The organism is Wenyingzhuangia gilva, assembly GCF_030519655.1.
Classification (GTDB): Bacteria; Bacteroidota; Bacteroidia; order Flavobacteriales; family Flavobacteriaceae; genus Wenyingzhuangia; species Wenyingzhuangia gilva.
This window is the reverse complement of record NZ_JAUMIT010000008.1, coordinates 57,672-101,340: the sequence shown is the minus strand read 5'-3', so window position 1 is coordinate 101,340 and position 43,669 is coordinate 57,672. Positions and strand designations below refer to the sequence as shown.

The window sequence follows — 43,669 nt, the reverse complement described above, 5'->3', positions numbered from 1 at the left end:
TGCTCGCCGTTGCGGGTGCAAAGATACGCTACTTAAAACATTATTTCCTAATATATTTTAACCTTTTTTTTCGTTTTTTTTATAACTCAGTCTAACAGCCTTATTTATCGAACTTTAAACCTGAAATTATTTTTAAAAATAGTCTGTATTTCAGGTTTGGGAAGCTAATATATAATAGTAAAGACTAGCCCTTAGGGATAGACCCTTTAGAAAAACCCTAAATAAATTCATCTCTCAACTCTTAGCTACAACCTAGAAAAAACGGGTAACAACAAGCACAACCTCCCGAAGTCTCGAAAGGAAACACATAAAATCCTCCATAAAACAAAAAAGAGACCTATTATATTAGTCTCCTTTTTATTTTAAATCTTTAATGGTAAAATCTAAATATACACTATAAAGACTGCTCGATAAAATTTGTCATTTTTGTGTATAGTTGCAACCTTGTATTTCCTCCATAAATTCCATGATTTTTATCTGGATAAATAGCCCAATCGAATTGTTTGTTATGATTAACCAATTGATTTATTAATTGCATTGAATTTTGTACATGAACATTGTCATCAGCAGAACCATGAATTAACAAAAACTTTCCTTTTAATTGGTCTGCAAAATTTAGAGGAGAATTTAAATCATAACCTGTAGGATTTTCTTGTGGTGTTTGCATATATCTTTCAGTATATATAGTATCATAAAATCTCCAACTTGTTACCGGGGCAACCGCTATGGCCATTTTAAAAACATCACTCCCTTTTAAAATACAATTACTACTCATAAAACCTCCAAAACTCCATCCCCAAATACCAATTCTATTTTCATCTACATAAGAAAGTGTTCCTAGTTGTTTGGCCGCTTGAATTTGATCTTCAACTTCGTACTTTCCTAATTCTTTATAAGTAACTTTTTTAAAATCCGCACCTTTAAAACCTGTCCCTCTACCATCAATACAAACTACAATATATCCTTTAGAAGCCAATAGTTGATACCAATAATCATTTGCGCTATGCCATCTATTTGCTACTTCTTGAGAACCCGGTCCGCTATATTGATACATTAATACAGGATATTGTTTTTGACTATCAAAATCTATAGGTTTGATCATCCACATATTTAGATCATTTCCATTAACTTTTATAGTGGAAAACTCTTTATTGGAAATGGAATAGTCTTTCAGTTTATTTAACAATTGATTGTTATCTACAATGTCTTTAATCTCCATTCCATTTCTCGTATTATTCAAAGTGTAATGATAAGGAATTTTTGCGCTAGAAAATCTATTGATAAAATAAGTGTAACCTGCACTAAATGTTGCTGAATTGGTCCCCGTATTTTTAGTTAATCTTGTTTTATTTTTACCTTTTAAATTGATGGCGTAAACATCTCTATTAATACTTCCATTTTCTGTTGACTGATAATAAATGTTTTTATCTTTTGAATTGTATCCATAAAAATCTGTAACCTCCCACAATCCTTTGGTAATTTGTTTTTTTAGGTTTCCAGATGCTGAATAATGATAAATATGATTGTGTCCATTTTTTTCACTTGTCCACAAAAAACTATTATCATTTAAAAAAGTAAGATTATTTGTGACATCAATATATGTATCTTCTTTTTCGTTCAACACAAGTTTGACTTGGTTCATCTCCACATCACAGAAATATAAATTCAAATCATTTTGATGTCTATTAAGCGTTTGAACACTCAATACATTTTCTTCCTCAGTAAATTTTATTCTGGGAATATAATATGGACTGTTAGGTAAATCTATTTTTAAGGTTTCTTTTGATGAAATATTATAATTATAAAGAGACACTTCTGAATTGTTTTCTCCAGCTTTTGGGTATTTAAATACTTGTTGTTGCGGATACAAATCCTGACCATAAACATCCATAGAAAATTCTGGCACATTGGTTTCATCAAACTTTATATAGGACAATTGAGTTCCTGTTTTGTTCCATTCAAAAGCACGAACAAATTCAAATTCTTCTTCATATACCCAATCCGTAATTCCGTTTATGATTTTATTCTTTTCTCCGTCAGTTGTTATTTGAATCGTGATATTCGTATTCAAGTTTTTTATATAAATATTATTATCACATACAAACGCCAAAGCATCACCAGAAGGAGAAAATGTTGGTTCTTGTATTTTTCTATCATCAACTAAAGTCGACTTTGAAGTCTTTACATCATACACATAATATTTTGCCAAGGTTGATCTTCTATAAATAGATTCCATTTCGGTAGCCAACAAAAGTTTTTCTTCATTCTGATTAAATGAATAATCTGAAAACGGGATGATATTTAAGTCTGATGACTTTACAATGGTTTTCTTTTTAACCTGAGATTCATAATCATACAAATCAACCGATGTTGATCGAGTAGCTGCATCCCAATTTAAAACAGTGTACTCTTTGTCATTGTTCAATCCATGTAAAGCATCCATTCCGTTGGTTCGGAATTCTCCGCTCCATATCTCGTTTAAAGTGATGTCTTTTTTTTGGGCTACAGAAAAAACTGTATAAAATATTGTTATAAATAATACTATGGTTGATTTTCTCATTCTAAAAATTTGATACTTATCTATTAAAAAAATTAAATGAATCATTGGTGACTAAAAATAAAAAAAGCTTTTCAGAAAATCTAAAAAGCTTTTTTTATATGTAAAAGGTAAATTACCCTCCAAAATCATCAAAACGTACGTTTTCTTTTGGCACTCCAAAATCATCACACATTTTAACTACTGCTTGATTCATCATTGGTGGTCCACAGAAATAAAACTCTACATCTTCTGGAGCCTCATGATCATTTAAGTAATTATCTATTAATGATTGGTGAACAAATCCTACGAATCCATCACCTTCCTTATCATGAATATCTTTCTTCACTTTCCAATTGTCTTCCTCTAGTGGTTCTGACAATACTAAGTATAATTGGAAGTTCGGGAATTTCTTCATTAAGTCTTCAAAATAGTGGATGTAAAACAACTCACGTTTAGAACGACCTCCGTACCAATAAGATACTTTACGACCCGTTTTCATGGTGTGGAATAATTCATATAAATGAGATCTCATTGGTGCCATACCAGCTCCACCTCCTATATAAATCATTTCAGCATCAGAATCTTCGTTGATGAAGAATTCACCATAAGGCCCTGAAATAGTTACTTTATCTCCTGGTTTTTGGTTAAATACGTAAGAAGATGCAATTCCTGGATTTACATCCATCCATCCACCTTTTACTCTATCAAAAGGAGGACAAGCCACACGCACATTTAACATAATTTCTCTTCCTTCAGCAGGGTAAGAAGCCATAGAATAAGCACGTTCTACTGTTTCTGGATTCTTCATCACCAATGGCCATAAACCAAATTTTTCCCACTCTGTTTGGAATTTATCAGGCTCACCTGGGTGATCTGTAGGGTGAGCAGTAATATCCATATCAGAATATTTTACTTCACATGGTGGAATTTCAATTTGAATATATCCTCCTGCTTTGTAGTCCATATCTTCTGGAATTTCTACTACAAATTCTTTGATAAATGATGCTACGTTGTAGTTACGAACTACAGTTGCTTCCCATTTTTTAATTCCGAAAATTTCTTCTGGAATAGAAATTTCCATATCATTTTTAACTTTTACCTGACACCCTAAACGAGCACCTTTAGCCAATTCTTTACGAGTAAAGTGAGGTGTTTCTGTTGGCAAAGCTTCCCCTCCACCAGAGTGAACGTGACATTCACACTGCAAACAAGTTCCCCCTCCACCACAAGCTGATGGTAAAAATATTTTTTCGTTACCTAAAGTTGCTAATAAAGAACTTCCTGTTTCTACTTCAATTGTTTTTTCTCCGTTGATCGTAACTTTTACTTTTCCTGATGGTAATAGTTTTGCTTTAGCTCCTAATAAAATACTTACTAAGATTAAAACAATAATCAAGAAAACAACGATACTAATTGCAATTACATTCATAATTATATCTGTTCTTTATTATTATAATTTGATTCCTGAGAAACTCATAAACCCAATCGCCATTAAACCAGTAATGATGAAAGTAATTCCCAATCCTTTTAATGGTCCAGGAATATGAGAATATGCAATTTTTTCTCTAATCGCTGCAATAGCCACAATGGCTAACAACCAACCAATTCCTGATCCTAATCCATATACTGCAGATTCACCAACATTGGCAAAATCTTTTTGTTGCATAAATAAAGAACCTCCTAAAATTGCACAGTTTACTGCAATCAATGGCAAGAAAATACCCAATGCTCCATATAAAGCTGGTGCAAAACGCTCTACTATCATTTCTACCAATTGTACCATAGATGCAATTACTGCAATAAACATGATAAAACTTAAGAATGATAAATCGATACTAGCGTATTCTTCTCCTAACCAAGATAAAGCCCCTGGTTTTAATAAATAAGAGTCAATTAAAAAGTTTACTGGTACTGTAATAGACAATACAAAAACTACTGCTGCTCCTAAACCTACTGCTGTATTTACTGTTTTTGATACAGCAAGATATGAACACATTCCTAGGAAATATGCAAATATCATGTTATCAATAAAAATACTTTTTACAAATATGTTAATATATTCCATCTTAACTATTTTTAGTGTTGTTCAATTAATTTTCTGTTCTTAGAACGTTGTACCCAAATAATGATACCTACAGTAACTAAGGCCATTGGAGATAACAACATAAATCCATTGTTTTCATATCCTAAAGAATATAAACCTGTGGACTCTGCTAAAGTTTTTGCTTTATGTCCTAAAATCTCAATCCCGAATAATTTTCCTGATCCTAATAACTCACGGAAAACAGCAACAATTACTAATATTAATGCATATCCTGCACCGTTTCCAACTCCATCTAAAAAAGATTTCCATGGTCCGTTTGCCAAAGCGAAAGCCTCCAAACGCCCCATTACAATACAGTTGGTAATGATTAGTCCTACGAACACTGATAATTCTTTGCTTACATCATATGCATAAGCTTTTAACACTTGATCAACTAAAATTACCAAAGAGGCAACAATTAATAATTGAACAATGATACGAATACGTCCTGGTATTAAGTTACGAATTAAGGATACTACAACGTTAGATGCGATTACCACAAATAACACTGCTAAAGACATTACCACAGCTGGTTTTAACTGAACTGTAATTGCTAATGCCGAACAAATTCCTAATACTTGAACTGAAATTGGATTGTTATCATTTAATGGATCTGATAACAATGCTTTATTTTGCTTTGAAAATAATGCTTCTTTTACTTCTGCCATGACTAGTTATTTTTAAAGTAAGGTAAATAGTGTGACAAACGCTCTTCAATCATATTTGACACCCCATTAGAAGTAATAGTACCTCCTGAGATAGCGTCTACACCATGAGTATCTCCTGATTTAGCTCCACCTTTTACCGCTGTTACTGAAACAAAATTATTTGATTCATCTAAAATCTTTTTTCCTTTGAACTGTGCCTGAAACCAATCTGTAGTAATTTCTGCCCCTAAACCTGGAGTTTCTCCTTTATGGTCAAAATTAGCTCCTACAATTGTGTTTTTATCAGAAGCCAAAGCGATATATCCCCAAATAGCATCCCAAAGACCTGATCCGTACAAAGGAACAATGTAAAAAGTTTCACCGTCTTTTTCAGCTACATATAAAGGATAGCGTTGGTTTTTTACTGATTTTTTAATTTCATTTTTTAATCCAATTTTAAAAGCATCTGTATTTTTATCTACAGTACCTTCTTGAGTTAAAGCCAATTGTTCTTTGATATATTGATCAAATGCACCTTGTGCCTCTTCTCTAGATATTCCAGTGACTCCAATAGTTCCTAAAATATTTTGCATTTTTTCTGCTTTTACGTTTGCATCCTGTAAAGGTTTTAAACTAGTAGCAGCAAATGCCAACAATCCTGCAATAATCGTTACAATTATAATTGCAAAAACAAACGTATATGCGTTACTATTTCTATTCATAATTATGCGGCTTTTAAACGTTTTTTACGCTTTTTGATGTTTCCTGCAATCACATAATGATCAACAGTCGGAGCAAAAACGTTCATTAATAAAATGGCCATCATCATTCCTTCTGGGTATGCTCCGTTAAATACACGAATCATAATTGCAAAGAAACCGATTAAAATTCCGTAGATCCATTTTCCTTTTTCAGTTTGTGCACCAGATACTGGATCTGTTGCCATAAATACTGCTCCAAAAGCAAAACCTCCTACTAATAAGTGCTGCCACCAAGGGAATTCCATTAAAGCATTTAATCCTAATGCATTAAATATTAATCCCATTGCAGCACCTCCAATAACAACTCCCGTCATTATTTTCCAAGATCCAACACCAGTTGCGATTAATATAGCTGCTCCAATTAAAATAGCCAATACGGAAGTTTCACCCACAGAACCTGGAATATACCCCAAGAACATATCTAATACAGACCAGCTACTTTCAGCACCTGCTGCTAATTGACCTAAAATAGTCTCACCTGAAACAGCATCAATGGTACTTGCATCAGCTACCCAAACTTTATCTCCAGACATTTGTGGAGCGTAAGAAAAGAATGCAAAAGCACGAGCAATTAAAGCTGGGTTAAAAATATTCATCCCTGTTCCTCCAAATGCTTCTTTACCAATAAATACAGCAAAAACTACAGATACTGCTAACATCCATAAAGGAAAATCAACTGGCATAATTAAAGGAATTAACATCCCTGAAACTAAGTATCCTTCGTTTACTTCATGTTTATTGTAAATAGCAAAGCCAATTTCAATAGCCAAACCTACACCGTAAGAAACTAATAACATTGGTAAAAATTTCCATGCTCCAAAGATCATACAATCTAAAAAGGCAGTACTCTCTCCTAACTGAGAAAAATGCTGATATCCTAAATTGTACATACCGAATAACATTGCTGGTAATAAGGCAAATATTACCGTTACCATTACTCTTTTTAAATCTACCCCATCTCTAATATGTGCTCCTTTGTGTGTATTGTGCTTAGGCACAAACATCAAAGTATCTATAGAGTTTATTGCTGGAGCAAATTTTTCGAATTTACCTCCCGGGTTGAAAGGTTTTCTTATTTCGTCAAATTTCTTTCTTAAAAAATCCATTATCCTACTTCTTTAATCATTAAGTCTAATCCTTCTCTGATGATTTCCTGAGCTTCAATTTTTGAAGTGTTGATATAATCAACCAATGCAAAATCTTCAGGAGCTACTTCATAAATCCCTAAATTTTCCATTTTCTCAATATCATTCGCTATACAAGCCTTTAGTAATTGTAATGGATAAATGTCTAAAGGCACTACCTTTTCCATTTCACCGGTTACAACCAACGCTCTCTCTTCTCCATTTAAACTTGTGTTTAAGTCATATTCTTTTCCAGAATTTAACCAAGCAAAAGAAGTTTTAGAAAAACTGTGAATAGTACTACTACCTACAAATGGCAACCATCCAAAGAAACGATATTTATCACCTTCTGGAATTACTGTAATTACGTTGTCGTAAAAACCTAAAAAGTCATCCACTTGAATTTTTGTACCTGTTAAAACGTTTCCAGAAATAATTCTAGAACCTTTAACATTTACATTTTCTTCGATTAATGATTTTATGTTTTGACCTGCAGACAATGTGTAATATTGTGGTTTTTTGACCTGAGAACCAGCCAAAGCAACCAATTTAGTTGGATTATACTTTCCTGTTAAGAACAATTCTCCAATAGTAGCGACTCCTTGAGCACTAACGGTCCAAACACGCTCTCCTTGATTCACAGGACTAATCGCAGCAATTTGAGTTCCAACATTTCCTGCTGGGTGTTTCCCCGAAACATTGATGATATTGGCATTCTCAATTTTGCTGAAAAAACTAGCTTCATTTGCATCAACAGATAAGTTTACTGCTCCTTCAGTTAACTTTGACAACGCATTGATTCCTGCTTGAAAAGCTTCTTCTTTTCCTTTTAATGCGAAAGCATAATTAGGCCCTAAAGGAGCTGTATCAAAAGAAGAAACAAAAATAGCTTTTGGACTATCTTTAGGATTTGCGATGATATCATATGGACGTTGTTTTACATAAGCAAAACTTCCACTTTCTAAAATCTTTTCTAATACAGCCTCTTTTTCTAACGATAAAGGGTTTGCTGCACCAAAATCCTTGAACTGATCTTCTGGTTTAGATTCAACAATAACTGCTAAAACTTTACGCTTAGCACCTCTTTTAATCTCTTTAACCGTTCCACTTACAGGAGATGTAAACTTAATCCTGTCATTTCCTTTAGAAAAGAAAACTACATCACCAACAATAACTTCATCACCTGCTTTCACTGTAAGCTTTGGTGTAATACCATGAAAATCTGTAGGTTTAATAGCGTAGAAATCGGAACGAGAAACAGCAGCTGTAGTCATAGCTGCTTGTCCTTTAAGCTTAATATTTAAGCCTTTTTTTACCCTAATGTCTTGTGACATATTTATAAATTTAATTTATTTTGTACGTATAAAATATGGAACAAATTTAATTAAATTGTGTATTCTTAAAGCTACAAATAGACCTTTAATTTTAACCACTTATTTTATTTATAATAATTCTAATTAATTTTATTTTCACGAAAACGTTTTCATTAAATTAAAAGAACAAGTCACTACAAAACAATACATTAGCAAAACAACACTCACAAAATATGTTTTTAAAAAAAATTATCTTTCTTATTGCCTTCCCATTTATTTTACAGGCTCAAAATTTTGATGCTCAGCAAATAAAAACTGTGATTATAAAAAATAGTCAAAAAGATTTTTCTGAAACCACCCAACCTCTAAACAGCTCTTTTACTTTTAGTTTTGATGATATTGATGGAAATCAAGATGAATATTATTATTTAATTACACTTTGTGAAATTGATTGGACTCCTTCCGAAATTCCAACTTCATACTATATTGATGGATTTAACAACATGCAAATTAACGACATGGAAAATTCTTTTGGAACCTTACACAACTATACTCATTATACTTTTTCCATTCCAAATGAAGATACCAAAATCACCAAATCAGGAAATTATTTATTTCAGATTTTAAATGTAGATAACGAGGTGGTTTGCGAAAGAAAAATAATGCTCTACGAAAACAAAGTATCGGTAAGTGTACATATTTCAGAAAGTAGAGACTTGTCTTTATTCAACGAAAAACAAGCAGTCTCTATGGTGATCACCAACAATGAACTCCCTATTAATTATCCAAATTCAGAAATTAAAACATTTATTTTTCAAAATGGAGATCAACAAATAAGAACGCCTTTTTTAAAACCTACGTTTACTGAAAGAAACACATACACTTATAGACCTAGCAAAGAAACTGAGTTTATTGCAGGAAATGAATTTCTTAATTTTGACAATAACGAAATTTTAAGAAATACTCGATACATCTCTACCTCTTACAGAGAAGACAATTCTTTTAATACTATTTTATTCACTCAAAAAAGCAGAGCTAACGGAACTTATACTTATAATCCTGACATCAATGGAAGTTTTGTAGTTAGAAATTTTAGATCTAACACGCCAGCTACCGAAGCAGAATACAGCAATGTATTATTTTCTTTAGTAAACAACGAAGACTATAAAGATAAAGACATTTATGTTTACGGGGGGTTTAACAACTACCAACTTAGCTATGAAAACAAATTAAATCCAGATGCATCGGGTAAATATTTAACCTGTAGTATCTTTTTAAAGCAAGGATTTTACAACTATGATTTTGTGGTGTTGGATCAGCAAAAAATTGATAAAAAAACCATTAGTGGATCTTATTTTGAAACTGAAAATAATTATGAAGCTTTGGTCTATTTTCAACCAACAAACTCTATCTATTACGAAATTGTAGGCTATGGAGTTGGAAACAGTAAACAGCAAATTGAAAATTAGTTGTTTTCTTAAGATTTCTTATTTATATTTAAACAAACAATACTAAAATGACTGAGGCAACTACTCAAGGAATAAAAATATCAGTAAATACTGTTTTTTGCGGTGTGCAGGAGCGCAACCAACAAAAACACTATTTATATGACTATTATATTAGTATTGAAAATTTATCTCCACACACTGTTCAATTGTTTTCTAGACATTGGGAAATATATGATTCTTTAAATCATACAGAAATTGTTGAGGGAGATGGCGTTGTTGGAATACAACCTATTCTTAAATCTGGAGAAAAACACGCTTATAAATCTCACTGCATTTTACTTTCTAACTGTGGTTCTATGAAAGGTTATTATACCATGCTAAACCTTGACGAAAAGAAAACATTTAGAGTAACGGTTCCCTCCTTTCAATTGCAAACAAAATCTATTATGAACTAACTTTAGACAAGATAAATTCTTTACTATTCTGTTCTATATAAACCTCCATGCAATTTGTAGGATGCACAAACTCATAAGACTCCTCAATATCAAAACTAAAATCTTTGATTTTAAAAACACCTTCAAAGTCTTTTTCCCCTTTCACAGTATGTCTTGAAATTCTATATAGGTTTACATCTTCTTTGGCTTCAATTTTAAACCAAGCTCCACTACCAATTCCTCCTAACCAGGTGGCGTTTTCTAAATTAAAAAGCGCTTTGTTTGGTAATTCTGTTCCTATTAAATTCAACTCTCTATCAAACTTTTTTAAAAAACACGCTCCATACTCTTTAATTACAGACCTATTTGTATAATGCTGTATTTCCTGATTTTCAACCACATAAATATCATCTTCTGTAGTCCCTTTAATTACATTTCCTATAGGACTTGGGGTTAGTAAATTTGATGTTTTTAACTTTAAAACTATAGCTGTATTTCCAGATGAATTTAAAATGGTATCCGTAATAAATCTTGCACAATTACTTCCACTTTTTACAAATGCTCCGTATGGAATTTCTTTTTGAGCAATTAAATAATTCACAAAATCTATGGCCTTTGTATAGTCAATTTCAGCATTTACACTCGCCACCAATCTTCCATCACCATGTGTTTTTTCAGGATTTGCATCTAACCAAAGTAGCATTTCATTTAAATTCACCAAAACGTCATCTTTAAATTTAGCCGTAAAAGGAACAGCCAATTCAGGATCTGTTTCTTTACTTCTTACACGTCCATTTCCATAGGAAGTAATATATCTACCAAAATCGAAATAATTAACATTATTTGTTTTTTTATCAATCAACAACATGGCTGCATGACCTGCCTGAATAGCATTTTCGCTTCCAATTCCTAATTTTGGCCAAACTTTGCTTGAAAATTCAGAATGTGCTGGACGAACGACCGTATCCGGATAAGACAACACCACTATTACACCATCATACTTCATAAAACTAAGCTTTTACAGAACTAAACAAATTATCATATTGTAAAACTTCTTCCTTAATATAATCATGATATTCCATTGATAAAAAATCATTTTCTTTAACAACCATGGTTGTGCTAACCGTTTCTACCACATTTCGTTTCATTTTAGGAGCAATCTCTTTATTTCCTAAATTTTCATTTTGATGAAATCTTAAAACTTTTTGTTTGATATCTGCTGATGAAGAAAGCAAATTATCTTTAAACCATTCCTCTCGTTGAATTTTAACTTCTTCTGTATATAATGTAGACGATGACCAAATATAGGGCTGCGTTGTATTTAACTCAGTAATATTTTTCTTCTCTCTACACCAAACCAATTCGTAAATTTTATCATCATCATTCCAATCCACCACTATTAAAGTAAAAGGAGCTACTCCATTTAAATCAATAGTATTTAAAATATTTAATAAATTTTTAGCGGTTAAGATAGATTTTACCACCACCCCTCTACTTTTTGGAAACTTTATGGTAGGATCATGATACACAAAACCACCATTTAACAAACAAACCAATCTCTTGTGTTCTGCAACTCCAATCCAGGTTCCGCCTGCTACCTCATCTTTGGGGTAATATGAATTAACCCCCTCTTCAACATAACTATCTGGAGCAATGGTTTTTCTACACTTTTGCTCATCTCTGTTTGAGGTAAAAACGAATCCTTTTTTGCTAGGAACATAGGTTACTGTACACATAGGCTATCCAATCTTTTTCTTTTCTGTCTATAAATCTATTAAAAATTACACTTCTTACACATTAACCCTTTATACTTTGGTAAGATTATTAAATTTGCAAATTCAATTCACACCTATGCAACGCATACAAAAGCTTTTTAAGGTTGATAACGTCTCTAAAATAAAAGATAAACTTTTAATTTGGGGAGCACAATACAATACAGTTGCTTGGTTAGATTCTAACAGCAATAACAAGACCAATATTGAAGGTTTTTTAGCTATTGACCAAATTAGTTTTATTACCACTGATTACCAAAATGCTTTTGAACAATTAAAATTTTATATTGATAAAATTCAAGATTATGCTTTTGGTTATCTAGGATATGATTTAAAGAATGATGTAGAAAAATTAAGTTCTCACAACATTGATGAAACAGGTTTTCCTGATCTCTATTTTTTTCAACCTAAAAAACTGATTGAAGTCCAAAAAGATGGAGTGCTGTTTAGATATCCTGAAGATTTGGTTGATGACATTGAAAAAGATTGGAACGCTATTTTAACATCTAAAAAAGAAGAAACAACAAAAACATCTCTTGACATTCAACACAGAATTGATAAAAAAACTTATCTCAAACAAGTTGATAAAGCATTGAATAAAATCCACAAAGGAGAGGTATATGAATTGAATTTTTGTCAGGAATTTTATGCCCAAAACGCTACTATTCATGCAGTGAATACCTACTTAGATTTAAATGCCATTTCTCAAGCTCCTTTTGCTACTTTTTTAAAACTGGACGATTTGTTTTTGCTATCTGCTTCTCCTGAAAGATTTTTACAAAAAAAAGGAGATACTTTAGTTTCTGAACCTATTAAAGGAACCGCTAGAAGAAGAACGTTACCCGAAAAAGATGCCTCTCAAATTGAATTGTTAAAAAACAATACCAAAGAAATTGCAGAGAACATTATGATTGTAGATTTGGTTAGGAATGATTTATCTCACATCGCTCAAAAAGGAACTGTTAAAGTAAGTGAACTTTGTAAGATTTATACTTTTAAACAAGTACATCAAATGATTTCCACCATTACTTGTAAAATAAAACCGAATATTCATGTAGTAGATGCTATTAAATCTTGTTACCCTATGGGAAGTATGACCGGAGCTCCAAAAATTGCAGCCATGAAATTTATTGAAGATTTAGAAGCAAGCAAAAGAGGAATCTACTCTGGTGCTGTAGGTTATTTTACCCCCGAACAAGATTTTGATTTTAATGTAGTGATCAGAAGTATTGTGTACAATCAAACAAAAAAATATGTTTCTTTTTCTGTAGGAAGTGCTATTACAGCCAAAGCAAATCCAAAACAGGAATACGAGGAATGTTTGTTAAAAGCAAAAGCCATGCGAGAGGTGTTAACTAAATAAGAATTCTTATTTTTAACAAAAACAATGCTGTGCTACAAAAACTAGAAAAACACCTTGAAAAAAACTTCCCTTTTTTAAAAGGAAAAAAATTATTACTTACGGTTTCAGGAGGAATTGACAGCGTGGTTTTAGCTCACGCATTTTTCAGCTTAAAATTTGACATTGGAATTGCTCATTGTAATTTTCAACTTAGAGGATTAGAAAGTGATTTAGATGAACAGTTTGTAGAAAAAATTGCCAAAGAATTTAATTGTCAATTTCATAGCGTTCAATTTTTAACCAAAGATTATTGCAAGCAAAACAAAGTAAATATTCAAATTGGAGCTCGTGAATTAAGATACGATTGGTTTCAGAAATTATACACAGAATACGAGTATGATTATATTTTAACAGCCCATCACTTAAACGATGTGATGGAGACTTTCTTCATCAACCTCTCTAGAGGAACTGGATTAGATGGATTGGCAAGTATTCCTCCTATCAACAACAATATTGTTAGACCTTTGTTAATTGTTTCTAGAAAAGATATTGAATCTTATGCATCTGCATTTAACATCAAATGGAGAGAAGATCAAAGCAATGCCGAAACCAAATATATTAGAAATAAAATCAGACATAATATTACCCCTGAACTATATAAACTACATCCTAATTTTGAAGAAAATTTTTTAAACACGGTGTTAAAAATTCATGAAAATAAAAATTTCATCAAACAAAAAATAACAGCTCTTCAAAGAGAGATTTTTACTCCCGAAGGAGATGATTTTGTGATAGATAAAAAGATTCTTAAAAACCTTTCTGATTTTGAAATTTATGAACTTTTTAAACCCTATGGTTTTAGTGCTACTCAGGAAATTACAAAACTGATTGATACGCAAACAGGTAAACAAATTCACTCTGACACTCATACCCTTTTAAACAATAGAGACAGTTTAATTTTATCCTTAAACACCGAAACAAATAACACTGATGAAATCTACAAAATAGAACACATGCAAGACATTCATCACCTGCCTATTTCTTTAAATTTTTCTTTTGCAAGCAAAGAAATTTCTAAAGACTGTATTGCTTTGAACATGGAAAACATAACCTTTCCTTTAATGATTAGAAAATGGAAAGAGGGAGATTATTTTTATCCTACTGGAATGAGAGGAAAGAAAAAAATAAGCAAATATTTTAAAGACGAAAAATTTTCATTAAGAGATAAAGAAAGTACTTGGCTGCTTTGTAACAGTCAACAACAAATTATATGGGTTATAGGTCATAGGGCAGACAGAATGTTAACTAGCAACGTCGAAAAGGAGAATTTAGTATATATTTCCTTATAATATCAAGGGAAACTCCTGTTAATCTTCTAACTTTTTGTTTAAAAACTGTATTTTTTTGGCTATTTTTTTTTTCAATACTTAGCCATGTCGTATCTTTCCTGAAACAAATTTAATATCACATGTCTAAACAAACCAAATTATCAAGATTCAACGATAGCGTTCTTGCTAAATATCAGGTTTACAATAGTGTTTTTGCTACTTTACCCTTTGACAGTGTAGAAAAAACAGGAACATTGTTACCTTTATTTAATGAGAGCTGTATAGAAGGTTTTAAAAACGGAAAAACTCCCACAGAGATTGTAGATGAGTTCTTTACTAAATACAAATCTGATTCCACAGAAGAAGACAAAATTACTTTCCTTTTCAGGTTTATTCAATATATAGAACGTCAAGTTGTATTATTCGATGCTATAGAAGATGCTGCTTTCCCAATCGTGAATAACATGGCTGGAGTAGGTACTTTAAGAAATATTAAAGAAGAAGCAAGTGCTAAAAGAGTTAGAAATGAACTTAAACATTACTTGGAGGAGTTTAAAACCAGATTAGTACTAACAGCACACCCTACGCAGTTTTACCCAGGGACTGTTTTAACCATTTTAACAGACTTGCAAGAGGCTATTAAAAACGACGATTTAAGCTTAATTAAAAAGTTACTGGCTCAATTAGGAAGAACTACTTTCTTTGCAGATAAAAAACCAACGCCTTATGACGAAGCTATTAGTTTAATCTGGTATTTAGAAAACGTGTTCTATCATTCTATTAGTAGAATTTACGACTACATCCACTATAATTTATTTGATGGTGAAGACATCAAAAACGAAATTATTAACTTAGGATTTTGGCCATGTGGTGATAGAGATGGAAACCCATTTGTAACCACTGAAACCACTTTAAGAGTTGCCAGAAAATTAAGACAAACCATCTTAAAAAATTACTTTAGAGATGTTCGTCAACTAAAACGTAGACTTACCTTTCCTGGTGTTTATGAAATTATGAACGAAATAGAGTCTGCCTTATACGATAGCTGTATTACAGAAAATTCCCCAATCAGAATTTCCGTACAGTCGTTATTAAGCAAAATGACCTCTATCAAAGCTACCTTAAAAGAAGAGCACAGTAATTTATTTGTTGATGAAGTAGATACTTTTATTAACAAAGTAAAAATATTTGGTTTCCATTTTGCCACCATGGATATTCGTCAAGATAGCCGTGTACACCACGATGTATTCACCGGTATTGTAAAAGAATTACAAGAAAAAGGAAACACTATCTTCCCAAGTAATTATTTAGAATTATCTCCTGATGAACAAATTCAAGTTTTAGCTAAAGTTAAAGGTGATATAGACCCTGATCAATTCTCTGAAGAAATGGTGGTTAGAACTTTAGGTTCTATGAGAGCTATTGGAACTATTCAAAAAGAAAACGGAGAAAGAGGTGCCAATAGATACATTATTAGTAACAACCAAACAGCTTTAAATGTGATGGAAACTTTTGCCATGTTAAACATTTCTGGATTTGACGAAGGTTTAAAGGTAGATGTTGCTCCGTTGTTTGAAACTGTAGATGATTTACAAATTGCTCCTCAAGTAATGAGACAATTGTATTCTATTCCAGAATATCGTGCCCATGTAGCAAGTAGAGACAACAAGCAAAACATAATGTTAGGTTTTTCTGATGGTACTAAAGATGGTGGTTATTTAATGGCCAACTGGGGAATCTATAAAGCAAAAGAAGAATTATCAAAAGTATCTCGTGAATTCGGAATTAAAGTAATATTCTTTGACGGACGTGGAGGACCACCTGCTCGTGGAGGAGGAAAAACTTCTAAATTCTATGCTTCTTTAGGAGAGAACATTGAGCATAAAGAAATTCAGTTGACCATTCAAGGACAAACCATTAGTTCTAACTTTGGTAACTTAGATTCTTCACAATACAATATTGAACAATTATTAGGTGCTGGAATCACCAACAGAATTTTTAACGATCCTATGAATGCATCTTTAACAGATGAACAAAAGGAGTTAATGGAAGATTTAGCTGGATTAAGTTTTAAAGCTTATTCTGACTTTAAAAACCATGAAATGTTCATTCCTTATTTAGAAAGAATGAGCACGTTAAAATATTACGGTAAAGCAAATATTGGATCGCGTCCATCAAAACGTGCAAAATCTGACTCTTTAAACTTTAGCGATTTAAGAGCGATTCCTTTCGTAGGATCTTGGTCACAATTAAAACAAAACGTACCTGGATTCTTTGGGGTAGGAACTGCTTTTAAGAAATATAAAGATGCAGGAGAATTTGACAAAATCCAAGACCTTTACAATAACTCTAACTTCTTTAAAACATTGTTAGAAAATAGTGTAATGTCTATGGAAAAATCAAATTTTGCTTTAACCAATTACATGGCTAAAGACGAAGAGTTTGGAGCTTTCTGGAACATTATTCACGATGAATATTTATTGACTAAAGAATTGTTGTTAGAATTAGCAGGTCACAAAGAATTGATGCAAAACTTCCCTGACGGAAAAGCTTCTATAGCTGTCCGTGATTCTATTGTATTACCTCTTTTAACCATTCAACAATACGCGTTAAGAGAAGTTCAGTTAATGAACAAACCTGGTGCAAATCCTGATCAAAAACGATTGGAAACATTTGAGAAAATTGTTACTAGATCTTTATTTGGTAACACCAATGCAAGTAGAAACTCTGCTTAGTACAAGTATAATAGCCATTTCAAATATTTGAAACGGCTATTTTTTTATTATGATGGATTCAAAACAAAAAAGCCGATGTTTAAAACATCGGCTTTTAATATTATATCACTTATCTCTTTAGTAAGCTCTCCTATTATTTCCTTCGTAAAAATTAATAAAAGCTTCGTTTACTACACGTTTACCACCATCTGTAGGATAATCACCCGTAAAATACCAGTCTCCTTTGTGATTTGGACATGCTGCATGTAAACCTTCAATTCTTTGGAAAATAATTTGAACCTCTGCGTTGATTTCGGATGTTTTTAACATTTCAGAAATTTTAGCAGAAATTTGCTCTGGAGTAAAAGGTTTATAAATTTCTTTTACATAGTTTTTAATTCCTGAATCTTGAGTACTACGTTGTTTGATACACTTGTTATAAACATCTGTTACAACTTGATATTGACCAGTTTCTTTCAACAACTCTATAGCAGCTCTAAAGGCAATAAAATCACCTAATTTAGCCATATCAATACCATAACAATCAGGGTAACGTATTTGAGGAGCAGAAGAAACAACTACTATTTTCTTTGGTTCTGTCCTATCTAAAATCTTAATGATACTCTTTTTTAGAGTTGTTCCACGGACAATACTATCATCAATAATTACAATATTATCATCTTTTTTAACCACTCCGTAAGTCACATCATAAACGTGAGCTACCAAGTCATCACGACTATCATCAGAAGTAATAAACGTTCTTAATTTAGCATCTTTGATGGCTAACTTTTCAAAACGAGGTCTAATCGCTAAAATATCGCTTACCTGTTTAGCGCTTAAATTTTTACCTCCTGCTAATATCTTTTCTGTTTTCTGAGTATTTAAAAAATCCTCAGCAGCTTCGCACATTCCATAATAGGATGTTTCTGCCGTGTTAGGGATGTAAGAAAAAACCGTGTTTTCTATATCTCCATCAATACTATCAACTATTTGAGGAAATACACGAACTCCTAAATCTTTTCTTTCTTGATAAATATCTGCATCACCACCTCTTGAGAAATAAATACGTTCAAAAGAACAAGCCTTTTTCTCTAGAGGCTCTAATATCTTTTCTACAGATACTTTTCCGTTCTTTTTAGCAATGATTGCATGACCAGGCTCTAACTCTTTAACTTTTTCCATTTTTAGGTTAAAAGCTGTTTGAATTACTGGCCTCTCTGATGCCACCACTAAAACCTCATCATCTTTATAATAAAAAGCTGGACGAATTCCTGCTGGATCTCTCATAACAAAAGCATCTCCATGCCCTAACAACCCTGCCAAAGCATATCCACCGTCAAAACTACGAGTAGCTCTTTTTAAAATTCTAACGATGTCTACCTTCTCCGCAATCACAGGGGAAGCTTCTTTTTTAGTATAATCTTCTTTAATATCTTGGTAAATAGATTCTACTTGGTCATCTAAAAAGTGACCTATTTTCTCCATTACTGTAACCGTATCTGTACTTTCTTTAGGATGTTGTCCTAACTCAATCAACTCATCTAACAATTGTTTAGAGTTGGTCATGTTAAAGTTTCCTGCTACAATTAAATTTTTATGTCTCCAGTTACTTTGACGTAAGAATGGATGTACATTTTCTATAGAATTTCCTCCAAAAGTTCCATATCTGGCGTGACCTAAAAACAAATTACCAATAAAAGGCGTATTTTCTTCTAACCAGGCTACATCATCCTTTTTTTCAGGATTTGCCTCTACAGTTTCACTAATACGTTGGTTTATTTTTTTAAAAATATGTTGAATAGGTTGCTGTTTGTTAGAACGTATTCTGCTAATGTATCTGCTTCCCGGATTCACATTAAATTTAATGCTTGCAAACCCAGCTCCGTCTTGTCCACGGTTGTGTTGCTTTTCCATTAGCAAGTACATCTTGTTTACACCATAAAAAGCTGTACCATATTTTTCTTTATAATACTCTAAAGGTTTTAGCAACCTCACCATTGCAATACCACACATATTGTATCTTTTATTGATTAAGTTTTACATCAGTCGTAAAACCATTAATTTTTTGCAAAATTACAAAGAAAATTTCGTTAACTCCTTAAATTTCGCCAAACGCTCTTCTACTTCACTATAAGTAACGTCTGCAATACGTTCTACACCAAATTTCTCTACTGTAAATGAGGCTAAATTAGATCCCCAAATGACTGCATTCTTAATATTTTCGAACGATAAATCTCCTTCTTGAGCCAAATATCCTGTAAACCCTCCTGCAAAAGTATCTCCTGCCCCAGTTGGATCAAAAACATCTGCCAATGGCAACGCTGGTGCAAAGAACATTTTATCTTTATGAAACAACAACGCTCCATGCTCACCTTTTTTAATTACCACATATTCTGGTCCCATTGCATGAATTACCGCTGCAGCTTTCACCAATGAATGTTCTCCACTTAATTGCTGAGCTTCTTCATCATTAATAGTAATCACATCTACTTTTTTCAACAACATTTTTAAATCATCTAAAGCAATATCCATCCAAAAGTTCATGGTATCTAACACTACCATTTTTGGTTTTTTATTCATTTGCTCTAAACCTGCATTTTGTACTAAAGGATGTAAATTTCCTAACATCACAATTTCAGCATCTTTATACTTTTCTGGCACCACAGGGTTAAAATGTTCTAAAACATTTAACTCTGTAATTAAAGTATCTCTCTGGTTCATGTTGTTGTGATATTTACCACTCCAAAAGAAAGTTTTTCCATCTTTAACCACTTCTATTCCTTCTGTATTGATGTTTTTACTATGTAATAAATCAAAATATTCCTGAGGAAAATCATTCCCAACAATAGAAACCAATCCTGTATCTACATTCTTAAAATTGCTAGCAGACAACCCAATGTAGGTTCCTGCTCCTCCTAAAATTTTATCTGTTTTTCCAAAAGGAGTTTCAATAGCATCAAAAGCTACTGTTCCTATAACCAATAATTTACTCATTTGTTTTTATTTCAATAATTACATAAGTTAGAATCAATCCTAATTGCAGTTGTATCCTAGCTTTATACTCAGTATCTTTGTGGCTGCAAAAATAAGTTTAAAATATGACTATCAAAGAAATACAAGAGGAAATTGTAGAGGAGTTTACAATGTTTGATGATTGGATGCAACGTTATGAGTATATGATAGAATTAGGAAAATCTGTACCTGTGATAGATGACCAATACAAAACAGACAGCAACCTTATTAAAGGATGTCAATCTAAAGTTTGGTTACATTCTGAACTAGAAGGAGATAAAATACGTTTTAGTGCTGATAGTGATGCTATTATTACCAAAGGAATTGTAGCTGTATTGTTACGCGTTTTTAACGACCAATCACCTAAAGACATACTAGAAGCAGATATGGATTTTATTGATGAAATTGGTTTAAAAGAACATTTATCACCAACCAGAGCCAATGGTTTGGTTTCTATGATTAAACAAATAAAACTTTACGCATTAGGAATGCAAAGCAAATTAAATGCTTAACTGCTAAAAACAAGAAATAATGAACCACGAAGAAACTGTAGAAATAGGAGATAAAATTGTAAATGTGTTAAAAACAATTTACGATCCAGAAATACCTGTAGATATTTATGAATTAGGATTGATCTACGACGTGCTTGTAAATGATAAAAAACAAGCAAAAATATTAATGACTTTAACTTCTCCTAACTGCCCTGTTGCAGAAACTTTACCAAAAGAAGTTGAAGAAAAAGTTTGTGCCTTAGAAGAAATTGAAAGTGCCGAAGTTGAATTAACTTTTGACCCTACATGGACACAGGACATGATGAGCGAAGAAGCCAAATTAGAATTAGGATTTCTATAATTAGTACTGAGTCATCAGTACTAAGTACATAGATAATGTTTGGTTGTTGGTTATCATAAAACTATTTACTAACAACTATGTGCTAAATACTAATTAATTATGGATGAAATTGTAAACAGAGTAGCTAAGAGCCCTTTAAAAAATATAGATCTAGAAGATTTTTATCTACCTGGAGAACGTGTTTTGTTTGATATTAAAGACTGGCTCTACGAGGGAATTATTTTAAGAGAAAAAGACTTTAGAGAAAAAGTAGCAGAATTCGATTGGTCTACATTGCAAAACAAATACATTGCTTTTACTTGTAGTGCTGATGCTATTATTCCTTCTTGGGCATATCTATTACTAGCTAGTAATGCCTGTAACTATGCTAAAAAATGTGTAGTAGGTGATTTGAATATTTTAGAAACTGTTTTGTATACTGAAATAATTTCTAAATTTGACATCAATCAATATGAAGACAAACCTGTGATTATTAAAGGCTGTGCAAACAAACCCATTCCGGAATCTGCCTACACTTTATTAATTAGCAAACTACTTCCTGTTGCTAAAAACATTATGTATGGTGAAGCATGTTCTACTGTACCACTATTTAAAAAAACTAAATAAACTATTAAAAGATTACTATGAAAAAAATTTCAGCATTAACTCTATTATTGTGCGCAACGATCACTTTTGCTCAAGAAAAAGAAAGTAACTGGAAAAAAGGAGGCGTATTTACCTTATTGTTCAACCAATCTGCCTATAATAAAGATTGGCAGGGAGGTGGAGTAAACAATATTGCCACCAATGCAAACATCAACTATGGTTTTAACTACAAAAAAGACAACGATGTTTGGGACAACAAAATTATTCTTGCTTATGGTTTAACCAAAACAGCAGGAAATAATTTTTACCAAAAAACAGATGACCGTATAGAACTTTCCTCTTTATATGGTAAAAAAGCTAGTAAGTATTGGTATTACTCTGCTTATTTAAACTTTAAAACTCAATTTGCAGATGGTTATAAAACTGCTGCACAACTACAAAAAATCTCTACATTCTTTTCTCCAGCCTACTTACAAGCAGGTCCAGGTGCTTTGTGGAAAAAATCAGACAACTTAAAAGTAAACATCACCCCAGCTTCTGCTAGAGCTATTTTTGTAAATAGTGAATTTACAACACTAGGAAGTGCTTTTGGTGTTGAACAAGGAGAAACTTCTCGTTTTGAATTGGGGGCTAACATAGCAGCTTACTATAAATTTAATGCTTTTGAAAACGTAAGTTTTGAAAACATTTTAAATATGTATGCTAACTATTTAGAAAATCTTGGAAACGTAGATATTGACTACACTTTAAACGTGGCAATGAAAGTAAACGATTACTTATCTGCAAATATTGCTTTACAAGCTATTTATGATGATAATGCTGTAAAAGCAGTTCAGATTCGTGAAGTATTTGGTTTAGGATTTAACTACAAGTTCTAAGAAAACACATATCATATAAAATTCAAAACCTCTAGTATTGCTAGAGGTTTTTTTATGAGTTCTCCTCAATTAAATTTCATCAACTGTAACTATTTAAGTAATTTAACACGAGTTATTCACCCCCTCTAGAATTAATATTATGAAAAATATATTTTTACTTATTTTATCAACCATATTACTAATGTCTTGTAAAGAAGTAAAAAAGATTAGTTCTACAAATCCTGTGAATTGGGAAAAAAGAATGGCCAAAACTAATAACGATTCTTTGTTATTAGGAACAACCCATCTATCTGTTTACTCACAAGTATATAGTTATACAGAACATAAAAAACACAGTTTAACCGTTACCGTGAGCATGAGAAATACAGATAGACAAGACACTATTTACATTAAAAAAGCCGATTATTACAATACCCAAGGAAAGCTGATAAGATCTTATTTTAATCACCCAATTTATTTAGCTCCTATGGAAACTGTAGAAATTGTGATTGATGAAACTGACAAAGAAGGTGGAACTGGTGGAAATTTTATGTTTGATTGGACAATAAAACCAACTAGTAATCAACCTCTTTTTGAAGCTGTTATGATTTCAACATCAGGACAACAGGGATTGTCATTTACCACCACAGGAGATAAAGTTCATTAAGATATGAATGAAATTATTACTTCTATTTTCTTTATGATTGCAGTAATTGATCCTATTGGATCTGTTCCTGTCTATTTAGAAGCCACCAAACATTTTAATGAAAAACACAAACGAAAAATAGCGATTAGAGCCTCTTTGATTGCATTTGCAATTTTATTGTTTTTTATTATTATCGGTCAAGTAATTCTTGAAGGAATGAACATTAAACTTTATGCTTTTCAAGTTTCTGGAGGATTGATTCTTTTTCTATTTGCACTCTCTATGATTTTTGGAGATGGAAAACCCGCTTCAGAAAAAGAATTAATTAACGATTACAAACATGTAACCATCTTTCCAGTAGCCATTCCATCTATTGCTTCACCCGGAGCCATTATGGCGGTGGTATTAATGACAGACAATCATATATACACCTTACAACAACAAGCCATTACTACTTTTTTAGTCATGTTAGTAATTGGACTAACAGCTTTGTTATTACTTGCTGCCAATGTAGTACAGAAAAAAATTGGCGATTATGGAATTACCGTCATCAGTAAAATAATGGGATTGATACTTGCCTCTTATGCCATACAAAGTATTCTAAGTGGAATGAAAGATTACATTCAAATGTTATAACACAGAAATCGAAAAGAATAATACCTTAGCCTAAAAATTGCAAAAAAATGATTAAAACTTTACTAACATTCTTTATCACTATAACTGCTTTCTCTCAATCAGTCATTTCAGAATTCCCTATAGATATTAAGCATAAGGTTCAAACAAACAAAAGAACAAATGAAAAATTAATTTCTCTATCAACTTCTCAGTACCTTGATCAATTTGGCTCTAAAATATATCCTCTAAACGAAGATGAAAATATTCTTTTAATCCAAACATTTGATAAGATTTCTATTTATCTACTAGATAAAAAATTTAATTCTTCTAAAATTGGTACCATAGAAAAACAATCTCAAAACAACTTTCCATTCCATGTCATTAAAAAAAAGGATAAAATCATTTTATACTTTAAAGAAAACAAGGAAAGGCTTTTTAGTAAATCAACAAACATCACTCAAATAGAATATAATATTACTACTAAAAAACATCATACTAGTTCAGTAAAATTTAAACCTAAAAATGAAAGAACACTAGCTTGCTTTTTTTTAGATGAAGAGTTTATAATTTTAACGAATACATCTTCTTCAAATATTTTAAATATATATAAATATTCAGAAACATCAATTGATAAAATAGAAGAGCATAACTTAAATGAATTAGAGTACAAAACCACACTTGATGAATTCGATGTATATGCATCTGAATTTTTTAAAAACTCTGGAGCTAGTATTCCTGTTATAAGTAAAGATAGTAATGAACCTTTTGATAAGACTTCTCTGAAAGTTAAAATATACAAAAACCAAAATCATCTTTTTACTTTAACCATTGATGACAATAAAAGTCCAAACAAAGGAACTCATATATATCAATTTGATCTCGATAGTATTTCAAAAAAACAATATAAATATTTTGAGTATGAAAAATCAAGTAAAAGATTAGATTACAACTCTTTAATTTCAAGCAACAAGTTATTACAATTAGGGATCAACTCTAATGAAATGAAATTAAGTATTATAAACCTTATATCTTACAACAGAAAGACCTACGATTTTACTGAAAATGATTCTTTATTTAAGGACAATAATACTCATTATGCAATGACTAATATTTTTACAGGGAAACAAAAAGAAAGTAACGAGAAAAGCATTGATAATTTCCTTAAACACACATCTAAAGGAAGTACAGCATTATCATCTATAATTTTAAACAAACAACATCATTTACTTATTGGTAGCAAGAGGGCTATTACTAGATCTTCAGCTGTAGGTGGAATGGCTATAAGCTTTTCATATTCTGTAACAAGTTATTTTGATAACTATACCTATATTCTACTTAACAGAAATGGCGAGATTATACCTTCTTTAAATTTAAAAAAATCTAAAATAGGCCACATACAATATTTCTCTGAAAAAAACACAAATCTCAAGCTTAGTTGTTATTTTAACATTCAAGACAAATACTATACTGGCTATTATGACGCTATAAATATGTTATATAAAATTGGAGAACTAAGTAATTAAACAAAAAATCCCGAGTATAGCACTCGGGATTTTTTTGTTATTAAAGCTTATTACCATCTTCATCGTATTCTGAATACAGATAATTATTATACGGAAAACGTTTGGTATGTATTTCACGAACCATATCAAACACCTTTTCTTTAAAATCTTCCATATTGTCTTTGTTTAAAGCTGAAATAAACACACATTCGTCTTCAATTTTAGACATCCAAGAATTTTTTAATTCCTCAAGCGTATAATGTTTTTCGGTTTTCTCAGTTACCAAATCATCTTCATCAATGGTTTCATATGTGTAACTATCAATTTTGTTAAACACCATTAAAGTTGGCTTGTTAGCGCTCTCAATTTCTTCTAAAATAAGATTTACAGAATTGATATGATCTTCAAATGTAGGATGAGAAATATCGACCACATGTAACAATAAATCTGCTTCACGAACCTCATCTAAAGTAGACTTAAAAGATTCCACCAATTGCGTAGGCAACTTTCTAATAAACCCAACCGTATCTGTCATTAAAAAAGGAATGTTCTTAATCACCACTTTACGAACCGTAGTATCTAAAGTTGCAAACAATTTATCTTCTGCAAAGACTTCACTTTTACTAATCACATTCATTAAGGTAGATTTTCCAACGTTGGTATATCCTACCAAAGCCACACGAACCATTTTACCACGGTTCTTACGCTGTACAGCCATTTGCCTGTCAATCGTCTCTAGCTTCTTTTTTAACAAAGAAATTTGATCTCTTACAATACGTCTATCCGTTTCAATTTCTGTTTCCCCAGGACCACGCATTCCGATCCCCCCTTTTTGCTTATCTAAGTGAGACCAAAGCTTGGTTAATCTTGGTAACATATATTGACATTGTGCCAAAGCCACTTGTGTTCTTGCATAACTAGTTTCTGCACGTTGCGCAAAAATATCTAAGATCAAAGTGGTTCTATCTAAAATTTTGGTATCTAAAATCTTTTCTATGTTTCTCAATTGCCCAGGAGACAACTCATCATCAAAAATAACGGTTCCTATATCGTGCGAATCAATATATGCTTTTACATCTTCTAATTTCCCAGTTCCTATAAAAGTCTTAGGATGAGGTTTTTCTAATTTTTGGACAAATCTTTTTACGGCAGTTCCACCAGCTGTGGTTACCAAAAACTCTAATTCATCTAAATATTCCGTAGACTTTGCCTCATCTTGATGCTGTGTAATGACACCCACCAATACTGTTTTTTCCGAGGTTACTTTCTTTTCTTCTATCATGCTACAAAGGTACATAATTCCCACAGTTTCAACACAAATAGATTTTATGGAAAATGATGCGTTTTTATAGTGATATTAACGAAGCTTTCTTTGACATTTTTATTGAATAAAGATATCTTTACCACTCTAAAAAATACTCCAAGTGACCAAAGAAAATTTATTTTCAATTGCTTTTTACAATACCGAAAACCTGTTTGATTATAAGGATGATGCCCACACACTAGACACTGATTACACCCCTAGCGGTCGTAAAAAATGGGGACATTACAGATACCAACATAAGGTAAACAAAATTGCAAAAGTCATTTCTAAAATAGGAACTACAGATTGCATGTTCCCTCCTGTTTTGGTAGGTTTGGCCGAAGTAGAAACCAAACAAGTTGCTCTTGATATTATTCACTCCGAAGTTTTAAGATATTTAAATTACGATTGCGTTCACTACGACTCTCCTGATGAAAGAGGAATTGATGTAGCACTTTTATATCACAAAGATTTTTTTGAGTTGATTTCATCAGAAGCCATTCCTGTGCAAGTTTTTGAAACCAACGGAATAAAAGATGACACCAGGGATATTCTTTATGTACAAGGAAATTTATATGGAGAGCTGACTCATGTTTTTGTAAATCACTGGCCTTCTAGAAGAAAAGGAGTGGATAAAACTCATTTAAAAAGAATTGCATTAGCCAATATTTTAAAATATCGAATTGATCAAATTTTAGCAGAAGATCCAGAAGCCAAAATTATAATTATGGGAGATTTTAATGACGATCCAAGCTCTGAAAGTATTGCAAATCATTTGGTTTCAGATCGCATTAAAAACCCGATGGAAAAACTCTTAACCCCTAAACAAGGAACCTTAATTCACAATGGTGTTTGGCACTTGTTCGACCAAATTTTGTACAGCAGTACTTTTGATAAAGAACAAGGAAATCAATTTAAAAAAGCCGCTATTTATAACGAAGACTTTTTAACAGATTGGACAGGTAGAAACAAAGGAGAACCCTTAAGAACCTATATCGGTAAATTTTACAGAGGAGGTTTTAGCGATCATTTTCCAGTCTATGCTATTTTTAAAAAATAGCGTACTTTTAAGACAAACGAACTTAGTTTGATTAGTGAACTTTTAAAAAACTTAGCACAACAACAAAAAGAAGGTCTAACCAAAGGTTATCTTAAAGGGATTTTTACTTCTCAAAGATTTCATTCTTTTGTTCCTTATTCTAGAGAAGATGAAAATATCTTTTTCTCTAGCGCGATTGTTTTTATTTTAAATGAACACTATTCTTCAATTCCAAACAACTTAAAACCTATTGTTGATGATATTACCAAACAAGTAATTCATTGCTATCCTAATTTTAAAAATTTTAAAGGAGGAAAAACCTATAATTTTTTTAAAACCAATCCGATGGATTTTTTTCCAAACGGAAAAATTATGCAATACTTTAAGTTTTTTAAACTTGCCGATGATGCTGATGACACCGTATATATTTACCTAACAGATCCTAAGAAAAAAAAACATGAATGGTTAAAAGAAAAATTAATTAAACATGCCAATGGAACTTTGCAATGGAATTTCCACAAAAGAACTCAATACAAGAATTTAAGAACTTACGCTGTCTACTTTGGTAAAAAAATGCCCATTGAAATAGATGCTTGTGTATTGACAAATATTCTTTTATGGTCTTCTAAAAACAAACTTAAAGTTTGCAAACAAGACAAAGATTCTATTAGTTATTTACTTAAAACGGTCACCTCAAAAGATTATGTAAATTACCCTTATTTAATCTCACCTTGTTATCCAACAACAGCTCAAATTTGTTACCACTATAGTAGATTGATAAAAACGACAGACAAACATCATTTGTTATCTATTTTAAGAATTATTTTAATTGACGACATCAAAACCATTCTTAAAAAACCTCAATCTTTTATTGATCAAGTATTTTATCATATTGCCTTGTTAAACCTAGGCGTAAACCCCACAAGAAAACTTCGATATCAATTAAATGATGTTCTTAAAAACACCAATTATTTTTATACTTCCATTCCATTGATGATCCCAAAATTATGGGCAAGAAAAATTCAGAAATATAAAATTTCTCAATTTTTAGGACTCCGAACAAAATGCGATGGATATACAACCGCACTTTTATTGGAATATGAATTGCTTTATAAAAACATGATTCAAACCTCCATAGATTAAGACAAATAAGTCCATAAAAAAAGGCCATCTTTTACAAGACAGCCTTTTTAAATATTTATATGGAAAATGTGATTAGATTTGAGCAGCTAACCAATCTCCAACTTCTTTAGTTCCGTAAGATTTACCTCCATTAGCTAAATCCTCAGTAACATAACCTTCTTCTAAAGCTTTGTTAACTGCAGCTCTAATAGCAGCACCTTCTTCTTGTAATCCAAAGTTTTCAAACATCATCGCAGCAGATAAAATAGTTGCCATTGGATTTGCAATATTTAATCCTGTAGCTTGTGGATAAGAACCGTGAATAGGCTCAAATAAAGCGATATCAGCTCCCATAGAAGCAGATGGCATTAATCCCATAGATCCTGAAATTACAGAAGCCTCATCAGTTAAAATATCTCCAAATAAGTTTTCAGTAATTAAGACATCATAAGAGTTAGGCCATTGTACCAAACGCATAGCTACTGCATCAACAAATTCGTATGTAACAGTTACTTCTGGATAATCTTTTTCCATTGCTTGTACAGTTTCTCTCCACAAACGAGACGTTTCTAATACGTTGGCTTTATCTACACAACATAATTTTTTAGAACGAGTCATTGCCAATTCGAAACCTTTTTTAGCCAAACGTTGTACTTCTTCTCTTGTGTATACACAGTTATCATAAGCAGTATCTCCACCATCTCTTCTTCCTTTTTCACCAAAGTAAATTCCTCCAGTTAATTCACGTAAGAAAACCAAATCAGTTCCTTCAATACGCTCTCTTTTTAAAGGAGATTTATCTAATAAAGATGGGAAAGTAAAAGTTGGACGTACGTTCGCAAACAATCCTAATTTTTTTCTCATTTTTAATAATCCTTGCTCAGGACGAACTGGTGCAGAAGGATCATTATCATATTTTGGGTGACCAATAGCTCCAAATAAAACAGCATCAGAAGCTGCACAAATTTCGTGAGTTTCATCTGGATAAGGTTCTCCAACTGCATCAATAGCAGCAGCTCCTGTTAAGGCTGGTTTCCAAGTTATTTCATGTCCAAATTTTGCCGCAACTGCATCAGAAACTTTTACTGCCTGATCAATTACTTCTGGTCCAATTCCGTCACCAGCTAATAATGCAATGTTTAATTTCATTTTATTTATTTATTAAAGTTTGCAAGTTTATAAATTTTATAAAGTTTATAAAGCCTAAAAAAACAATGATGTTCCCTTTTACTTTACCACTTTCTAACCTTTATGAACTTATATAATATTCAACATTTTTTCGGTTGCCATGATTGCAGATACTGTTTGATCTGAATCTAAACCACGGGTTTTATATTCTTTTCCGTTTAAGTTCCAAGTAATGACTGTTTCACACAATGCATCTGAATTAGAACCAGGGGGTATACGAACGGCATAATCCGTTAGCATTGGCAAAACTAATCCTTTTTTATCATAAATTTTGCGTAATGCTTTGATAAATGCATCATATTGACCGTCTCCACTAGCACTCTCCTCAACAACTTCTCCTTCAAAAGAAACTGATACAGTTGTTGAAGGTTTTAATCCTTTTGCATGCGTTAACACATAAGATTCTACCTTTACTTTTTCTGCTATGGTATTTGAATTTAACACATCAGAAATAATATATGGCAAATCGTTTTGAGTTACCAATTCTTTTTTATCTCCTAATTCAATAACTCTTTGTGTTACCAATTTTAATTCCTCATCATTCAGACTCAACCCTAAATCTTGTAAGTTTTTTTGAATATTGGCTTTCCCTGATGTTTTTCCTAGGGCATATTTACGCTTGCGTCCAAAACGTTTTGGCAACAAATCATTGTAATATAAATTCTTTTTATTATCTCCATCCGCATGGATTCCTGCTGTTTGAGTAAATACATTTTCCCCCACAATAGGTTTACTTTCTGGAATTTTAAATCCTGAAAAAGCCTCAACCATTTTACTTACTTTGTACAAAGCTTTCTCATTTACATCAACTAAGTAATCTGGCATAAAATCATTTACCACTGCCACTACACTTGCCAAAGGAGCATTTCCTGCACGCTCTCCCATTCCGTTTAAGGTTAAATGCAAACCGTCAGTACCTCCTTTAATGGCTTCCATCGCATTGGCAACACTTAAATCATAATCGTTATGACAGTGAAAATCTACATGTAATGTTGGGTATTTATCTTTAATTTCTTTGATATAATCAAAAGATTCTTGAGGTGTTAAAATCCCCAAAGTGTCTGGCAACATCACTCTTTTTACAGGTTGCGTAACTATAAAATCTAAATATTGATACACGTATTCTCTAGAATTACGCATTCCATTAGACCAATCTTCCAAATATACATTGGTTTCAATTCCGTTTTCGTGGGCTTGTTTTACAGCGTCAGCAATTTCAGAAAAATGTTGTTCAGGTGTTTTTCTTAACTGATGTTCTAAATGATTCATAGAACCTTTAGTCAACAAATTTTGCACTTTAGCACCAGCTTCAATCATCCATTGAATAGAGGTTCCTTTATCAACAAAAGTTAACACTTCAATTTTATTGATGTGACCATTTTCACGTGCCCAATCAGTAATATTTTTAACAGCATTAAATTCCCCTTGAGACACACGTGCCGAGGCAATTTCAATACGATCTACCTTTAATTCCTCTAATAATAACTGAGCAATTGTTAATTTTTCGTTTGCTGCAAAAGACACTCCTGAGGTTTGTTCACCATCACGAAGTGTAGTATCCATTATTTCTATTTTCTTTCTGCTCATGATATAAAGCTAATTTTTAAGGCATTTCTTTTTAAAGTCTGATTTACAATCAGTTTATTTAAAAAGCTCCTAAAAAAACACGGAAGGCAAAGATAAAAAAAGCGTTTCACAATTAAGTAAAACACTTTTAAAATATCTAATAAAGTCTCTTTCTCAATTTCCCTAACATAAACCCAAAACCAATTCCATAAAAGCTCTTTTTCTGATTTAATATAACTTTTGGTGAAATATGTAACCCCACCATAGAAAAAACACTTATCTCCAACCTTGGATTTAAAATTAAACCAATTGTTTGATAGCTATTTCTATCATAGTCATAATAATAACCATGATCTGTTTGTTGGCCTCTAACATAATTTTCCTCAATATCACTCCACATCATGACTAAACCTCCAGACAAGTTTAACCTAATCCTGTTAGATTTTTTAAATTGCACAATTTTACCAGCAGTTAGATATGTGTATGCTGATCCATCAATACCACTAAAACCTATATCGTCAGAATCATCTATATCATCAGGATAATTTTCAGCTTCGTGAAGCATCCATCCAGCACCTACAGAAACAGATAATTTATTTTTACTAATGAATGTTATATTTCCATCCATTCCTATATAGTTCCCAAGCTCTAAGGCACTCGATAAATACAATGAGTTTACTTCTTGTGCATATCCATACTTTATGAACATGAGCAACACAATTACTATTCTTTTCATTTTCTTTTTCAAACAAATGTAAACTTTTATATAGAACAGCTATCAAAACAATTTAATTCAAACAAAAAAAGCGTTTCACAATTAAGTGAAACGCTTTTAAAATTATAAAGAATGTTCTCTTTTTAAAGAAACATCTATCTAGAAAGGTCTTTTACTTGCAAATTCAGTAATTTCTCCTTCAATGTTTTTTAGGTAATCGATATCATCAAAACCGTTTAACATGTTATCTTTTTTGTAAAGATTGATATCAAAAGATTCAGACTCTCCAGTTGCTAACAAAGTAACAGTTTGATTAGGTAAATCAACTTTAATTTCTGTTTTAGGATCTGCTTCAATTGCTGCAAATAATTTATCAGCAAATTCAGCTGATACTTGTACAGGTAAAACCCCTACATTTAAACAGTTGTTTTTAAAGATATCTGCAAATTCAGACGAAATTACGCAACGTAATCCAAAATCATATACAGACCAAGCTGCATGCTCTCTAGAAGAACCTGAACCAAAGTTACGTCCTCCTACTAAAATTTTAGATCCAGCATATTTTTCTTGATTTAATGGAAAATCTGCTTTAGGTGTTCCATCTGCATTAAATCTCCAGTCACGGAAAAAGTTAATATCAAAATCTACACGCTCAGTTGCTTTTAAGAAACGAGCAGGAATGATTTGATCTGTATCCACGTTTTCAATTGGTAGTGGGTAAGCTGTACTTGTTAATACTTCAAATTTATCGTAAGCCATTGTATTCTATTTTTTAAGCGTTAGCGTTAGCAGTTAAGATTGTTCTTGGGTCAGTTACCACACCTTCAACAGCAGAAGCCGCAGCCACTAATGGAGAAGCTAATAAAGTTCTAGATCCTGGTCCTTGACGTCCTTCGAAGTTACGGTTAGAAGTAGAAACAGATAATTTTCCTGCTGGAATTTTATCATCGTTCATCGCTAAACATGCAGAACATCCTGGCTCTCTTAATACAAAACCTGCTTCTGTAATAATTTTATCTAATCCTTCTTCTTTAATTTGATCTACTACTTTGTGAGATCCTGGTACCAACCAAGCAGTTACGTGATCTGCTTTTTTACGTCCTTTTACAACTGAACAGAAAGCTCTAAAGTCTTCTATACGTCCGTTAGTACAAGATCCTAAGAATACAAAATCAATCTTTTTACCAATCATAGTATCTCCTTCGTGGAAATTCATATAACCTAAAGATTTTCTATAAGTCTCTACCCCTCCTTTTAAAGATTCTGCAGTAGGAATATCTTTTGTTACGCCCATTCCCATTCCTGGGTTTGTTCCGTAAGTAATCATTGGTTCAATATCTGCTGCATCGTAGTTAAATTCTGCATCAAAAGTTGCTCCTTCATCAGTTTTTAATGTTTTCCAGTATTCCATTGCCTTATCCCAATCAGCTCCTTTTGGAGTTTGAGAACGACCTTTGATATACTCAAAAGTTTTTTCATCTGGAGCAATCATACCACCACGAGCACCCATCTCAATAGATAAGTTACAAACAGTCATACGACCTTCCATCGTCATATCTTCAAAAACATCTCCTGCATACTCTACAAAGTAACCTGTAGCTCCAGAAGTAGTTTGTTTAGAAATAATATACAAAGCAACATCTTTAGGAGTTACTCCTAATCCTAGTTTACCATTTACGTTGATACGCATTTTCTTAGGCTTAGATTGCATGATACACTGAGTAGATAATACCATTTCTACCTCAGAAGTACCAATACCAAAAGCAATGGCACCAAAAGCTCCGTGAGTTGATGTATGTGAATCTCCACAAACAATTGTTGCACCTGGCAAAGTAATTCCATTTTCAGGACCTACTACGTGTACAATTCCATTGTTAACATCTCCTAATCCCCAGTGAGAAATTCCATGCTTTTTTGCATTTCTTTCTAAAGCATCTAACTGGTTTGCAGACAATGCATCCTCAACAGGTAAATGTTGGTTAATGGTTGGTGTGTTGTGATCCGCAGTAGCAAAAGTACGCTCAGGGTACAATACACTGTTTCCTCTACTTTCTAATCCTAAAAATGCTACTGGACTTGTAACTTCATGGATAAAATGACGGTCTATAAAGAACACATCCGGTCCGTCTTGTACGTGACGTACGACATGTGAATCCCAAACTTTGTCAAATAATGTTGTTGCCATATTGATTTCGACTTATTTATTGTTTTCTATTATGGTTGCAATTCAATGAATTACAGGTCGGCAAATTTACAAAAAAAGCAAGGATAACCAATTAGACTCCCTCTAAATTATTACGATACCCAAAATAAGCAAACCAAAAGTTTAAACAACCAATAATAAAAGCAACAATTTTTAATCAAATTACAAGAAACATATATTTTACAAGGTCTGTAGATTAATTTTTCCTGAACTTTAAAATTCTTTTACAACATAAAACTGCAATGCTTATCTTTATCATACCCAAACCAAACTCATGAAATTTATTAAGTGTGAAAGTTGCCATCATTATAATCCCATAAAATCTGAATATCAGATATTTTGTGATGCTTGTGGAAAAAAAATTTCAAACAATTTTAAAGCTTGGCAACAAAAATATCCTAATAAAAATCTGGAAGATTATAAAATTGCTGTAGGTGTTGACAAACAAGCGACTAAACCTAAGCCTAAAAAGATAAGCTTAAAAAAGATATTACAAATTACATTTATTGTCATTTGTTCTTCAATAGGTGCATATTTTGGGAAACAACAAAGTTCTAAATTGTATTCATTTTTTCATGAATTAGCATATCCAACTTCTGAATTATTGAAACAAGATTGGAAAAGACAATATTTTGCAAACAAAAAAGCCTCCCTAGAATCTCCATATCTTTTGACAAAGGAAACCGCTGAATTAGCGTTACCCGATGAAGTAAAGCAACTGGTACTTAAAATGAGTAACTATACTTACACAGAAAACCCTAATTATAGTATAGCACTTACTGTTATTGAATATAACCAAGCAATAGAAAACATGAGTTTAAAGGCTGGTTCTGATGGCTCTATTACTGAAGTTCTAAACAGAACAAATGGAACAGATTTATATTATTCAGATTCTGATACTTTTATCAACCAATACCCGGCTCTTGTTAAAAAAGGGAATTTTAAGAGTGATGGCAACGAAATTTATTTTAAAAGCATTACTTGTTCTAGAAACAACAAACAAGCAATTCACTTAATTGCCTTATGGATAGGAAAAAACGAAGATTATGAATTAATTACCGAAAGGCTTTTTAATTCTTTTGATGTAAGATAATTTTTATCCTTTTCCTGCTACCACCAAAACAATTTCTCCTTTAGGAGGTTTGTTAGTATAATGTGCTACCAATTCGATTAAAGTTCCTCTTTGGGTTTCTTCAAACATTTTAGTCAACTCTCTAGATACTGAAGCCTGTCTGTCTGCCCCTAAATATTCAGATAAATGAGTTAATGTTTTTACCAATTTATGAGGAGATTCATATAAAATAATGGTTCTTACTTCTTCTGCTAAAATCTGTAAACGTGTTTGACGTCCTTTTTTAACAGGCAAAAAACCTTCGAATACAAATTTTTCATTAGGCAAACCTGAATTGACCAAAGCAGGTACAAAAGCCGTTGCTCCTGGCAAACAATCTACCTCAATACCATTTTGAATACAAGCTCTTGTTAACAAGAAACCTGGATCTGAAATGGCTGGAGTTCCTGCATCAGAAATTAATGCAACTGTAGTTCCTCCTTTTATTTTTTGAATGATTTGTTCTACTGTTTTATGCTCATTATGCATATGATGACTTTGCATATGAGTGGTAATATCATAATGCTTCATCAACTTTCCGCTTGTGCGTGTGTCTTCTGCCAATACCAAATCTACTTCTTTTAAAACTTTTATGGCTCTAAAAGTCATATCTTCTAAATTTCCAATAGGTGTAGGAACTAAATATAATTTCATTTGTTTTGGTATTATATAACTTTATCAACTTCTTAAAGCAAGTATTTATCGCTTTATGATTCTTTTTACAATTCTTTTCTCTTTATTCTGAATCAATAAAATATAAATTCCAGGAGCTAGTTGATTAAAATTTAATTCTTTTGAGAACACAGTCTTTATATCATAAAAATTTTCAGAATACACCACTTTACCAGAAGTATTATATACAGAAACCTTTACCAAGCCATCTGCCATTCCAACAATTTTCACTATATCTGTAAAAGGGTTTGGATCTGTAACAAAACCCTCTAAATCATCTTTAGAATACAAAGGGCTCTCTAAAGCTGGTGAATTTAATAAATCTACTCTTCTGGGAGAGTTATTCAACACAGCTATCATTCTATCTTTTTGATTTTGGGTAAAAGTATCCATGCAACCATCGGTAGTATAATCCATGTAATTTTCTACCATATCGTTTCCTAAACCATCATTTAAACAAGTATCATACGCTTGACTACAATCGTAATGTTCTTCTGTTGCATCTGGAGTATCCAAACAATAATCACCATTTTCACAAGTATCCGTATCTCCCCAAATATGTCTTAGCCCTAACCAATGTCCAACCTCATGTGTGGTTGTTCTTCCTTCGCTGTACTGATTATTCATTAAAAAAGAACGATCATTTTTAGACCAAGCTCCAAAAGCATGAAAGGAAATCACAACACCATCGGTAGCAGCACTTCCTCCAATCACATCTATACCTTGTAATCCTGAGTTACTAGGGAACTGTGCAAAACCTAACAAGTCTGACAAACCATCATCTTCTACTTTTTCTCCCCCCATTCTAATGGTCCAAATATTTAAGTACTTTGTAGGATCCCATTGCGTTTCTCTTTTCATTTTTTGTACATCTGCATAGTTTTCCCAATCAGCACCTCCATCATTTAAACCACCTTCAAATTTATTGGCTATATCATCGGTATAAGGCGTAATTTCATGTCTAATTATTCCCGTAGTTTCTAAGCCATCTGGATCTTGTTTTGCTAACACAAAATTAATTTCAACATCTACGGCCTTTCCTGTAGAGTTATTGCCCCCAGGAGTCCCTACCATTCTTCTGTAATCCTGATTCAAAATCTCAATTTGAGATCTTGCCTGCGCATCCGATATATTTTCTCCCGTTACATTTCCTGGAGTATTTATTTCATCACCATTATGAACAATGTGAATCACCACAGGAATGGTATAAATCTGAGCTGCTAATCTTCCATTCGTTCTGCTCTTTTTAAGTTGTGCTACTTTAGTAGACATCCAAGATTCAAAAACTTCTTCTGAAACCTTATTAGGATTTTCCTTTGATAGTTTTTGTTCATACTCTACTGTTGCACATCTCACAAAACCAGTGGTATGCATGGCTCTTACATTTGCGTCTGTAAGTTTAAATCCTTTAGATTGATTTTGAGCAAAACCAATTGTTCCACAAAAAAAAGCAAGTAACAAGCTTACATTATAAGCTACCTTTTGAACACTAGTAGTATTTTTATCTTTTCTAATTTTTGATAGCTTCACAAGAACAGTTTGATTGATTTAATTTATGCTTTAAAATTTTGTAATACGTCTGCTATTTTACGATTGTCAGACAATTGAGGAATTTTATTTTGTCCTCCAAATTTACCAATAGACTTCATGTATTCGTGAAAACCACCTTTTTTAACTTTTGTAATCACCAAAGGTCTTAACACGCTACCTGTAATTAAATCTAAATAATAAATATTTTGTTCTTGCATAGATTTATCAATCTTAGCAGCAAAAACTTCTAAATCTTCTGGCTCTTCTACAAATTCTATAAACCACTCATGATATGGCAATCCACTTTCTGGTGTTACTTGCGGAGCTACGGTAAACTCACTCACCGTTACATCCGTTCCTACCATAGCATCATTCAAAGCTTTTTCTACTTCTTTTCCTATAACATGTTCTCCAAAAGCGGAAATAAAATGTTTGATTCTTCCCGTAACTTTTATTCTATAGGGAGCCAACGTAGTAAACTCAACGGTATCTCCAATATTATATCCCCAAAGACCAGCAGTCGTATTTAATATGATGACATAATTTACTCCTAATTCAACCTGACCAATAGACAAACGTGGTGGATTTTCTTCATAAAATTTATCCGCTGGAATAAACTCATAAAAAATACCACTGTTTAACTGCAACAACATTCCCTTTTCCGTTTGAGAATCTTGATAAGCAATAAAACCTTCGGAGGCAGGATACAATTCTACATAATCAATTTTTTTACCTATTAAACTTTCAAACTTATGTTTATAAGGCTCAAAATTTACACCTCCATAAACAAAGAAATTAAACTTTGGGAATAATTCTGAAACCGTTTTACCTGTTTTTTCTTGTAATTTTTCAAAATACATTTGCACCCAAGATGGAATTCCGCTAATGACAGACATGTCTTCATTTACGGTTTCTTCAACCACAGCATCCACTTTAGTTTCCCAATCTTCAATACAATTGGTTTTCCAACTTGGTAACCTATTTTTTTGTAAATATCCTGGTACATAATGCGCTGCTATACCACTTAATCTACCCAGTTTTACTCCTTTTAAATCTTTTAAAACGGGACTTCCTTGTAAAAACATCATTTTACCATCCACAAAAGAAGCATCGCCTGTTTCTGTAATATAAAACAACAAAGCATTACGGGCTGCCTTTACATGTGTAGGCATAGATTCTTTGGTTATAGGAATGTATTTTGCTCCAGAAGTAGTTCCTGATGTTTTTGCATAATACAAAGGACGACCTTTCCATAAAACATCAGATTCTCCTTCAACAATTCTATCTACATATGCCCTTATTCCTTCATAATCATTTACAGGAACTTGATTCTTAAAATCTTCATAGTTTTTAATAGTCTCAAAATTATGATCTTTTCCAAAAGCTGTGTCTTTGGCATTTTTAATCAAATATTGAAACACTTTTTCTTGTGTTTCTATAGGATTGTTTGCCCATTTATATACTTGCTTTCGAATAGCCTTAGCAAAAGGCAACGCTAATGTTGATTTGATACTCATTCTTAAAATTTCATAAAATTAGTTGGATCTACTGGATATCCATCTTTCCACATTTCAAAATGAAGATGTGGTCCTGTACTAAATTCTCCCGTGGAACCTACATTTGCAATTACTTGCCCCGCTTTAACTAGCGAACCTTGTGATACATTTATTCTACTATTGTGCTTGTACACCGATACATAATTATCTTGATGAACTATAATCACTACAAAACCTGTTTCTATAGACCATTCTGCAAAAACCACCGTTCCATCAGCAATTGATTTTACAGGAGCTTCTTTTGTAGCGGCAATATCTATAGCAAAATGATGCTCTACCGCATCATATGATTCTGTAATATTTCCTTGTATAGGCGTTACAAAAACCTGATCTGCTTTGTTATACTCGTAACCAAAAATACTAAAACGCTCTTCTCTTTCTACCTTTTCTCTAAATACAGAATCTAAAACAGAGGATTCTAAAGATTCTAATTCCTCTTCCGTTAAATCATCTTCTTGGAGCGCTACATCATTATTATTAAGAGAATCTTCCGAGAAATTAACTCCTTTATATTTTGCCCTAAGTGCTTCAATGGTGCTGTTTTTTTCTTGTAACAGTCCATATAACTTTTCTAACTTATGATGAATGGAATCATTGTTCATGATTCCAGATTGGTAAACAGACTCTCCTTCTTTGGTTACAAATGGCAATACGTCCATTTCAATAGCCTTATCTCCCAACAAAGCAGGTTTTATAGATTCCGTATACAATTCTAAAGCATGCATCTGCTGTTCTAAAGAATCTAAATGAAAGTTTAAATTGATGGCATTCTTTTTTAAATCAGGAGATTCAAATCCAGGGATGTATTCTTTTAAAGGAGTGTAAATAATTAATCCTGCCGTAAATGTTATTAAAAATACACTAAACAATCCACCAAAGACAAAAACATTCAAACGTGTTAATTTAAAAGAGAACTTTTCTTCAAAAGATTCTTCAGTTAAAACTACCAAACGGTATTTTTTAACCCACTTCTTTTTAATACGTCTACTTTTTTCTGCCATTTATTTTTTTGATGCTATATGATTTGTCAAAAACCAAACCACAACTAACAAATGTATTGTTTACTTTCTATTTATAAAAATTCATTAAATCTATATACTCCCAAACCTTTGGTGTTAACAAATGCTGAACACTTTTTTTATTTTTGATAGCATCTCTTATAAATGTAGAAGAAATTTCTACAATAGGAGCTTCTACAAAATGTATTTTTGGATGATTTTCTAAATTATTTTCTTGCTTTTTTTTGGTAATTCTAGGATACACAAACACTTCGTAATCTTCTAGAATGACTTCATAATTTTTCCACTTATGAAAAGATTTTAAATTATCCTCTCCCATAATAATGGCAAATTCATGCGTTGGAAATTTTTCTGATATATGCACCAAAGTATCAACCGTATAATTGGGTTGTTTTAACTTGAATTCAATATCACTTGGGTGAATGTGATCGTAATTTTCTGTGGCTTTGTACACCATTTCTAATCGATGATGATTTTCTAAAAGCGTACTTTTTTTCTTGTGAGGATTGTGAGGCGTAACCACCATCCAAACCTCATCCATGTCTGTATAATGCAACATATGGTTGGCTAAAATAACATGCCCCACATGTACTGGATTAAAAGTTCCAAAATACAAACCTACTTTCATGCTACACCAATTCTAATTGAATTCCAGACCAAAGCCCTATTCTTTTTTCAATCGCTTGTTCAGAAACTGTTAATACTTCTTGCCATTTTTGTTCATCAGTTCCACATAATTCTTCTATCATTCTTAATGATAAAGGACCGTGTTCATCGCCATCTAACTCTATATGTCTTTCTAAATAATACAACAATTTAGTATAGGCTTTATCTTGATTTTGTTTTTTTGTCTCTTTTACAATTTCTAAAAACATTTCAGGAATTACATCTTCTCTACCAAAGGTAAATGCAGCAGCAATTTCGTGTACATTTCCTCTGTCGATAATTTCAAAAGTATAAGATACAAAATCATAAACGGCTTCAGAAACCTCAACTTCTTTTAAAGCGTCTAAAACAGGAACTCCTTGTTTAATTAAGTTGATAAACAATTCAATTCTAGCCGTACTTGCTCCCACTTCTTTCATAGCCTCTAGGTACATTTCAAAATGACTCATAGGCACACCCAACTCATTTATATCTGTTTCTTCACCATGTACAATTTCATTGATAAATCTAGCTGTTACGGGGTTTTCAACAGGAATCCAAACTTTAGAAACACAGGTTAATTGTATTTGTAAGTTTTTTAACAAAGACATAAAATCCCACACAGCAAACACATGGCTTTCCATAAATTGTTTGATGTCTTGAATGCTATTTAAATCTTTGTATAATTCATGAGAATTCAGCTTATTGATAGCCGAATGTATTCTTTCTTGTACATCTTCAATCTTCATCTTTCTATTTCTTATTTATAAATGATGACACCATTTGATAAGCATCTTCTTTTGCTACTGATAAATCATTATTAATTAAAACGGTATCAAACTTTTTAGCAAAATCCATTTCTTGTTCTGCTTTGGCCACACGCATTTTAATTTTTTCTTCTGTTTCTGTTGCTCTACCTCTCAATCTTCGTTCCATTTCTTCAATAGAAGGTGGTTGTACAAAAATGGCCAAAGTTTCTTCTGGAAATTGTTTTTTAATATTTAATCCTCCAACCACATCAATGTCAAAAATTACGTGTTTTCCTTCTGCCCAAATACGAGTGATTTCAGATTTTAAAGTACCATAAAAATTATCTTTATAAACTTCTTCCCACTCCAAAAACGCCTCTTCATCCACTTTCTTTTTAAACGCTTCGGCAGATAAAAAATAATAATCTTTTCCGTTTATTTCTCCAACTCTTGGTTCACGAGAAGCTGCCGAAATAGAAAAGTCTAAAGGCAAGTCTGTTTCTGATAATAAATGACGTACAATGGTGGTTTTTCCAGAACCTGATGGTGCAGAAAACACAATTAATTTTCCTGAAGCCATGTTACAAAACGTTTAATATTTGTTCTTTAATTTTTTCTAATTCATTTTTCATTTGCACCACTACTTGTTGCATTGGAGCATAATTAGATTTTGATCCTGTAGTATTGATTTCTCTTCCTATTTCTTGAACAATAAATCCTAATTTTTTACCATCAGAAATTTCATTATTTAATTCTTTTAAGAAATATTCTAAGTGATTTGCTAAACGAACTTTTTCTTCGTTGATGTCTAATTTTTCTAGATAATAAATCAACTCTTGTTCAAATCTATTTTCATCAACTTTTACTTCTAAATCATCAATGGCTTTGCGTAATTTTTCTTTTACTGCTACCATTCTATCCTCATCGTGTTGATCTACTTCTTTAGATAAATCTTGAATATTTTGAATGCGCTCTCTAAAATCTACTTCTAAAGATTCTGCTTCGTCTTTACGGAATTGTACCAAAGCAGCAATGGCTTCATCTATTCCTTTTTCAATCAAAGCCCATTCAGCAGGATCTAATTCTTCTCTTTCAGTTTTTAAAGTATCTGGCAATCTCATCGCCATATCTAACAATTCAACATCAGTACCTGTAGCAATTTGTTTTAACTGATTCATATAATCAGCCACTACATTTACATTTACTTTGGTTTGAGAAACCTCGGCAGTCATTTCTACATAAATGGAAAAATCAACTTTACCCCTAACCACTGTATTGGCAATGGTTTTACGAACATCAATTTCTTTTTCTTTATAGTATTGAGGTATACGAACGTTTAAATCTAACAACTTACTGTTTAAAGATTTTATTTCTATAGTAACCTTTTTGGTAGGCAATTGTACAATTGCTTTCCCATATCCTGTCATTGACTGTATCATGTATCCAAAAAATTTGGCTGTAAAAATACGGATTTTACATGGGATAGACTTCTCTAGTTAGCAGTAACTTTATTCTTAGCTTCATTAGGCTTTAAGGTAACCAAATAAACCCCTACAAAAATGAGTAAAGTACAAGCTACTTTTACCCAAGAAAGCTCATCACTCCCTACCAACAAAGCAAACAAACTTGCTATTACAGGTTGGGTATATATAAAAGCGCTTACCGTGGTTGGTTTTA

At 32.2% G+C, this 43,669-nt stretch carries 41 protein-coding genes (1 of these 41 running past the window's edge); 15 read left to right on the top strand and 26 right to left on the bottom strand.

Going from position 1 to position 43,669, the window contains the following annotated elements:
• Window positions 1-394: 394 nt before the first annotated feature.
• The 7 genes from QVZ41_RS13600 to QVZ41_RS13570 all read right to left on the bottom strand — a co-directional run bounded on the left by QVZ41_RS13600 (window position 395) and on the right by QVZ41_RS13570 (window position 8,488).
• A complete protein-coding gene (locus QVZ41_RS13600) occupies window positions 395-2,560 on the bottom strand; it encodes a S9 family peptidase (RefSeq protein ID WP_302885184.1) in 2,166 nt (721 codons plus the stop codon).
• Between the two features lie 112 nt (window positions 2,561-2,672).
• Entirely contained in the window at window positions 2,673-3,968 is a 1,296-nt protein-coding gene (gene nqrF, locus QVZ41_RS13595; protein WP_302885183.1) for an NADH:ubiquinone reductase (Na(+)-transporting) subunit F, read from the bottom strand.
• A gap of 21 nt (window positions 3,969-3,989) precedes the next feature.
• Complete coding sequence (gene nqrE, locus QVZ41_RS13590; protein WP_302885182.1) at window positions 3,990-4,604, bottom strand: NADH:ubiquinone reductase (Na(+)-transporting) subunit E; 615 nt, start codon at window positions 4,602-4,604, stop codon at window positions 3,990-3,992.
• Between the two features lie 11 nt (window positions 4,605-4,615).
• Complete coding sequence (locus QVZ41_RS13585; RefSeq protein WP_302885181.1) at window positions 4,616-5,290, bottom strand: NADH:ubiquinone reductase (Na(+)-transporting) subunit D; 675 nt, start codon at window positions 5,288-5,290, stop codon at window positions 4,616-4,618.
• A 2-nt stretch (window positions 5,291-5,292) separates the two neighbouring features.
• Window positions 5,293-5,991, bottom strand: coding sequence for an NADH:ubiquinone reductase (Na(+)-transporting) subunit C (gene nqrC / locus QVZ41_RS13580; RefSeq protein WP_302885180.1), 699 nt, complete (start codon window positions 5,989-5,991; stop codon window positions 5,293-5,295).
• Between the two features lie 2 nt (window positions 5,992-5,993).
• The gene (locus QVZ41_RS13575) at window positions 5,994-7,136 is read right to left on the bottom strand and encodes an NADH:ubiquinone reductase (Na(+)-transporting) subunit B (RefSeq protein ID WP_302885179.1); all 1,143 of its coding nucleotides are present in this window, start codon (window positions 7,134-7,136) and stop codon (window positions 5,994-5,996) included.
• A complete protein-coding gene (locus QVZ41_RS13570) occupies window positions 7,136-8,488 on the bottom strand; it encodes a Na(+)-translocating NADH-quinone reductase subunit A (protein ID WP_302885178.1) in 1,353 nt (450 codons plus the stop codon). Before QVZ41_RS13570 ends, QVZ41_RS13575 begins: the two co-directional genes overlap by 1 nt.
• A gap of 212 nt (window positions 8,489-8,700) precedes the next feature.
• Here QVZ41_RS13570 and QVZ41_RS13565 point away from each other — a divergent pair, with 212 nt between their 5' ends.
• Entirely contained in the window at window positions 8,701-9,936 is a 1,236-nt protein-coding gene (locus QVZ41_RS13565) for a type IX secretion system plug protein (RefSeq protein ID WP_302885177.1), read from the top strand.
• Window positions 9,937-9,983: 47 nt separating this feature from the next.
• Window positions 9,984-10,370: a Co2+/Mg2+ efflux protein ApaG gene (gene apaG / locus QVZ41_RS13560; RefSeq protein ID WP_302885176.1), complete on the top strand. Its 387-nt coding sequence runs from the start codon at window positions 9,984-9,986 to the stop codon at window positions 10,368-10,370.
• On the opposite strand, the gene QVZ41_RS13555 is transcribed toward apaG, so the two are convergent.
• Window positions 10,360-11,355, bottom strand: coding sequence for a DUF6695 family protein (locus QVZ41_RS13555; protein WP_302885175.1), 996 nt, complete (start codon window positions 11,353-11,355; stop codon window positions 10,360-10,362). The genes apaG and QVZ41_RS13555 overlap by 11 nt on opposite strands.
• 4 nt (window positions 11,356-11,359) lie before the next feature.
• Window positions 11,360-12,085, bottom strand: a complete 726-nt coding sequence (locus QVZ41_RS13550) for an NRDE family protein (RefSeq protein ID WP_302885174.1) — start codon at window positions 12,083-12,085, stop codon at window positions 11,360-11,362.
• 115 nt (window positions 12,086-12,200) lie between these two features.
• Here QVZ41_RS13550 and QVZ41_RS13545 point away from each other — a divergent pair, with 115 nt between their 5' ends.
• The 3 genes from QVZ41_RS13545 to QVZ41_RS13535 all read left to right on the top strand — a co-directional run bounded on the left by QVZ41_RS13545 (window position 12,201) and on the right by QVZ41_RS13535 (window position 17,526).
• The gene (locus QVZ41_RS13545; protein WP_302885173.1) at window positions 12,201-13,484 is read left to right on the top strand and encodes an anthranilate synthase component I family protein; all 1,284 of its coding nucleotides are present in this window, start codon (window positions 12,201-12,203) and stop codon (window positions 13,482-13,484) included.
• 29 nt (window positions 13,485-13,513) lie between these two features.
• Window positions 13,514-14,812, top strand: a complete 1,299-nt coding sequence (tilS, locus tag QVZ41_RS13540) for a tRNA lysidine(34) synthetase TilS (RefSeq protein WP_302885172.1) — start codon at window positions 13,514-13,516, stop codon at window positions 14,810-14,812.
• Window positions 14,813-14,931: 119 nt separating this feature from the next.
• The gene (locus QVZ41_RS13535) at window positions 14,932-17,526 is read left to right on the top strand and encodes a phosphoenolpyruvate carboxylase (RefSeq protein ID WP_302885171.1); all 2,595 of its coding nucleotides are present in this window, start codon (window positions 14,932-14,934) and stop codon (window positions 17,524-17,526) included.
• Between the two features lie 117 nt (window positions 17,527-17,643).
• Here QVZ41_RS13535 and QVZ41_RS13530 read toward each other — a convergent pair whose 3' ends face one another.
• Together QVZ41_RS13530 and QVZ41_RS13525 are read right to left on the bottom strand one after the other, a co-directional pair.
• A complete protein-coding gene (locus QVZ41_RS13530; protein ID WP_302885170.1) occupies window positions 17,644-19,518 on the bottom strand; it encodes an amidophosphoribosyltransferase in 1,875 nt (624 codons plus the stop codon).
• Between the two features lie 60 nt (window positions 19,519-19,578).
• The gene (locus QVZ41_RS13525) at window positions 19,579-20,499 is read right to left on the bottom strand and encodes a PfkB family carbohydrate kinase (protein WP_302885168.1); all 921 of its coding nucleotides are present in this window, start codon (window positions 20,497-20,499) and stop codon (window positions 19,579-19,581) included.
• A gap of 104 nt (window positions 20,500-20,603) precedes the next feature.
• Between QVZ41_RS13525 and QVZ41_RS13520 the strand changes: the two genes are divergently transcribed.
• The 7 genes from QVZ41_RS13520 (at window position 20,604) to QVZ41_RS13490 (ending at window position 25,595) form a co-directional block, all read left to right on the top strand.
• The gene (locus QVZ41_RS13520; protein WP_302885167.1) at window positions 20,604-21,029 is read left to right on the top strand and encodes a SufE family protein; all 426 of its coding nucleotides are present in this window, start codon (window positions 20,604-20,606) and stop codon (window positions 21,027-21,029) included.
• Window positions 21,030-21,048: 19 nt separating this feature from the next.
• Window positions 21,049-21,369, top strand: coding sequence for a DUF59 domain-containing protein (locus QVZ41_RS13515; protein ID WP_302885166.1), 321 nt, complete (start codon window positions 21,049-21,051; stop codon window positions 21,367-21,369).
• Window positions 21,370-21,468: 99 nt separating this feature from the next.
• Window positions 21,469-21,975, top strand: coding sequence for a DUF2480 family protein (locus QVZ41_RS13510; protein WP_302885165.1), 507 nt, complete (start codon window positions 21,469-21,471; stop codon window positions 21,973-21,975).
• Window positions 21,976-21,992: 17 nt separating this feature from the next.
• Window positions 21,993-22,832: a DUF3078 domain-containing protein gene (locus QVZ41_RS13505; RefSeq protein WP_302885164.1), complete on the top strand. Its 840-nt coding sequence runs from the start codon at window positions 21,993-21,995 to the stop codon at window positions 22,830-22,832.
• 139 nt (window positions 22,833-22,971) lie between these two features.
• Complete coding sequence (locus QVZ41_RS13500) at window positions 22,972-23,478, top strand: DUF3124 domain-containing protein (protein WP_302885163.1); 507 nt, start codon at window positions 22,972-22,974, stop codon at window positions 23,476-23,478.
• Window positions 23,479-23,481: 3 nt separating this feature from the next.
• Window positions 23,482-24,093 carry a MarC family protein gene (locus QVZ41_RS13495; RefSeq protein ID WP_302885162.1) on the top strand — a complete coding sequence of 204 codons (612 nt, stop codon included), beginning with the start codon at window positions 23,482-23,484 and terminating at the stop codon, window positions 24,091-24,093.
• A 47-nt stretch (window positions 24,094-24,140) separates the two neighbouring features.
• Window positions 24,141-25,595: a hypothetical protein gene (locus tag QVZ41_RS13490; RefSeq protein ID WP_302885161.1), complete on the top strand. Its 1,455-nt coding sequence runs from the start codon at window positions 24,141-24,143 to the stop codon at window positions 25,593-25,595.
• A 40-nt stretch (window positions 25,596-25,635) separates the two neighbouring features.
• Here the strand turns inward: QVZ41_RS13490 and hflX are convergent, their stop codons facing one another.
• On the bottom strand, window positions 25,636-26,856 hold the full coding sequence (hflX, locus tag QVZ41_RS13485; RefSeq protein ID WP_302885160.1) for a GTPase HflX: 1,221 nt from the start codon (window positions 26,854-26,856) through the stop codon (window positions 25,636-25,638).
• 142 nt (window positions 26,857-26,998) lie between these two features.
• Between hflX and QVZ41_RS13480 the strand changes: the two genes are divergently transcribed.
• Both QVZ41_RS13480 and QVZ41_RS13475 read left to right on the top strand, forming a co-directional pair.
• Window positions 26,999-27,937 (top strand): endonuclease/exonuclease/phosphatase family protein, encoded by a 939-nt coding sequence (locus QVZ41_RS13480; RefSeq protein WP_302885159.1) that lies wholly within the window; start codon window positions 26,999-27,001, stop codon window positions 27,935-27,937.
• 27 nt (window positions 27,938-27,964) lie between these two features.
• Entirely contained in the window at window positions 27,965-29,059 is a 1,095-nt protein-coding gene (locus QVZ41_RS13475; protein WP_302885158.1) for a hypothetical protein, read from the top strand.
• A 72-nt stretch (window positions 29,060-29,131) separates the two neighbouring features.
• On the opposite strand, the gene leuB is transcribed toward QVZ41_RS13475, so the two are convergent.
• From leuB to leuC, 5 genes are all read right to left on the bottom strand, one after another.
• Window positions 29,132-30,187: a 3-isopropylmalate dehydrogenase gene (leuB, locus tag QVZ41_RS13470; RefSeq protein WP_302885157.1), complete on the bottom strand. Its 1,056-nt coding sequence runs from the start codon at window positions 30,185-30,187 to the stop codon at window positions 29,132-29,134.
• 108 nt (window positions 30,188-30,295) lie between these two features.
• Window positions 30,296-31,813 carry an alpha-isopropylmalate synthase regulatory domain-containing protein gene (locus tag QVZ41_RS13465; RefSeq protein WP_302885156.1) on the bottom strand — a complete coding sequence of 506 codons (1,518 nt, stop codon included), beginning with the start codon at window positions 31,811-31,813 and terminating at the stop codon, window positions 30,296-30,298.
• A 136-nt stretch (window positions 31,814-31,949) separates the two neighbouring features.
• A complete protein-coding gene (locus tag QVZ41_RS13460) occupies window positions 31,950-32,528 on the bottom strand; it encodes a hypothetical protein (RefSeq protein WP_302885155.1) in 579 nt (192 codons plus the stop codon).
• Window positions 32,529-32,666: 138 nt separating this feature from the next.
• Entirely contained in the window at window positions 32,667-33,266 is a 600-nt protein-coding gene (gene leuD, locus QVZ41_RS13455) for a 3-isopropylmalate dehydratase small subunit (RefSeq protein WP_302885154.1), read from the bottom strand.
• 13 nt (window positions 33,267-33,279) lie between these two features.
• Window positions 33,280-34,692: a 3-isopropylmalate dehydratase large subunit gene (leuC, locus tag QVZ41_RS13450; RefSeq protein ID WP_302885153.1), complete on the bottom strand. Its 1,413-nt coding sequence runs from the start codon at window positions 34,690-34,692 to the stop codon at window positions 33,280-33,282.
• 292 nt (window positions 34,693-34,984) lie between these two features.
• Here leuC and QVZ41_RS13445 point away from each other — a divergent pair, with 292 nt between their 5' ends.
• Window positions 34,985-35,803, top strand: coding sequence for a hypothetical protein (locus QVZ41_RS13445; protein ID WP_302885152.1), 819 nt, complete (start codon window positions 34,985-34,987; stop codon window positions 35,801-35,803).
• 3 nt (window positions 35,804-35,806) lie between these two features.
• Here the strand turns inward: QVZ41_RS13445 and rsmI are convergent, their stop codons facing one another.
• The 9 genes from rsmI to QVZ41_RS13400 form a co-directional block, all read right to left on the bottom strand.
• Window positions 35,807-36,475 (bottom strand): 16S rRNA (cytidine(1402)-2'-O)-methyltransferase, encoded by a 669-nt coding sequence (gene rsmI / locus QVZ41_RS13440; RefSeq protein WP_302885151.1) that lies wholly within the window; start codon window positions 36,473-36,475, stop codon window positions 35,807-35,809.
• A 45-nt stretch (window positions 36,476-36,520) separates the two neighbouring features.
• Window positions 36,521-38,023, bottom strand: coding sequence for a M43 family zinc metalloprotease (locus tag QVZ41_RS13435; RefSeq protein WP_302885150.1), 1,503 nt, complete (start codon window positions 38,021-38,023; stop codon window positions 36,521-36,523).
• 23 nt (window positions 38,024-38,046) lie between these two features.
• Window positions 38,047-39,540 carry a GH3 auxin-responsive promoter family protein gene (locus QVZ41_RS13430; protein WP_302885149.1) on the bottom strand — a complete coding sequence of 498 codons (1,494 nt, stop codon included), beginning with the start codon at window positions 39,538-39,540 and terminating at the stop codon, window positions 38,047-38,049.
• Between the two features lie 2 nt (window positions 39,541-39,542).
• Window positions 39,543-40,580, bottom strand: coding sequence for a M23 family metallopeptidase (locus QVZ41_RS13425; protein ID WP_302885148.1), 1,038 nt, complete (start codon window positions 40,578-40,580; stop codon window positions 39,543-39,545).
• A gap of 67 nt (window positions 40,581-40,647) precedes the next feature.
• A complete protein-coding gene (gene nadD / locus QVZ41_RS13420) occupies window positions 40,648-41,226 on the bottom strand; it encodes a nicotinate (nicotinamide) nucleotide adenylyltransferase (protein WP_302885147.1) in 579 nt (192 codons plus the stop codon).
• A 1-nt stretch (window position 41,227) separates the two neighbouring features.
• Window positions 41,228-41,992, bottom strand: a complete 765-nt coding sequence (locus tag QVZ41_RS13415; RefSeq protein WP_302885146.1) for a DUF3050 domain-containing protein — start codon at window positions 41,990-41,992, stop codon at window positions 41,228-41,230.
• Between the two features lie 4 nt (window positions 41,993-41,996).
• Window positions 41,997-42,572, bottom strand: a complete 576-nt coding sequence (gene gmk, locus QVZ41_RS13410) for a guanylate kinase (RefSeq protein ID WP_302885145.1) — start codon at window positions 42,570-42,572, stop codon at window positions 41,997-41,999.
• 1 nt (window position 42,573) lies between these two features.
• Window positions 42,574-43,431, bottom strand: a complete 858-nt coding sequence (locus tag QVZ41_RS13405; protein ID WP_302885144.1) for a YicC/YloC family endoribonuclease — start codon at window positions 43,429-43,431, stop codon at window positions 42,574-42,576.
• A 53-nt stretch (window positions 43,432-43,484) separates the two neighbouring features.
• A protein-coding gene (locus QVZ41_RS13400) for a DMT family transporter (protein ID WP_302885143.1) crosses the window boundary here: on the bottom strand, window positions 43,485-43,669 show its final stretch. Its footprint extends 727 nt past the window's final position; only the last 185 of its 912 coding nucleotides appear in the window; the start codon falls outside the window, past its right edge; it ends in the stop codon at window positions 43,485-43,487.

Excerpts from the sequence above, each read along its gene's own strand:
- QVZ41_RS13600 (WP_302885184.1), bottom strand. The coding sequence starts at position 2,560 with ATGAGAAAATCAACCATAGTATTATTTATAACAATATTTTATACAGTT.
- nqrF (WP_302885183.1), bottom strand. The coding sequence starts at position 3,968 with ATGAATGTAATTGCAATTAGTATCGTTGTTTTCTTGATTATTGTTTTA.
- nqrE (WP_302885182.1), bottom strand. The coding sequence starts at position 4,604 with ATGGAATATATTAACATATTTGTAAAAAGTATTTTTATTGATAACATG.
- QVZ41_RS13585 (WP_302885181.1), bottom strand. The coding sequence starts at position 5,290 with ATGGCAGAAGTAAAAGAAGCATTATTTTCAAAGCAAAATAAAGCATTG.
- nqrC (WP_302885180.1), bottom strand. The coding sequence starts at position 5,991 with ATGAATAGAAATAGTAACGCATATACGTTTGTTTTTGCAATTATAATT.
- QVZ41_RS13575 (WP_302885179.1), bottom strand. The coding sequence starts at position 7,136 with ATGGATTTTTTAAGAAAGAAATTTGACGAAATAAGAAAACCTTTCAAC.
- QVZ41_RS13570 (WP_302885178.1), bottom strand. The coding sequence starts at position 8,488 with ATGTCACAAGACATTAGGGTAAAAAAAGGCTTAAATATTAAGCTTAAA.
- QVZ41_RS13565 (WP_302885177.1), top strand. The coding sequence starts at position 8,701 with ATGTTTTTAAAAAAAATTATCTTTCTTATTGCCTTCCCATTTATTTTA.
- apaG (WP_302885176.1), top strand. The coding sequence starts at position 9,984 with ATGACTGAGGCAACTACTCAAGGAATAAAAATATCAGTAAATACTGTT.
- QVZ41_RS13555 (WP_302885175.1), bottom strand. The coding sequence starts at position 11,355 with ATGAAGTATGATGGTGTAATAGTGGTGTTGTCTTATCCGGATACGGTC.
- QVZ41_RS13550 (WP_302885174.1), bottom strand. The coding sequence starts at position 12,085 with ATGTGTACAGTAACCTATGTTCCTAGCAAAAAAGGATTCGTTTTTACC.
- QVZ41_RS13545 (WP_302885173.1), top strand. The coding sequence starts at position 12,201 with ATGCAACGCATACAAAAGCTTTTTAAGGTTGATAACGTCTCTAAAATA.
- QVZ41_RS13535 (WP_302885171.1), top strand. The coding sequence starts at position 14,932 with ATGTCTAAACAAACCAAATTATCAAGATTCAACGATAGCGTTCTTGCT.
- QVZ41_RS13530 (WP_302885170.1), bottom strand. The coding sequence starts at position 19,518 with ATGTGTGGTATTGCAATGGTGAGGTTGCTAAAACCTTTAGAGTATTAT.
- QVZ41_RS13525 (WP_302885168.1), bottom strand. The coding sequence starts at position 20,499 with ATGAGTAAATTATTGGTTATAGGAACAGTAGCTTTTGATGCTATTGAA.
- QVZ41_RS13520 (WP_302885167.1), top strand. The coding sequence starts at position 20,604 with ATGACTATCAAAGAAATACAAGAGGAAATTGTAGAGGAGTTTACAATG.
- QVZ41_RS13515 (WP_302885166.1), top strand. The coding sequence starts at position 21,049 with ATGAACCACGAAGAAACTGTAGAAATAGGAGATAAAATTGTAAATGTG.
- QVZ41_RS13510 (WP_302885165.1), top strand. The coding sequence starts at position 21,469 with ATGGATGAAATTGTAAACAGAGTAGCTAAGAGCCCTTTAAAAAATATA.
- QVZ41_RS13505 (WP_302885164.1), top strand. The coding sequence starts at position 21,993 with ATGAAAAAAATTTCAGCATTAACTCTATTATTGTGCGCAACGATCACT.
- QVZ41_RS13500 (WP_302885163.1), top strand. The coding sequence starts at position 22,972 with ATGAAAAATATATTTTTACTTATTTTATCAACCATATTACTAATGTCT.
- QVZ41_RS13495 (WP_302885162.1), top strand. The coding sequence starts at position 23,482 with ATGAATGAAATTATTACTTCTATTTTCTTTATGATTGCAGTAATTGAT.
- QVZ41_RS13490 (WP_302885161.1), top strand. The coding sequence starts at position 24,141 with ATGATTAAAACTTTACTAACATTCTTTATCACTATAACTGCTTTCTCT.
- hflX (WP_302885160.1), bottom strand. The coding sequence starts at position 26,856 with ATGATAGAAGAAAAGAAAGTAACCTCGGAAAAAACAGTATTGGTGGGT.
- leuB (WP_302885157.1), bottom strand. The coding sequence starts at position 30,187 with ATGAAATTAAACATTGCATTATTAGCTGGTGACGGAATTGGACCAGAA.
- QVZ41_RS13465 (WP_302885156.1), bottom strand. The coding sequence starts at position 31,813 with ATGAGCAGAAAGAAAATAGAAATAATGGATACTACACTTCGTGATGGT.
- QVZ41_RS13460 (WP_302885155.1), bottom strand. The coding sequence starts at position 32,528 with ATGAAAAGAATAGTAATTGTGTTGCTCATGTTCATAAAGTATGGATAT.
- leuD (WP_302885154.1), bottom strand. The coding sequence starts at position 33,266 with ATGGCTTACGATAAATTTGAAGTATTAACAAGTACAGCTTACCCACTA.
- leuC (WP_302885153.1), bottom strand. The coding sequence starts at position 34,692 with ATGGCAACAACATTATTTGACAAAGTTTGGGATTCACATGTCGTACGT.
- QVZ41_RS13445 (WP_302885152.1), top strand. The coding sequence starts at position 34,985 with ATGAAATTTATTAAGTGTGAAAGTTGCCATCATTATAATCCCATAAAA.
- rsmI (WP_302885151.1), bottom strand. The coding sequence starts at position 36,475 with ATGAAATTATATTTAGTTCCTACACCTATTGGAAATTTAGAAGATATG.
- QVZ41_RS13430 (WP_302885149.1), bottom strand. The coding sequence starts at position 39,540 with ATGAGTATCAAATCAACATTAGCGTTGCCTTTTGCTAAGGCTATTCGA.
- QVZ41_RS13425 (WP_302885148.1), bottom strand. The coding sequence starts at position 40,580 with ATGGCAGAAAAAAGTAGACGTATTAAAAAGAAGTGGGTTAAAAAATAC.
- nadD (WP_302885147.1), bottom strand. The coding sequence starts at position 41,226 with ATGAAAGTAGGTTTGTATTTTGGAACTTTTAATCCAGTACATGTGGGG.
- QVZ41_RS13415 (WP_302885146.1), bottom strand. The coding sequence starts at position 41,992 with ATGAAGATTGAAGATGTACAAGAAAGAATACATTCGGCTATCAATAAG.
- gmk (WP_302885145.1), bottom strand. The coding sequence starts at position 42,572 with ATGGCTTCAGGAAAATTAATTGTGTTTTCTGCACCATCAGGTTCTGGA.
- QVZ41_RS13405 (WP_302885144.1), bottom strand. The coding sequence starts at position 43,431 with ATGATACAGTCAATGACAGGATATGGGAAAGCAATTGTACAATTGCCT.